This is a genomic window from Enterobacter cloacae complex sp. 402C9 (genome assembly GCF_050030745.1).
Taxonomy (GTDB): Bacteria; Pseudomonadota; Gammaproteobacteria; order Enterobacterales; family Enterobacteriaceae; genus Enterobacter; species Enterobacter intestinihominis.
The window spans coordinates 1152125-1209795 of the sequence record NZ_JBLGUW010000001.1 but is presented as its reverse complement, the minus strand read 5'-3'; the positions used below and the strand labels follow the sequence as shown (position 1 = coordinate 1209795).

The 57671-nt window shown below is 48.7% G+C and carries 48 protein-coding genes, 1 tRNA gene and 9 pseudogenes (2 of these 58 running past the window's edge); 21 read left to right on the top strand and 37 right to left on the bottom strand.

Annotation, left to right across the window (positions count from 1 at the left end):
• The 9 genes and pseudogenes from ACQG1K_RS05745 to ACQG1K_RS05705 all read right to left on the bottom strand — a co-directional run.
• On the bottom strand, positions 1-74 hold the start of the coding sequence (locus ACQG1K_RS05745) for a Gfo/Idh/MocA family protein (RefSeq protein ID WP_367075341.1). The gene continues 1069 nt to the left of window position 1, outside the view; the window shows 74 of its 1143 coding nt (coding positions 1-74); the start codon lies at positions 72-74; the stop codon falls past the left edge of the window.
• The gene (locus ACQG1K_RS05740; protein WP_022647323.1) at positions 67-1092 is read right to left on the bottom strand and encodes a sugar phosphate isomerase/epimerase family protein; all 1026 of its coding nucleotides are present in this window, start codon (positions 1090-1092) and stop codon (positions 67-69) included. The genes ACQG1K_RS05745 and ACQG1K_RS05740 overlap by 8 nt, the downstream gene beginning before the upstream one ends.
• A 15-nt stretch (positions 1093-1107) precedes the next feature.
• Positions 1108-2343, bottom strand: a complete 1236-nt coding sequence (locus ACQG1K_RS05735; protein ID WP_367075339.1) for an MFS transporter — start codon at positions 2341-2343, stop codon at positions 1108-1110.
• 316 nt (positions 2344-2659) lie between these two features.
• Complete coding sequence (gene pheP, locus ACQG1K_RS05730) at positions 2660-4045, bottom strand: phenylalanine transporter (RefSeq protein ID WP_023305623.1); 1386 nt, start codon at positions 4043-4045, stop codon at positions 2660-2662.
• A 102-nt stretch (positions 4046-4147) separates the two neighbouring features.
• The gene (locus ACQG1K_RS05725; RefSeq protein ID WP_367075337.1) at positions 4148-6121 is read right to left on the bottom strand and encodes a PhoX family protein; all 1974 of its coding nucleotides are present in this window, start codon (positions 6119-6121) and stop codon (positions 4148-4150) included.
• Between the two features lie 127 nt (positions 6122-6248).
• A pseudogene (locus tag ACQG1K_RS05720) lies at positions 6249-8460 on the bottom strand (TonB-dependent receptor).
• A gap of 199 nt (positions 8461-8659) precedes the next feature.
• Positions 8660-8935 carry a DUF1471 family periplasmic protein YahO gene (gene yahO / locus ACQG1K_RS05715; protein ID WP_022647318.1) on the bottom strand — a complete coding sequence of 92 codons (276 nt, stop codon included), beginning with the start codon at positions 8933-8935 and terminating at the stop codon, positions 8660-8662.
• Between the two features lie 149 nt (positions 8936-9084).
• On the bottom strand, positions 9085-9804 hold the full coding sequence (locus ACQG1K_RS05710; RefSeq protein ID WP_367075335.1) for a lipopolysaccharide core heptose(II) kinase RfaY: 720 nt from the start codon (positions 9802-9804) through the stop codon (positions 9085-9087).
• A 10-nt stretch (positions 9805-9814) separates the two neighbouring features.
• Positions 9815-10243, bottom strand: coding sequence for a glycine zipper 2TM domain-containing protein (locus tag ACQG1K_RS05705; RefSeq protein ID WP_022647316.1), 429 nt, complete (start codon positions 10241-10243; stop codon positions 9815-9817).
• A 308-nt stretch (positions 10244-10551) separates the two neighbouring features.
• Here ACQG1K_RS05705 and ACQG1K_RS05700 point away from each other — a divergent pair, with 308 nt between their 5' ends.
• Entirely contained in the window at positions 10552-10842 is a 291-nt protein-coding gene (locus ACQG1K_RS05700; protein WP_022647314.1) for a hypothetical protein, read from the top strand.
• A gap of 377 nt (positions 10843-11219) precedes the next feature.
• On the opposite strand, the pseudogene ACQG1K_RS05695 reads toward ACQG1K_RS05700, so the two are convergent.
• The 13 genes and pseudogenes from ACQG1K_RS05695 to ACQG1K_RS05635 form a co-directional block, all read right to left on the bottom strand.
• A pseudogene (locus ACQG1K_RS05695) lies at positions 11220-11321 on the bottom strand (DUF4942 domain-containing protein); the annotation flags it as partial.
• Between the two features lie 99 nt (positions 11322-11420).
• On the bottom strand, positions 11421-11750 hold the full coding sequence (locus ACQG1K_RS05690; protein ID WP_050597275.1) for a DUF5983 family protein: 330 nt from the start codon (positions 11748-11750) through the stop codon (positions 11421-11423).
• The gene (locus ACQG1K_RS05685; RefSeq protein ID WP_032729493.1) at positions 11747-12115 is read right to left on the bottom strand and encodes a TA system toxin CbtA family protein; all 369 of its coding nucleotides are present in this window, start codon (positions 12113-12115) and stop codon (positions 11747-11749) included. Before ACQG1K_RS05685 ends, ACQG1K_RS05690 begins: the two co-directional genes overlap by 4 nt.
• 40 nt (positions 12116-12155) lie before the next feature.
• Positions 12156-12512 (bottom strand): type IV toxin-antitoxin system YeeU family antitoxin, encoded by a 357-nt coding sequence (locus ACQG1K_RS05680; protein ID WP_032729492.1) that lies wholly within the window; start codon positions 12510-12512, stop codon positions 12156-12158.
• 28 nt (positions 12513-12540) lie between these two features.
• Positions 12541-13020 (bottom strand): RadC family protein, encoded by a 480-nt coding sequence (gene radC / locus ACQG1K_RS05675; protein WP_032730964.1) that lies wholly within the window; start codon positions 13018-13020, stop codon positions 12541-12543.
• A 27-nt stretch (positions 13021-13047) separates the two neighbouring features.
• Positions 13048-13506: an antirestriction protein gene (locus ACQG1K_RS05670; protein WP_050597274.1), complete on the bottom strand. Its 459-nt coding sequence runs from the start codon at positions 13504-13506 to the stop codon at positions 13048-13050.
• A gap of 196 nt (positions 13507-13702) precedes the next feature.
• Positions 13703-14059, bottom strand: a complete 357-nt coding sequence (locus ACQG1K_RS05665; RefSeq protein ID WP_032729491.1) for a hypothetical protein — start codon at positions 14057-14059, stop codon at positions 13703-13705.
• 82 nt (positions 14060-14141) lie between these two features.
• Positions 14142-14453: a hypothetical protein gene (locus ACQG1K_RS05660; RefSeq protein WP_032729490.1), complete on the bottom strand. Its 312-nt coding sequence runs from the start codon at positions 14451-14453 to the stop codon at positions 14142-14144.
• Positions 14454-14465: 12 nt separating this feature from the next.
• On the bottom strand, positions 14466-14753 hold the full coding sequence (locus ACQG1K_RS05655) for a hypothetical protein (protein WP_226881291.1): 288 nt from the start codon (positions 14751-14753) through the stop codon (positions 14466-14468).
• A 34-nt stretch (positions 14754-14787) separates the two neighbouring features.
• The gene (locus ACQG1K_RS05650) at positions 14788-15291 is read right to left on the bottom strand and encodes a hypothetical protein (RefSeq protein WP_226881293.1); all 504 of its coding nucleotides are present in this window, start codon (positions 15289-15291) and stop codon (positions 14788-14790) included.
• Positions 15288-16016 carry a helix-turn-helix transcriptional regulator gene (locus ACQG1K_RS05645; RefSeq protein WP_032729489.1) on the bottom strand — a complete coding sequence of 243 codons (729 nt, stop codon included), beginning with the start codon at positions 16014-16016 and terminating at the stop codon, positions 15288-15290. Before ACQG1K_RS05645 ends, ACQG1K_RS05650 begins: the two co-directional genes overlap by 4 nt.
• Positions 16017-16217: 201 nt before the next feature.
• A complete protein-coding gene (locus ACQG1K_RS05640; protein ID WP_032729488.1) occupies positions 16218-16454 on the bottom strand; it encodes a hypothetical protein in 237 nt (78 codons plus the stop codon).
• A gap of 11 nt (positions 16455-16465) precedes the next feature.
• On the bottom strand, positions 16466-17350 hold the full coding sequence (locus tag ACQG1K_RS05635) for a GTPase family protein (RefSeq protein WP_032729486.1): 885 nt from the start codon (positions 17348-17350) through the stop codon (positions 16466-16468).
• A gap of 590 nt (positions 17351-17940) precedes the next feature.
• On the opposite strand from ACQG1K_RS05635, the gene ACQG1K_RS05630 reads away from it, so the two are divergent.
• Positions 17941-18570, top strand: a complete 630-nt coding sequence (locus ACQG1K_RS05630) for an inovirus Gp2 family protein (protein ID WP_032729484.1) — start codon at positions 17941-17943, stop codon at positions 18568-18570.
• A gap of 121 nt (positions 18571-18691) precedes the next feature.
• Positions 18692-18901, top strand: a complete 210-nt coding sequence (locus tag ACQG1K_RS05625) for a helix-turn-helix transcriptional regulator (RefSeq protein WP_032729483.1) — start codon at positions 18692-18694, stop codon at positions 18899-18901.
• Positions 18902-19512: 611 nt separating this feature from the next.
• Here the strand turns inward: ACQG1K_RS05625 and ACQG1K_RS05620 are convergent.
• The gene (locus ACQG1K_RS05620) at positions 19513-21105 is read right to left on the bottom strand and encodes a YfjI family protein (RefSeq protein WP_032729482.1); all 1593 of its coding nucleotides are present in this window, start codon (positions 21103-21105) and stop codon (positions 19513-19515) included.
• 111 nt (positions 21106-21216) lie between these two features.
• On the opposite strand from ACQG1K_RS05620, the pseudogene ACQG1K_RS05615 reads away from it, so the two are divergent.
• A pseudogene (locus ACQG1K_RS05615) lies at positions 21217-21713 on the top strand (IS481 family transposase); the annotation flags it as partial.
• Between the two features lie 34 nt (positions 21714-21747).
• On the opposite strand, the pseudogene ACQG1K_RS05610 reads toward ACQG1K_RS05615, so the two are convergent.
• The 3 genes and pseudogenes from ACQG1K_RS05610 to ACQG1K_RS05600 all read right to left on the bottom strand — a co-directional run bounded on the left by ACQG1K_RS05610 (position 21748) and on the right by ACQG1K_RS05600 (position 27640).
• Positions 21748-23016, bottom strand: a pseudogene (locus ACQG1K_RS05610) (amino acid permease).
• 437 nt (positions 23017-23453) lie between these two features.
• Positions 23454-25124, bottom strand: coding sequence for an LTA synthase family protein (locus ACQG1K_RS05605; protein WP_004856877.1), 1671 nt, complete (start codon positions 25122-25124; stop codon positions 23454-23456).
• A gap of 500 nt (positions 25125-25624) precedes the next feature.
• Positions 25625-27640, bottom strand: a complete 2016-nt coding sequence (locus tag ACQG1K_RS05600; RefSeq protein WP_004856879.1) for an LTA synthase family protein — start codon at positions 27638-27640, stop codon at positions 25625-25627.
• Between the two features lie 779 nt (positions 27641-28419).
• On the opposite strand from ACQG1K_RS05600, the gene ACQG1K_RS05595 reads away from it, so the two are divergent.
• The 3 genes and pseudogenes from ACQG1K_RS05595 (at position 28420) to ACQG1K_RS05585 (ending at position 30284) form a co-directional block, all read left to right on the top strand.
• Positions 28420-29115, top strand: coding sequence for a response regulator (locus ACQG1K_RS05595; protein ID WP_004856883.1), 696 nt, complete (start codon positions 28420-28422; stop codon positions 29113-29115).
• Positions 29116-29457: 342 nt separating this feature from the next.
• Positions 29458-29843, top strand: a pseudogene (locus tag ACQG1K_RS05590) (IS3 family transposase); the annotation flags it as partial.
• A 111-nt stretch (positions 29844-29954) separates the two neighbouring features.
• Entirely contained in the window at positions 29955-30284 is a 330-nt protein-coding gene (locus tag ACQG1K_RS05585; protein WP_128320113.1) for a hypothetical protein, read from the top strand.
• A 603-nt stretch (positions 30285-30887) separates the two neighbouring features.
• On the opposite strand, the gene ACQG1K_RS05580 is transcribed toward ACQG1K_RS05585, so the two are convergent.
• Positions 30888-31274 (bottom strand): helix-turn-helix transcriptional regulator, encoded by a 387-nt coding sequence (locus ACQG1K_RS05580; RefSeq protein ID WP_306459895.1) that lies wholly within the window; start codon positions 31272-31274, stop codon positions 30888-30890.
• A 444-nt stretch (positions 31275-31718) separates the two neighbouring features.
• Here ACQG1K_RS05580 and ACQG1K_RS05575 point away from each other — a divergent pair, with 444 nt between their 5' ends.
• From ACQG1K_RS05575 to ACQG1K_RS05555, 5 genes are all read left to right on the top strand, one after another.
• Positions 31719-32414: a response regulator transcription factor gene (locus ACQG1K_RS05575; RefSeq protein ID WP_028018371.1), complete on the top strand. Its 696-nt coding sequence runs from the start codon at positions 31719-31721 to the stop codon at positions 32412-32414.
• The gene (locus ACQG1K_RS05570; RefSeq protein ID WP_028018370.1) at positions 32411-33595 is read left to right on the top strand and encodes a sensor histidine kinase; all 1185 of its coding nucleotides are present in this window, start codon (positions 32411-32413) and stop codon (positions 33593-33595) included. The genes ACQG1K_RS05575 and ACQG1K_RS05570 overlap by 4 nt, the downstream gene beginning before the upstream one ends.
• Positions 33596-33674: 79 nt before the next feature.
• The gene (locus ACQG1K_RS05565; protein ID WP_004856895.1) at positions 33675-34796 is read left to right on the top strand and encodes an efflux RND transporter periplasmic adaptor subunit; all 1122 of its coding nucleotides are present in this window, start codon (positions 33675-33677) and stop codon (positions 34794-34796) included.
• Complete coding sequence (locus ACQG1K_RS05560) at positions 34796-37849, top strand: efflux RND transporter permease subunit (protein WP_004856898.1); 3054 nt, start codon at positions 34796-34798, stop codon at positions 37847-37849. Before ACQG1K_RS05565 ends, ACQG1K_RS05560 begins: the two co-directional genes overlap by 1 nt.
• A 50-nt stretch (positions 37850-37899) precedes the next feature.
• Positions 37900-38541, top strand: a complete 642-nt coding sequence (locus tag ACQG1K_RS05555) for a MarC family NAAT transporter (RefSeq protein WP_028018369.1) — start codon at positions 37900-37902, stop codon at positions 38539-38541.
• A 431-nt stretch (positions 38542-38972) separates the two neighbouring features.
• On the opposite strand, the gene ACQG1K_RS05550 is transcribed toward ACQG1K_RS05555, so the two are convergent.
• Positions 38973-39113, bottom strand: a complete 141-nt coding sequence (locus ACQG1K_RS05550) for a hypothetical protein (protein ID WP_202196917.1) — start codon at positions 39111-39113, stop codon at positions 38973-38975.
• Positions 39114-39250: 137 nt separating this feature from the next.
• On the opposite strand from ACQG1K_RS05550, the pseudogene ACQG1K_RS05545 reads away from it, so the two are divergent.
• The 4 genes and pseudogenes from ACQG1K_RS05545 to ACQG1K_RS05530 form a co-directional block, all read left to right on the top strand.
• Positions 39251-39626: pseudogene (locus tag ACQG1K_RS05545) on the top strand (integrase core domain-containing protein); the annotation flags it as partial.
• Positions 39627-39883: 257 nt separating this feature from the next.
• Complete coding sequence (locus ACQG1K_RS05540; protein WP_004856903.1) at positions 39884-40660, top strand: MipA/OmpV family protein; 777 nt, start codon at positions 39884-39886, stop codon at positions 40658-40660.
• 140 nt (positions 40661-40800) lie between these two features.
• Positions 40801-40938 (top strand): annotated as a pseudogene (locus ACQG1K_RS05535) (transposase family protein); the annotation flags it as partial.
• Positions 40939-41289: 351 nt separating this feature from the next.
• Positions 41290-41880: pseudogene (locus ACQG1K_RS05530) on the top strand (IS66 family transposase); the annotation flags it as partial.
• A gap of 624 nt (positions 41881-42504) precedes the next feature.
• On the opposite strand, the gene pqiC reads toward ACQG1K_RS05530, so the two are convergent.
• From pqiC to ACQG1K_RS05505, 5 genes and pseudogenes are all read right to left on the bottom strand, one after another.
• On the bottom strand, positions 42505-43062 hold the full coding sequence (gene pqiC, locus ACQG1K_RS05525; protein ID WP_004856911.1) for a membrane integrity-associated transporter subunit PqiC: 558 nt from the start codon (positions 43060-43062) through the stop codon (positions 42505-42507).
• On the bottom strand, positions 43059-44705 hold the full coding sequence (gene pqiB / locus ACQG1K_RS05520) for an intermembrane transport protein PqiB (protein ID WP_004856914.1): 1647 nt from the start codon (positions 44703-44705) through the stop codon (positions 43059-43061). Before pqiB ends, pqiC begins: the two co-directional genes overlap by 4 nt.
• Positions 44692-45996 (bottom strand): membrane integrity-associated transporter subunit PqiA, encoded by a 1305-nt coding sequence (pqiA, locus tag ACQG1K_RS05515; RefSeq protein WP_072023557.1) that lies wholly within the window; start codon positions 45994-45996, stop codon positions 44692-44694. The genes pqiB and pqiA overlap by 14 nt, the downstream gene beginning before the upstream one ends.
• 86 nt (positions 45997-46082) lie before the next feature.
• Positions 46083-47006, bottom strand: a complete 924-nt coding sequence (locus ACQG1K_RS05510; protein ID WP_004856920.1) for a VirK/YbjX family protein — start codon at positions 47004-47006, stop codon at positions 46083-46085.
• 224 nt (positions 47007-47230) lie between these two features.
• Positions 47231-47401, bottom strand: a pseudogene (locus ACQG1K_RS05505) (Arm DNA-binding domain-containing protein); the annotation flags it as partial.
• A 287-nt stretch (positions 47402-47688) separates the two neighbouring features.
• Between ACQG1K_RS05505 and ACQG1K_RS05500 the strand changes: the two are divergent.
• Both ACQG1K_RS05500 and ACQG1K_RS05495 read left to right on the top strand, forming a co-directional pair.
• Positions 47689-49986, top strand: a complete 2298-nt coding sequence (locus ACQG1K_RS05500; protein ID WP_032729476.1) for an AAA family ATPase — start codon at positions 47689-47691, stop codon at positions 49984-49986.
• Complete coding sequence (locus ACQG1K_RS05495; RefSeq protein ID WP_197971206.1) at positions 49983-51857, top strand: UvrD-helicase domain-containing protein; 1875 nt, start codon at positions 49983-49985, stop codon at positions 51855-51857. The genes ACQG1K_RS05500 and ACQG1K_RS05495 overlap by 4 nt, the downstream gene beginning before the upstream one ends.
• 49 nt (positions 51858-51906) lie before the next feature.
• Here the strand turns inward: ACQG1K_RS05495 and ACQG1K_RS05490 are convergent, their stop codons facing one another.
• Together ACQG1K_RS05490 and ACQG1K_RS05485 are read right to left on the bottom strand one after the other, a co-directional pair.
• Positions 51907-53118 carry a tyrosine-type recombinase/integrase gene (locus tag ACQG1K_RS05490; RefSeq protein WP_032730959.1) on the bottom strand — a complete coding sequence of 404 codons (1212 nt, stop codon included), beginning with the start codon at positions 53116-53118 and terminating at the stop codon, positions 51907-51909.
• A 175-nt stretch (positions 53119-53293) separates the two neighbouring features.
• Positions 53294-53370, bottom strand: a tRNA-Arg gene (locus ACQG1K_RS05485).
• 303 nt (positions 53371-53673) lie between these two features.
• Between ACQG1K_RS05485 and ACQG1K_RS05480 the strand changes: the two genes are divergently transcribed.
• The 3 genes from ACQG1K_RS05480 (at position 53674) to fimZ (ending at position 56516) form a co-directional block, all read left to right on the top strand.
• Positions 53674-54336: an EAL domain-containing protein gene (locus ACQG1K_RS05480; RefSeq protein WP_032670951.1), complete on the top strand. Its 663-nt coding sequence runs from the start codon at positions 53674-53676 to the stop codon at positions 54334-54336.
• Between the two features lie 24 nt (positions 54337-54360).
• On the top strand, positions 54361-55077 hold the full coding sequence (locus tag ACQG1K_RS05475) for a response regulator transcription factor (protein WP_023299489.1): 717 nt from the start codon (positions 54361-54363) through the stop codon (positions 55075-55077).
• A gap of 806 nt (positions 55078-55883) precedes the next feature.
• Positions 55884-56516: a fimbria biosynthesis transcriptional regulator FimZ gene (gene fimZ / locus ACQG1K_RS05470; RefSeq protein WP_045621276.1), complete on the top strand. Its 633-nt coding sequence runs from the start codon at positions 55884-55886 to the stop codon at positions 56514-56516.
• Positions 56517-56566: 50 nt separating this feature from the next.
• On the opposite strand, the gene sfmF is transcribed toward fimZ, so the two are convergent.
• Positions 56567-57088 (bottom strand): fimbria assembly protein, encoded by a 522-nt coding sequence (sfmF, locus tag ACQG1K_RS05465; RefSeq protein ID WP_367075333.1) that lies wholly within the window; start codon positions 57086-57088, stop codon positions 56567-56569.
• 9 nt (positions 57089-57097) lie between these two features.
• A protein-coding gene (gene fimH, locus ACQG1K_RS05460) for a type 1 fimbria D-mannose specific adhesin FimH (RefSeq protein ID WP_022647309.1) crosses the window boundary here: on the bottom strand, positions 57098-57671 show its 3' portion. Its footprint extends 434 nt past the window's final position; 574 of the gene's 1008 nt are visible here — the last part of the coding sequence; its start codon lies beyond the right edge, outside the window — the gene reads right to left on this strand; the stop codon is at positions 57098-57100.

The following is a 57671-nucleotide window of genomic DNA, read 5'->3' as shown; positions in this document are numbered from 1 at the left end:
AACCCGAGACGCCTGAGCGCCTCGATGTGTGCCGGGCCAATAAACCCGCTGCCGATAATCCCGACGTTAATCATGGCTGCCCCCTGCGGCGAAATCATCAAACGCCCGTCCGGAAACGGGAATAATGTGGCGGCGGATAAATTCGCTGCCTTCACTCGCGCCAGTATCGCCATCCTTCAGGCAGCACTCCCACTCCAGCACCGCCCAGCCGTCGTAGTCGTACTGGGTCAGCTTGCTGAAGATGCCCTTAAAGTCGATCTGCCCGTCACCCAGCGAGCGAAAACGTCCGGCGCGGTTGATCCACGGCTGGTAGCCGCCGTAGACGCCGCTGCGCCCGCTGGGGCGGAACTCCGCGTCCTTGACATGGAACGCTTTAATGCGCGCATGGTAGAGATCAATAAAGGTCAGGTAATCCATTTGCTGAAGCAGCATGTGGCTCGGGTCGTAGAGAATGTTGCAGCGCGGATGGTTATCCACCAGCGCCAGAAAACGCTCGAAGGTTACGCCGTCGTGCAGATCTTCCCCCGGATGCAGCTCAAAGCAGACGTCCACGCCCTGCTCGTCGAAGGTATCCAGTATTGGCCGCCAGCGGGTTGCCAGCGCCTCGAACGCCTCCTGAAAACGCTGCTCGTTGTGCGGCGGCCACGGATAGAAAAACGGCCAGGCCAGCGAGCCGGAGAAGGTGGCGTGCGCTTTCAGGCCTAATCGGGCCGAGGCGACCGCCGCCTGCTTCAGTTTTTCCGTCGCCCACGCCTGACGCGCCGCATCGTTACCGCGCACGGATGCGGGTGCGAAGTGGTCAAACGCCTCGCTGTAAACCGGGTTCACCGCCACAAGCTGCCCTTCCAGATGGGTCGACAGCTCGCTGATGACCAGCCCGTGCGCGGCCAGCTTAGCGGTGATGTCGTCGCAGTAGGCCTGACTCTCTGCGGCTTTCTCCACATCAAAGATATGCGGATGGTTGCAGGGGATCTGCACCGCTTTGTAACCCTTCGACGCCGCCCATTCTGCCAGCCCGTCGAGCGTGTTGAAGGGCGCTTCCCCGCCAATAAACTGCGACAGAAAAATACCCGGTCCTTTCATTGTCCTCATACCACCTCCAGAACATTACGCCTTGTCATCGTCATACTTAAACGTGAGAAGGAAAATCAGCGAGATCGCCGCGGCAGCCACCGCCGGGATCCACCAGAATGTAACCCACGCCTGTGGCACGGTCTGCCCTGCCACCAGGCGGTTGTAAAGCGCCCCTGAAATCTGCGAGCCGAGCAGCATGCCGATGCCATAGGTGAACATCACGATCATGCTCTGCGCCTGGCCTTTGACCTTTTCTCCCGCCACGCGGTCGGTGTAGATAAAGCCGACGACAAAGAAGAAATCGTAGCAGACGCCGTGCAGCAGAATGCCCAGATACAGCAGAATGCGCCCCTCCTCGCTGACGCCCAGCGCGAACATGGCATAACGTACGAACCACGCCAGCATGCCGATCAGCAGCATATATTTCACGCCCAGGCGGCGGAACAGCAGCGGAATAACCAGCATGAAGACGATCTCAGACATCTGCCCGAAGGACATGGCGGTGCTGACGTCGGCAATGCCGGCATCCGCCAGATACGAGGCGGTGTAGGCGTAATAGGTGCCGAGCGGGACGGAGATCAGCATTGCGCAGACGGAGAAGACGAAGAAGTGGCGGGTTTTAAGCAGCGCGAAGGCGTCCGCGCAGAAGAGATCGCGCACCTTCACAGGCAGGCCTTTCGCCGGTGCTGGCGTGTGCGGCAGCGTCAGGCTATAGAGCGCCAGCAGCACGGAGCTGACCGCCGCCACCTGGAAGATGGTCACGCTGGACGCCACGCCGGTGACGCCGATAAAAATGCCCGCCACGATCCAGCCGATGGTGCCAAACACACGCACCACCGGGAAAGTTTTATCCACGTTTGCCAGGCTGTGGAACGCGATGTTGTTGGTGAGCGCCAGCGTTGGCATGTAGCAGAGCGTGTAGCCAAACAGCAGGCCAATCAGCAGCGCGCCGTTCTCAGCAATCAGCGCCCCCGGCACGAACCAGAGGATCGCCGCGCCCGCGAGGTGCATCACCGCCATCACCTTCTGTGAAGCGAAGAAGCGGTCCACCAGCATCCCGAGCACGAACGGCGAAAGAATGGAGGCGATGGGCCCGGCTGAGAACGCGTCGCCAATCAGCAGTGACATGTTGTGCCGGGTCATCACCAGGCCAAGCGTGACCGACCAGCTACCCCAGATAAAAAATTGCAGAAACATCATCAGCGACAGACGCGGCACCAGCAGCCGGTGCTGCGTTATCGCCTTTTCACTACTCTCAGTTGACACCATGATAAGCCTCACCCGGAAAAAGTAATCGATTACAAATTAGTCCAAATGAAAAGTAATCGATTACAAAACAAAGATCCTGTGGATCGAAACAGAATTGGGAGAGGGGTCACGATAATGGTGAAGCGGAGGTGCCGGGTGGCGGCTTCGCCTTACCCGGCCTACTAAATAACGTCCCCGAACATGTAGGCCCGGTAAGCGCAGCGCCACCGGGCGTGAAGGCGGGCAGTGTGGTGCGGTCTGGTGCCCTCACCCCGGCCCTCTCCCACAGGGAGAGGGTGCAAACACTAAAAACGGCAACCTGATTGCCGTTTTGCTTTTACCTTCGAGAGAGTTTAAAGGCAACAAACAGGAACACCACCCACACCGGCAGCAGCATCGCTGACAGGCGCATCTCATCCATGGTGCACATCAGCACCAGAATCAGGCCGAGGAAGGCGATACAGATGTAGTTCCCCGCCGGATAGAGCAGCGCCTTGAACTGCGTCTCGCGCCCCTTGCGGCGCATCGCGGCGCGAAAGCGCAGGTGCGCCAGGCAGATCATGATCCAGTTCAGCAGCAGCGTGGCGACAACCAGCGCCATCAGCAGGCCAAACGCCTCTTTCGGCAGCAGATAGTTGATCAGCACCACCAGCGAGGTGATAGCGCCGGAAAGGAACAGCGAATTGATCGGCACGCCGCGACGGCTGACGCGGGTAAGGAACTTCGGCGCGTTGCCCTGTACGGAGAGGCCAAACAGCATGCGGCTGTTGGAGTAAACCCCGCTGTTGTACACCGACAAAGACGCCACCAGAATGACGAAGTTCAGCGCGGAAGCCACCACGTTGCTGTTCAGGTCATGGAAGATCATCACGAACGGGCTGCTGTCAGATTTTACTTCCACCCATGGATAGAGCGCCAGCAGCACCACCAGCGAGCCGATATAGAACAGCAGGATACGGTACACTACCTGGTTGACCGCTTTCGGAATGCTTTTGTGCGGATCGCGCGCTTCGGCAGCGGTGATGCCAATCAGCTCCAGACCGCCAAAGGAGAACATAATGACCGCCAGCGAGAGGATCAGCCCTTTCCAGCCAGTCGCCAGGAAGCCGCCGTGCTGCCACAGGTTGTCGATCGATGCACGCTCGCCGCCGTGGCCGGAGAACAGCAGCCACAGGCCAAAGCCGATCATGCCGATAATCGCCAGCACCTTGATCAGCGCAAACCAGAACTCGGTCTCGCCATACAGGCGCACGTTCACAAGGTTAACGGCGTTGATGATGATGAAGAAGGCCGCCGCCCAGATCCACGTTGGCACATCCGGCAGCCAGTACTGCATATAGATGCCTGCGGCGGTCAGCTCCGCCATCCCGACCAGCACGAACATCACCCAGTAGTTCCAGCCGGAGAGGAAGCCTGCGAACGGACCCCAGTATTTATAGGCAAAATGCGCGAAGGAGCCGGACACCGGCTCTTCAACAACCATCTCGCCGAGCTGGCGCATGATCAGGAAGGCGATAATCCCTGCGAGAGCGTAACCCAGCAGAACCGCCGGGCCAGCCATTTGAATGGCGGGGCCGATGCCGAGAAACAGCCCGGTACCGATCGCGCCGCCAAGGGCAATTAACTGAATATGTCGATTTTGCAAACCACGTTGCAGCGTCGGACTCTGATCCGACGAAGCTTCAGCGCTACCATGGCCTGAAGCGGATGACGCGTCTTTCACGCCCTACCCCTGTCTCTTTTTTAGAAGGGGCACGTTTTAACACTTCATGCTGGTGGTAGCAAGCTTAACGCCGGGCCAGCGCATGCGCCCGGCGGATAAACGTCACGACCCGATGATCCCGCCGTCTGCTTTGACGATCACCACCGTTGACGATCGCGGACGCCCGTTCGGGCTCGCGTCTGGCCAGCTGGAAACAGCGCGAGGGTTGGCCGGGTCGGTAATATCATCCCCGCCCTCCCCCGGATGCTGAATGTTGATAAACAGCGTCCGGTTGTCTGGCGTAAATGCAATGCCGGTGATTTCGCACCCGCGCGGCCCGGTCAGGAATCGGCGATACTCGTTGGTGCCTGGAATGGTAGCCACCATCTGGTTATTGCCCATCCCCTCGTACGCTTTCTTATTGATGGTGCTGGAGGAGACATCGGTCTGGATCCACAGGACGCCCTGGTGGTCAAACGACAGGCCGTCCGGGCTGCCAAATTCCGCGCCCTGCATCGAGCCTTTGGCCTTCGGATCGTCGCCGTCGGTGCGCCCGGCCATGACCAGAATATCCCACTTAAAGCGTGAGGCGGCAGGATCGGCCCCCTCTTCGAGCCAGTGCATAATATGCCCGTACACGTTGTTGGCGCGCGGGTTAGCAGCATCGACCGGTGCCTTGCCCTCTTTCCCGCGATCGCTGTTGTTGGTGAGCGTACAGTAGACGCTGCCGCTGGCGTGCGGATCGACGGCAATCCACTCGGGACGATCCATTTTCGTTGCCCCCACCGCGTCGGCCGCCAGGCGGGTTTTGATCAGCAGATCGCCCTGGCTTTCAAACCCGTTGCTTTTATCCAGGCCATTTTGCCCGAAGATCAGCGGCAGCCAGTCGCCGCTTCCGTCCTGGTTGAACCTGGCGACGTACAGCGTGCCGGACGTCAGCAGCTGCATATTGGCTTCCCGGTTCGCGGGATCGTATTTTTTATCCGAGACAAATTTATAGATGTACTCAAACTTTTGGTCGTCACCCATATAAACCACCACGCGATTATCGGCGGCGAGCGTGACGGCGGCCCCCTCATGCTTGAAGCGGCCCAGCGCGGTGTGCTTGCGCGGCGTGGAGGTCGGGTTGTAGGGATCGATCTCCACCACCCAGCCGAAACGGTTGGGTTCGTTAGGGGTTTTATCGACGCTGAACCGCTCATCCACCTCGTTCCAGCGGTATGATTCATCGCTGTCGCTAATGCCGTAGCGTTTTTCCAGCGGGTTGAGATCGGCTTTTTTCACAAATATGTCCGACCAGTTCTCCTCGCAGGTGAGATAGGTCCCCCACGGCGTGTGGCCGTTGGCGCAGTTCTGCATGGTGCCCAGAACGCGTTCCCCCTGCGGATCGGCGGCGGTTTTCATTAAGTCCTGATGCCGCGCCGGGCCGGTAAGCTGCATCGGCGTATTGACGGTAATACGGCGGGCGAACGAAGACGGACGCACCACCTCCCAGCCGCTGCCCGTTTTTTTCACTTCCACCACCGACACGCCCATCGCGTTCTGCCCCTTGCGGGCTTTGTCGAGGCTCCAGTTCGCCGTACCGTCCGTAAACAGCATTCCGTTATCGATGTATTCATGGTTCATCGCCAGCAGGCCATGCTCCGGGCTTTGCGCCCCCTGCGGCAGGCTAAACCACGCCATGCCGTCGTGGTGCATGCCCGCCTGCACGGCCTGCTCGTCTGTGGTATTGCTGGCGTCCGGTTTAAACGCCGGCATGTTGTTTTTGATGCCTGTCGGATCGCCCCAGCGATAGAACGGGCGGGCAATATAACCTTCCGGCACCCTGACCGTATCTTCCGTGGAGACGTCGATGCTGGTAAAGCCCAGGGAAACCGCTTTTGCCAGCGCGGACGGTTTTGAGACCGCGGCAATCGCATTCTCGGGTGTGATCAGATACGGGAATGATACGGCGGCCCCCGCTACGGCCCCCATCTGGAGAAAACGGCGGCGGGAGAGGAACACCTCTGCCACCTCGGAGAATACCGGGTTAGCGCTGCGGTTACTGATATCGTCGCGATGTTCTTTTTTAAATACGGATTTGAGGGGTCTGCCCATAGCGGCTTCCTGTCATTGGCCAAGAGGTAAGGATGTGGCGACCAGTGTAAGAAGCTTTTATTACAATTTTATAACACAACAACGAAGGGATTGGGGCGTCCCTGCCCCGGATAACGAGGTGGAACGCTTAGAACTCGTAGCCAACCGAGACCTTAAAGGTACGCGGCTCGCCCTGAGTGATGTAAGTACCGGAATCATCCACGCTTGACCAGTAGTTCTCGTTGGTCACGTTGTCGATGCCTGCTCGCACGGTCATCTGGTTTTCATTGTGGTTCACCGCGAAGCGATAGCGCATACCCAGATCCAGCGTGGTGTAGCTGTCCAGCTTTTTGGTGTTCGCAAGATCGGCATACTGCGTGCCGGAGTGGTTAACGCGCGCGGTCGCCGTCAGGCCCTCAATCGGCTTGATATCGTATTCTGCGCCCAGCACGGCGTAGAAGTTCGGAATACCGATCGCGTCGTTCCCCTGGTTCACGCCGTTTTTAGTTTTGGTCAGCTCGGCCTGAAGCCAGGTGGCGCTGGCGTTCAGACGCATCCCAAGCATTGGCTCGCCGAAAACGTTCAGCTCCACGCCACGGTTACGCTGTTCAGCGTCCAGGCCGTAGTGTACGCTGTTCAGCGTCCAGGCCGTAGTGGCCGCTGTCGTCGAGGATGGCCGACGGCATTTTGATCTCAAACAGTGCCAGGGAGCCGCCCACGCGGCCAAAGTCCGCCTTTACACCCACTTCGTTCTGCTTAGAGTGCACGATACCGGTGCTCTGGCCGTAGTTGTTTGCTGAGCGAGGCGCAGTTTCACCGGGCTGTAACGCCTCGGTGTGGTTGGCGTAGAGGGAAATTTCCTCCCACGGCTTATAGACCACGCCGTAGGTTGGCATCCAGCGGCTACCGTCAAAACCGTCCGCGTCGTTTTCCGCACCGGTAATTTTGTTGTACCCGCGAATCACCACTTTCTGATGGCGTGCGCCTGCGGTAAACAGCAGTTTGTCGTCCAGCACGCCCAGGGTATCGCTCAACAGCCAGCCCTGCGTGCGGGTGCGCCCACTGGTCAGCGGATCGCTGTATTTGCCGCCTGAGCCGCTGAAGTTGCTGCTGTCCGGCATAGCAACGCCAGTGTTGTGGTAGATGTTGGTGGTCGGGTTATCCGCCGCGGCAGACATTTTCCACGCGATTTTTTCGTTTTTGGTCATCGCCGAATACCCGACATTCACCTTGTGCGAGACGAAGCCGGTCATGAAGTTACCGCGAATGCCCGCCATGCCGCTGACGGAATCGCTGATGCGGTTGGTATCAAGGCGGCTGACCGTCGCATTACCGCTTTTATCCATCAGCTTCGGGGCGCTGTAGATCCCCTCTTCGTGCGCGTGCTGTGCGCCGAGGCCGGTATAGGCCGTCCAGCTATCGGTGATGTCGTACTCGCTGCGCCACATGCCGAATTCGTTTTCGATATCGCTGTAGGCCCACTTCTGCGAGAAGTTGCGATCGTTCTTCGGTGGTTCAGGCACGAAGTCCACCGCCGAGATGTTGACGCTGGTCGGGCTGCCGTGGAAGGTTTTTTTCTGATAGCCCAGGTCCAGCGAGGTGCGGAAACGGTCACCTTTGTAATCCAGACCGGTGGAGAGCAGCGTGGTGCGGCGGCGGTCGTTCGGCACGCCGGTTTCGCCTTCACGATGCACAAGGTTCACCCGCGCGCCGAACTGGTCGTTATCGCCAAAGCGACGCCCCGCATCCAGCGTGGTGCCAATCTGGGAATCCGAGGTGTAGTCGACGCCCACTTTCGCCTGCGGGATGTCGCCCGCGTGTTTTGGCTCAAGGTTGATCATCCCGCCCACGCCCGAGCTGGCCGCGCCGTTCATCAGGGAGTTGGCCCCTTTGAAGATCTCGATGCGGTCAACCATCTGGGCATCCACCACCTGACGCGGCAGTACGCCGGACAATCCGCCAAAGGTCATATCGTCGCCGTCAAACTTCAGGCCGCGGATACGGAAGGTTTCCGCGCTGTTGCCGTACCCCTGAACGAACTGCACGCCCGCGTCGTTAGCGACCACGTCAGCAATGGTTTTCGCCTGCTGATCTTCCACCAGCTTCGAGGTGTAGCTAATGATGTTGAACGGCACGTCCATGGCGTTCTGCTGCCCGAGCATCCCCATACGTCCGCCGTTAGCCACCTGGCCGTCGAGGAAGGCCGGAAGCAGCTGGTCACCGCCGGGTTTGAAATCACTCCCCGCCGTGGACTGGACCACGATGGTGTCCTCTTTTTTCTCTTCCGCCGCAAAGGCGGAGTGTGTAACCGCGCCGATGGCAATCGCCAGCAGCGTTTTGTGCATTGTGGTGTTGTTCATAATGAGCTCTTAACGTGCGCGCAAAAATGGCCCGTTGTCGGGCCTTAGTATTTATCAAATGAAATGCAAATGAGAACTATACGCATTATATATACGTAATCAAGCGTCAACGAGGAGCACTGCGCGAGAAGAGGCTAAAAACGATGTGGGGGAGAAGTATGGCGCACAACCACCCCAGAAAGGGGTGGTTGCTAAAGCGTTATTTTTTCTTGTAAATATCGGCGGTGCCGTGAATTTTGTTGTTTGTATTACCGGAAGTCAGCACCAGCACATCAGCACCTTCTTTATCGGCCTTTTCGACCAGCTCTTTTTTCGCATCGTCGACAGAGACTTCGTTAGCCGTGCTCACGGTACCGATTTTTTCGTACTGAGACTCAACTTTTTCGAATTCGTTTTTTGTCATCATTTCAGCCGCAAAGGCGTTGGTGGTAAACAGAAACGCGGTGCCCAACAAAATAGCAGTCGTTTTTTTCATAAACTTTTTCCTTAAGATTAATGAGCAACTACGAAAAGCCCCCACGCGAAACGGTGAGGTGTAATGAGCATGGTAGAGGATTGGCGAAAATGCCATATACCAGGGAAAATTCTTTTATAACAGGCTGTTGTCCTGCATGAATAAAGGGTTTAAGCGGTATTTGAACGCGCCAGATACTTCCTCTGGACGATTTTATGGTGTCGTCTGATTTTTTTTGCGATCAGGCGTTTTTCCCAACGCCGGTGGGATTCAATGGGAATACCAATGCGCAGGCTGGCCGTCACGTTGTCTTCAACAATCCTTTTCGCGTTACAACGCTTCCCGGACAGATCGATGATCCTTATTCCTTTTTCACTCAGGATGAAGTTCCCGCCGTGCGCATCCCCGGAAATGATTTTCAGATTGTGCATTTTCTGCATACTGTGTCGGATTTCACGCTTTATGTCCGGCGTGATCGCGGGAAGAACGCGTAACTCCGGACCGGGGACATACTCAAACAACATGAGCGAGATTTTTGCGAATCTGAAAATCCGGCGTTCAGCCAGGAGATAAAAATCATTCGGGAAGGTATGACCTTGCCTGCCGGCATAGTCGATCCGCTCAATCAAATTTTCGTTGGGGTTGGGCGTAAAAAACGATTTGAAAAATTTTTCTATCCTTTTTTTCCTGGGGGAGTAAATCTTTAATACAAACTGTCCGTAGGGGGTATTCAGTAAAGAGACGTGGGTATGCGGAAGGCTTTTAAATACCATCTGAACGCTGAGTCGTTTTACATTACAGGAAAATATATCGTCCAGTATTTCCAGGTATCGTGTATCGTTATTTTTATAACAGACGTGAAAACCACGGTATTTCATTTTTGTAATCATAATAATGTGCTTAGTATGATTTTTCCACGGTGGTATTAGAACCCGTTGTGATGATACGAACTTTGTCGCCAGGGTTAAATGTCAAACCATTATTGTGCTGCACCACCTGAATAGTCTGCCCGGATTGAGTCTTGATAAGTAACTTCACTTCCTGTGCTGCCAATTCGTTAGACTGCCGGTTATGAGAAGCCGCCGCCCCGGCTGTTGCACCGGCTACCGTCATGGCGGTTTTCCCTTTGCCGTTACCGAACTGGTGACCCACTACGCCACCAATCGTGCCCGCGGTTAAGGTACGCAGCGGGTGATACCCTTCTCGGGTATGCGTAATAATTTGGCTCTGCAGAACCGTGCCATCCTCCACCAGCGATCGGATGCCAGCGTAACTCGCCGGACTGGTGATAGCCAGAAAGCTCAACGCGATGAGTAAATATTTTTTCATTTTAAGCCTTTCTTATACATTGAAGGTGACACTATTCTGCCCGGCGAAAAATCATCTCCTTTAGCTAAATATGCTTTACCAGGCAAATAATTTATTTTTACACAAAACGACCATAAATTTAAAAATAAACAATTTAAAACTGGAAAGGTATATTGACTTCAATTATCAATAACGTGTTTTCCAGATACATTGTCAGAGTATTTGATTCAGACGAAGCAATATCCATTGCACAATTCTCAATAAGTACCAATCATCGTTATTAATATAATGGTCCCTGTCCATACAGGGAAAACATCAGGAGTTATATTATGAAAAAAGTCATTCTCGCTCTGGCTTTCACTGCGGCATCATTTTCTGCATTTGCAAATCATCCGGTAGCCCGTGCGACTGCCGTCGCCTCCGCCGATCATCCTGTTGCCGTTGCGGCGGCCACCGGTGAAGGTAACCATCCTGTCGCCCGCACCACGGCGGTGGTATCTGCCGATCACCCTGTCGCCGTCGCAGCCGCAACAGACGGTAGTTATCATCCCGTCGCCCGTGCAACCGTGGTCGCTAACGCTGATCATCCGGTCGCCGCCGCGGCCGTTACAGGGCACTAATGGCGCTCTCCCCCGGCAAGTAAGCTGGGGGAAAAGTCAATGTGTCGTATGGCCCTGGAAGGCCAGTTATTAAAGGTAATGAAAACACGATTCAGGCTGGTCAGGAACGGCTGAGTGCCGGAGGGTTAATGGCCCCTGTAGGATTCGAATACAGACCACATTTCCATTGTTATTACACCATTTTTCTCTATTCGAAAAACACCGGGGCCCCCGATTAGGCCCCCAAACGCATTTCGCTGAAAACATCAGTGATTTCGAGCCCGTTGATTGTAACGATGAACTACAACGCAGCCAACATCCCCGGATTTTACTTGGCAAAGATGCCACTCATCTTTCCTATAAGTCTCAAGTGATTGGATGTCAGAGGTGCAGTTCTCAATCTGCGCCAGCGAGGCGTTGCGCCCGGTGACGATACGTTCAATGCTGGTCGAGCAAATCACCTCTGTGTGGTCGGTTAATACTTCTGGTTCAGTCTGCATATTTCCTACCCCATAATGAAAACACCCGCCGGTTTAAGGGCGGGTGTTATGTTGTGGTACCTGTCATTGTGCTCGGGTCAGAGGGCATGCCGGGGACGTTCACCAGTCAAAGGTCTCAATCCCCGGCAGAATATCGCCTGCAGCGTCGAGGTTAAGGAGAGCGATGGGGTGATGGTTCATCAGCGTGACAACCAACCGGCGGCAGGCTTTTGACACCCCTAACCGTTTAAGATGAAGTACCGGATGTCGCCAGGCATGGAGCCTAATCAAATACCCCGTTCCGGTAAAATGGAGCCACTCACCATGGCCATACTCCTCCTGCTGATGTGAAGCGTGATACAGCAGAGAGTTATCTCCGTCGGTGATGTGGGCGGTACTGCACTGGATACCCGTGAGCAGTGCGCCGGTGGGGAGTGTGTCACTGCTCATGGTTGCTTGCTTCCCTGAATGGCACGTGTGACCTCCCGGTAGCCGGCTCGCGTCATCAGGCCACAGGCCCGGCGGGCGCGCAGGATGTCGATGACGGTCACAAGGGGCGATTGCGCCTGTCCGGTGAAGCCCCGGCGGTCAATGCGCACCAGCTCAAACTTTTCCACCATGGCATTCAGCACATCCGCGAGGGACATACCGTTATCGATGTGTGCCTGTATCACGGCATCGTCGCTGAACGCGGTATCGTTGAGCGTCAGGCCGTAGTGCTGCGCCAGCAGGTAGGTGAGCAAGGATTGCCAGACAGTTATGGGAGACGGGCATGTTTGGGCCGCCCTTGACGGTGGTGCGGGTACTGTTCGCATAAGGCGTATCTCTTTGTTGGATAATAAGAACGGTGTGAGACTAAAAATGCGGGGCGTTATACCTGGGCGTTTCAGATGTCGGATAAATCGAAATGTAGACGTAGCCGTATGAGCCGAGGCTGTCTGCTTCGCAGGTCAGGCCATGGCAATACAGTGTGACACAGTGCTGATGACGCGGATTGAGCTCACCGGAAAGCAGCATCAATTCCAAATGCTTGATGAACTGCGGAAAAGCATTCTCCAAATCATGGCGCTGTGCGTCGCTGAAAATTCCGCTGATGTCTGCCCGGTCGGCCAGAAAATGCAGTCGTTCCCTCTCCTGTACCAGACGGGCGCCAAACTGCGGCGTGACGTTGCGTTTCAGCCCCCAGGCGGGAACATTATGGGGTGATGGCATGTAGTGCCTCCTGATTGCGTCGGATAAATCATAAGAGCCCGTGTTCGGCGAATGAGTACACGGTCATGCCGCCGACAATGCAGTGGTCCAGCACCCGGACGTCAATCAGCGCCAGTGCGTCCTGTATCCGCTGGGTAATGAGTCGATCGGCCTCGCTGGGGGCGGCATGCCCGGAGGGATGGCAGTGCGCCACGATGACCGCGGCAGCGTTATGCTTCAGTGCGCCCTTCACGATTTCACGCGGATGCACCTGCGTGCTGGCGATGCTGCCGCTAAACAGGGACTCATGCGCCAGCAAGCGATGCTGGTTGTCGAGATAGAGCACCATAAAGACTTCTCGCTCCAGCCGGGCCATTTGCAGGCGCAGCCAGTCGCGCACCATGAACGGGGCGGTGAAGGCTTCACCCGGTTTGCGTAAATGCTGCTCCAGCAATGCCAGCGCTCGTTGAATGGTGCGTTGAGAGGGTAAGGGCAGACCGGCGGTTGCCGGGGATAAGGTGATATTCATCATGATGGGGTGCCGTTGTCTGAAGGGTTAGTCGATGATGCGCATAATGGGGTTGCTTTCGGGATGGCTGAGGGCGTAATCCCGCAGGCGATAGTAGTGTTCGGTCATGGCGTCGCATTCGGTGCGGCAGGCGTGGTGGCTGTAAGTGATGAGGCAAGCGATGATGCCGGCAGCCTCATGTCCCACCGTTGCGCTATTGCCATTGAGGGCGTTAAAGAGCACGTACTCGCCTTCAGTGGACGGGATAATAAAAGCCCCCCCGTTACTGAGGGTGTAAAATTCCCAATAATCTCCGTGGTAGTCCTTACACAGGAGGTTGAGCCAGGAAAATATCGGTGACTCGAGGTGAAGCCATTGCGGAATGTCACCAAAGTGCTGTAGCCAAAATGACAGGCGATCTTCGTCATTAACGAGACTCGCTGTCAGTGTTGAGTGGTTGCTTATCGGACGTGTTGATGGTGTGTTGTTGGCAATATTCTCTTTCACAGGAATTATCCTTACGTTGGTGAAGTTGACCCACCTGATAGAACGGTGGGCGAATGACATGAAGCCGTTATTTATTATTCAACGGTATAAAAGCAAACAGGCCCTGCACCCGAAGGGGCAGAGCCTGCTGATGTGCCATGTTGCTGGTGGGATAAACCAAGCCGTAAATACCGCGACACAGCAACGGTTTTTCGGGTTATTGCCAGTTAAAGGTAAAGTCGCCTTTGCTGGTTTGTACCGTCAGCTCAAGCGGGCGACACTTATTGAAGCCATTGTTACTGGGGGTGGTAAAAGAGAGAGTCTGGCCGTATCCCAGACGCTTGTTTACATTTTTCCCCCGACCCGCCATGGAAATCAGGCAGTTGCCGCGATTTAGCGTAATTGACTGAATGGTAATGTCGTTCTCCAGACTGGTCAGCGTCAGCTGCCAGACGGGATAATTGGGGTTATTGATGAGGTAAGTGGCCTGAGACTTTACAGACAACGGGGTTGTGCCGGCGAGCGCAGAAAAGCTGCCGATGAGCAGTACGGCGGTCAGTACATGTTTAAACATGAGGGGGCTTTCCTTTCTGAAAGATATTTAAGGTATTTGCCATTCTTGTATGGTATGAAGGTGGGTTTCTTCGCGGAAGGCACTACATCAGCTGTTTGCCAACCATCATCAGGCCGGCCAGCCAGCCGATACACTGAGGGCCCGCCAGCCAGAACAGTCGGGCTTTTAAAAGGCCGCCCATTCCACCGGTGGTATAGACGCTGTCCGGCATCAGCCACTGGCGCAGGAAGGCGCCGATGGTCATACCGGCTCCGGGGCCGAGCGTCATCCAGAACAGATACCCCATTCCCTGCCCGAAACTGCGAATTTCGCCCGTATTCCCGAATACGTTAAACAGGACAACCACAAGCGCGATACCGAAGGCAATTGCGAAATATTTAATAATTAGCGCCATTCTGTTCAATCCTTATTTTCTGCACTGCTGAGCGGCGCTCAGCATGTTGTCCATAAAACGCGGGGGTACATAGCCGACCTGCTGATTCATTTTCTCCAGTTCCCCGTGGGTATATTTCGTTTTCAGCTCATCCCAGATACAGCCGCAGACCGCAGTGGTTCCGCCACCGGACTTGCAGCCCCGGATAAACTCTCGTTCGTTCTTGTCACCACAACCGCTCACGGCCAGAGTAGACAATAGCGTGAAGACAAAAAATACGCCCCGGGGAGCCATCGCTAGATTTAATTTCTTTTTTATCATCGTGTTAGGTTCCGTATGTTAAGGCAGCCTCTGTTCAGAGTCTGTCAGACTCCACCACACCTTCTTCCGCAAGTGCATGGCTGATGTTGTTCACCACCGTATCCGGGGCGAGCCGGATTTCCGCCAGATGCTTACCCGCCTCAGGTGTTCCCTGGTAAACGTCCAGGGACGCAAACGGTTTGCCTTCATCGTTTGTCCCGGCAGATACCTGGTATGAGGTGTCGCCGTTCCGGACAGTGAATTCCTGCAGACTGATAACCTGATTGCTCTGGTATGCGTACGTGGCGGCGTGTGTCGGTACGGTAATGTCCATTTCCTTATGCTCTGCGCCGGTCTTCCCGAATGAGTACGATACCGACGGGGTGATGATGCAAATCTCGACCTCTTTTTTGTGGTTAGCGGTCTGCGCATAAAAGACGGGCTTTCCGCAGCGTTGGTGGTGTGCCTGTATAAGTGCGTCGGGCGTACCGGCCTTTGCTGCCGACAGCGTTGCCAGCATCATTCCGGTGCTCAGCAGCAGGGCTGTACCGTGTTTCATGTTTTAACTCCTCTTGGAATGGTGTGAGGTTCGGGAGGTAGTTCCCGGAAGGTATGAATGACGTTGCTGATAAAGTGAAAATGCGGAAGGGCGTTGATGAAGTCCTCCATGGCGATAAGTGCGTTAGTCTCGTTGCGATGTCTGAAATGCTGCTCTGAAAGCGAGACGGAGATAATCTCGTCAAGCGAGAAGACGTGAATGGCTCCCTGCCGGCTGGCCACCAGATACCAGTTTGCCTGTGAGAAAATCAGCCGGTAGGGCTCAAGGTGGTCGTGACGAATACCCTTAACCAGGAGGCTGATCATCCGGTGGTGGTAAATCCCTTCAGCAAGCCGCTGAAAGCAGTCCGGGAGGATCCCCGCTGGCTGCTGTACATGACCTATCAGACACGGCGATGTGCCGTTTTCATCCATCAGCAGCTGTATTAACTGACGGCTCTGTGAGGGAATGAGGCGGGCTATTCCGGTGTTGCGGGCAAACGCCAGTGCACCAGGAGTATGATCGCGCATTGGGCTAGTTCGTAACCGCCAGCAGCCGTTATTGCCAGTGAGATCCAGATGCAGCAAACGCTGAGAGAAATCCCGGCGCAGGGTGCGTTCAGATACGCCAAATTCACCGGACAGCGCTTTCAGTGAAAGGGATTCACCGGCAAGAAGCCGGCTGATAATCACCGACAGCCTGAGTGCCAGTCTGTCGTGTCGATGCGCAGGATCCGTGGCACGCATATGCCCTCCGTGAATGAAAAATACTTAGATAACTCATGCGGTTATTATGCAGGACGGGGTGGACAGGGTATGACCAGCGATGAGAGGGATCGCTAGAAAAGATGAAATATTTTTCTGTCTGTAACCGACTGAATTTACGTAGATAATCACGCATTTTTCAGCAAAGGGACTGCAGATGGTCATATCCTGTCAAGAATCAGGTCAGCAGTAGGCGTTGCCAGGGCGGAAGGAGGATGCAGTATGGCGTTGTATAAATCGCTCACTCAGTAAACGCAGTAAGAGGTGAAACAGAACGATGAGAGCCCAGCGGATGCTGTGGATCTCTTTCTCCGGCCAGCCTGCGCGCCGCCAGTAATCCAGGATCCGGGTTACTATCTGTCTTCGGATATAGCGCAGCAGCATGCGTAACTGGGGCCATGTCAGCTTCCTGAGTATCATTTTCTACCTCCTCAAAAAAGTAAGTGCCACAGTGCAGAAGCGGCATTCACAATGCCGTCGCGGATTGTTCCCAGCACTTCCCGGATCGGTTTTGGCAGCGGAATGGCGTCTACTATCCGGCTGAACAGCTCACCCAGTAGATCGCCAAAATCCTGCCGGGCGGTACTCTCTGCCTCCGCAGATCGGTGCTCTTCTCTGACCTGACGAAACACGCCGCTGCTGGCCTCCGGGGGCAGGGCAAATATCATGGTTTCGACCAGACGGGCCAGGTTGTAGCCGGTTTTGGCTGACACCGCATGCACCGGATAAGGACAGGAGAACTGCCGTGAGATAGCTGCGCTTCGGGCGGTCAGCGTCAGCAGCTGGCCGGTGGAGGGCTGACGTGCTGCCCTGTCCCATTCCAGTGAGGGTTCCGCCTTGTCGGCCTGGTTAATAACGAAGATAATGCTGCCCGGTGAGACACCGCATTTGAGTAGGAACCGGTGAAACGCTTCATCGGTCGCGCAGGCCCGGTCATCCGCTTTCATCACCCAGAGAATAAGATCCAGCGTCGGTAACTGCTCTTTATACAGCTGCCGGTATTCACGGTCATAGTCCAGAGATTCACCTGCACCGGGTAAATCGACCAGCGTCATGCGGCGCCCGCCGATATCAAGCGAGAAGCGAAGCGGTTCACGGGTACAGCCCTGGACATCGCTGACCGGACTAAGGGGCTGCTGAAAGAGCGCATTGCAGAGCGAACTTTTGCCACTCCCTGTTTTACCCATGATGCCGATGACTGGCTCGTAATGAATGTGCTGGCGGATGCGGTTCAGTATTGTGCGGGAGAGTGTTTCGGGCAGGAGAGACAGCTGTTTCTTCAGGGCATCAAGACCCTGTTCAGTTTTATCGGACACATTAACCTCCGGGAGTGAAATAATAAAACGGTAGCATTTCTGCTGCCGTTCTCACCAGGGTAATATAGGTCTGAAACTTTTTTGAATGTAATTTTTTAGGGGGGCGAACTGTTCCTGTTGAAAGGACAGTTTGGGGTATGACAGAACAGGTGCAACAGACCCGTTATTATGCAGGCTATTATATGTGAAAAGAGTGCTAACTTGAGAGTAAAAACAAGCGGTTATCTGATGTGAAAACACGACTTTTAAGTGTTTTCTTCTTTTATTGTATTTTCCAATAAGTATATGTTAGCACTTGTCGGGTTGGTAATATAATAATATAGATACTCTTGTTAGTGTTTGTGTTTGTGTTTGTGTTTGTGTAGTTATATTAATAAGCGTATCAGATAGATTAATGGTTATATATGTAAAGTCAGGTAATAAACTAACCTAATGAATGCAATCAATCTAAGTTATCATATCTAGCGTCATATAAATAATACATATTCATATTCTCCCACTTCCTGATATTAATCTGCATGACAGAAAGTAATTTATTACTGCCTGTGTATATCTATTGAACAAACTCACTAACACAAGGTCATTTCATAATGAGCATTAATACTTACAGCTACGGTAAACTGAACCATAACTATGTTAAGCGTATTCAGGATACTATCACTAAAGCCCTGAATGATTATCCCCGTGTAATGGTCCTGAGGGTAGACCTTCGTTTGCCGGAGATTGAGACAGGTTCGTATAACTCAGATTCAGGAATAGTCACCCGTTTCATTGTTTCCCTTAAAGCTCAGATTGAGGCTGACCTACTGAAAAAACAACATACAGGGAAGCGGGTTCACCCTTGTCGTGTTCGTCATATCTGGGCAAGGGAGTTTAATGAGTGCGGTAAAAAACATTATCACGTGGCCTTACTCTTTAATCGTGAAGCCTATGCTTATCCAGGAAGCTATACCAGTGCAGACGGAGAATACACTCACAATCTGGCCATGATGATTATGGAGGCCTGGGTACGGGCACTGGGGCTGAATACAGTGGTTAATCATCAGCAATATTATCCCCTGGTAGAGTTTCCTGCCAATTGCTACTACCACCTGAGTAAAAACCACAGTGACTATACGGCTCAGTTATCCAATGTCACTGACAGGCTTAACTATCTGGCCAAGGACTACAGCAAAGATAATTCAGACAGCCAACGTAATTTTGGCTGTAGTCAGTACTGATGAGGTCATAAGTATTTTTCTACTGGCGAGAGGAATGTTATGTCGGAGTACCAGGTGAGCGATAAATCAATCATTCCTGGCACTCCTGTCTTTCATTTCCTTAAGACAGAGAGAAATCGTCATGACAGATACAACCCGCAGCCTGCTCAGTGATAAAATGGTCGATATGGCATTCATTACGGAATTTACCGGGTGCAGCGATAAATGGTTTTACAAGTTGATTCAGGAAGGTTTATTCCCAAAGCCGATTAAGCTGGGGCGTAGTTCGCGCTGGCTTAAAAGTGAGGTTGAGGAATGGGTTCAGAAACTTATTTCCGAGTCCCGTGCATAATGCATCCTGATGTGCGAGTCGTATACCCCCCCCATAAACTCTCCTGTGGATCTTAAATATTTATGTAACCTTGTTTGTTATCTGGGTTGTTTGAATATTACAGATAGGCATGCGCTAATTATTCTTGTGTATTTATAATGAGAGCCTGTGCGAATGTTTTATGTTCACCTTGCAGGTCTCTCGTTTACAGTTTTTAGAATAAACTAAACTGAGTTTCGAGAATAAACGACGAAGCATGTTAACTCAGCGGTGATAGTGAGTTAAATAATCACCGGTCCAATACTGTAGATAAAAAGCACTTAACTAATCAGTGGTTCCCCATGATTCCTTGTAACAATTTAATAGCAATCTTGCGTGGTATAAGAGCCACTGAAGCCAACATTGATGTAATGCGTCGAGGTTTACCATTGTATAAATTATGTGTTTTAAGTGTACGTGGCTTTTCTAATAATGCAGCTAAAGCTGCTAAAAAAAATTTTTAGTAACTTTAGCGGGGTATGGTGAAAGAATTCATCTCTTTCCTTGGCTGACTTCCGGCCATCAGCAGAATCCCATCGGACGGATGAACTCCACATACGACACCAGTGTTTCTTGGAACATTTCGATAACAATCATTGCCATTGCAGTCTGTTGGGATCGTAACCACTCAGTGGTGGAGTGGCATTATTTCTGTAGTCTACTGTGTTAAATTTATTGAAAAATGGATTGAGGGGATAAATATAACCATGTGCATCTAATTGTGCTGCCGCGATATAAATCGCACGTTGTGGTGGGTAGCATATTGTGACAACCAGACCGAGCTGAATGAGTTGGTTGAGTGCAGGTGTTAAACGTTCAATTCTTCTGAGTCTGGCGGGACCATGCGTCTCCAGTTCATTCTTTGAGAACGGCTGCCAGGGATTAATTCTTACACCAGTCACTTGCCCTGTTTGAAAATTAGTGACTTTCATTACACCTGTCGGATTAGCAAAGCGATTTTTTATCCAGTCGAACAACTGGTATACATCTTGCTGAAGTTGATACTGTGTACTTAGTTTATAAAAATACTTAGCTGCCTGATTAAGGTGCCACTCAGTAATCGTAAATGCGTTCTTTAAATATTGTTCTGATATATCACTTTCAGAATAGCAATCAAAAATTGCGGCCATGCGTATTGCCTGACTGCTTGCTTTAGACACGAATTCAGGGATGTGCTCCCAGCACTGATTTTTGGCTATATTCAATTGATACTGACTTATTTTTTCTTCAAATAATTTTTTCGCACCCTCAGTTAATGTTAGTGTCCTTTTAGATTTGCTGGTATCGTAAAAATGTTCCTTTTGCTCTTCCAGGAATTTATTTAAATGAATGAATAGATTGTCCAGTGCTTGCCTTGAGTTATCTTGGTTCAGGTTTATTCTTCTCTGACCTATAGTGCTTACTGTTTCTGTAAATAAAAAACGGGCAAGGAATCCGCTAGATACAGCTTTTTTTCCATGGCGTTCCAGATACTCCTCAAATACTTCAGGCTGAACCATAAGAAGAAATGTCAGATATGCGTTAAGACGGATAGTGCCTTCTTTTTTACGTGAGACCGAAAGAGGTTCGTTTTTCCATATTTTATTGAGCAATCCGAGGTTGTTTTTTAACTGGCCGGTAAAAAAAGTCATGGCTTCATCTGCAAATACGCCAGCATACGGATATTCACTCAGTCCCTGAATGATACCTTCTGGCGTTGCATCTTCATAAAACATTTCAAACGCTCTGGGTTTTTTCGGTTCAGCAGCCTGATGCTCGCGCAGAAGAAGTTCTTCAACCTCACCTTCCCCACCATTCTTTACTGCTTTCTGATAATTACGATTTAGTGCTTTTTCTTTTAATGACCAGATAGCATGGTCTTTTTTGTAGACATCAAGTAAATCTTCATATTCCTCATGCATCTCAGAAGCAAATTCATCGAAGGGAGTCATAAGCAATTCACGGAGGGGGCTTTTCCCCTCACCGGATTTTGCGAGCGTCAGAAAATAAAGAGAGCAGGGTTCTGGCTTTTTATTTCCGAAGGGAGAGGCCACTTCAACAAGAGGCTGCAAAGCCAGTGATAATGCCGCCAGCACCGTACTGCCAATCATTTCTATGGGGATAAGGGTGTCTTCATGTAGCGTCGTAATGACATTACGTAAAACTGAAGGAAATACATCTGTCGGATAGTTGTTAAGGTTACTCATTGTAATTACTCAATTTACGATATCAGGAACATACATATCAGGATAAAGCAAAGTGGCAATAAAAAGCGAGCGAGGAAGGTTCCCGGAGCCCTGTCATCACCCCGTAGCCTGGTGAGCATCCCGGCCCATGGGCAACACAGGACCAGTAATGAGCTGCGTAAAAAAGGCGTGTTTATCTCCGACAGCGGGGTTCGCTCCATCTGGCAACGGCACGACCTGGAGAACTTCAGTAAACGGTTGAAGGCGCTTGAGGAAAAGGTTGCCTGAGAAAGCATCGTGCTTACCGGCGCTCAAATCGCAGCTCTGGAGAAGAAGGCGCACGATGACGAACTCAGCGGCGAATGCGAGACGGCACATCCGGTGTATCTGGGCTCGCAGGACACCTTCTACGTGGGCAATCTGAAAGGTGTTGATCATTCTACCAGCAGACGTTCGTGGATACGTATTCGAGAGTGGCACACTGCAAGCTGTATACGAGTAAAACACCGATCACTGTCGCCGACCAGCTCAATGATCGTGTACTGCCGTTCTACGAGGTTCAGGGACTGCCGATGCTGATAATACTGACCGACAGGTGTACGGAGTACCGTGGTAAAGTGGAGCAGCATGTAGTGACACCGGGTTATGCCGGTGTCACCGAATTTAAAACATACCGTAAAGCAGTGCGGAAACTGTCAATAAACCGCACCCCAGCACTATCACTGCGGTTGGGCCGCGCAGCGGTTTGAGCACCGGGCGGATTAACACTAGCCAGGTAGGAATAACAAACAGGAATATGGCAATTAATGGCCCGCAGACGGTTTCAATCATATTGATCACGTCCGGGTTTAAGAACACCACAATGGAAGTGACGATAAACATCACCACCGTTGTCAGTAGCTTCACGCTTTGGAGTTAACTATTGCGCTTAAGGTTGAACAGATCACTGGCGAGCACGTTAAAAGTTTCTGCCACCGGCATCGAGATCCCCAAAAACGACTTCGTCATGCCCAGAATAGCAATCAGCGGCGCCAGATACAGCATGGCACTCATTCCGCCCTGCTCACCAATCACCGACAGTACGTTTAAATTTTGAGCCTTCGCGATCTCAAAAGTTGAACGAGGGGTACTTAAAATACAACTCAACACGAAGAAAATAATACTGATGAAAATCAGCCAATAAGCTCGACGGATAACGCGAACTGATTGTGTCTCACCACCGTGCCCCGGCTCGCGATACCAGGATGCAAGTGCAGGAATTAGCGGGGCAGAACAGAGTGAGAAAGCGATGAGCGGCAGGGTCAGCCACAGAGATTTCAGTGAGCTTGCGATGTCAGTGGTATGCGTCTGTCGCCACGCGTAGGTGATATTATGGATATCCCAGGCCGGAATTTGTGACGTTGCGACGACAATAATAGCAATCGCAAAAGGCAACGCCAACGCGCTCATAGTACTTACCACTTTGTCGCGACCTTTGCTCAATACAGGGTGCAAAATCACCAGTACAACCAGCGTCAGGGGAGCACGACTAATGCCGTTGATGTGCAGACGCTCGTTGAAAAAGTGACTCAGCGCATTTACCAATGAAACAGCATAGACCAGAGTCACCGGATAATGGGCCACGCAGAAAAACAGTTTCATCGCCTGACGGCCTTTGGAACCGAAGAAAGAGCCGAACAGGGGTAAGGTTTGATCAGTCTGGTCTTGGCCCTGCTTGTCGCGCATAAAAACGCGGCAGATAAGCACGTGCGGAACAAGCGAAAGCGGGAAAGCAAGAAGGAGTAGCGAAATAAACACCATCGGCCCATGGGTACCAATCTCAACCGGTAGAAATAGCGTTCCGGCACCGACGGTTGCGCCATAAACACCCATCATCCAGATGGTATCATTTTTTGTCCATTGCGGGCGTGTTATAGCAGTTTCTTTATTCATATTACTCACAGTGTTTCGGTATGACGATGACGTAAATAGTTATAACTGTAGGGTGTTCCAGACAGAACAAATAGAGTGTTTCTTATAGTTATCTCGACGTGAACGCTCCATACTACGGGTGGCAAGAGGCCAGCAGCAAGCGGTTTTTGGATGTGTCCTTGGCACGCCGCCCCTGTCCGCTGCCCCTGAAACAAGCGCCTATTACGGCTTTACCGAACGGTGCTGATGAAAACAGGCTTGATGATTAGGAGATCGAATCGACCATTTTTGATAGCCATAACCATGAATCGTAGCATGATACACTCTCAGATAACGGGGAGTGGCGAGTTATTACGCGTAAAAATGCCTGCACTGCTGTTTTTTTAATCCAAAACCCGTTTAGCGCCCTGGATTATTTATTTCTATCCAAGGACGCTATAACTCAGCTACTAACGCCCTCAGTTCCGAGAGGCAGCATGTAACCTGTTATAAATATAGTGTCTATAGCTATTAAGAAGCGGTTTATCCCCACAATCGTTCAAAGCTCCTTTACACAGATGACGCATGTCGATATTGGCCTGGTAGAATGGTGATACCTTCAAGTTAGCTTGTTCCAGCAGTATCCCTCCCAGAAAAGCTATATCAGTCACCGATCCCAGGTCTGATACTGTTCGCATATTGGTGTTATCTCTCAGGCTAAACTGCGTAAGATGAGAGGCATCTGTTAGCGATGTCGTATAGCCGTTAGCCCAATCTATGCTCGGCTGATGGTCACCAAAATACATAAACATTGTTGGCTTTTGGCGCTGGTCGACAAACTGGAAAAATTCTGACATCGCTACGTCAGAATTTTTTATTTTTTCCATATAGTGACTGAATTTAGATGCAGAATCTTTGTTTTTTACCACCGAGGATAGTTGATAGTCATCCCTATGATCAGAAGCGTAAGGACCATGCTCATACATGGTAAGTGCATAGACAAAAATAGGCTTATCAGTATGAATATCTAAGATTTTTTTGATGTAATGCAGTATGTCTGCTGTGGTGATATGCCACAAATTATCTTGCAGACTACCGGGATAACCCAGCTCCTGTGGCTGGATAATCTTATCGACCCCCATCATAGTATAGGCGTGGCCGGCATTATAGGCTGACTTATTGAATGGAGTGAGTACCACGGTATAATAACCATTGGCTTTCATCTGTTTGAAAAGGCTATCATTCACATGGTCGATAACCGAGTAAAATACCGCATTTTTCCTAGCACCAAAATCATCACTGCGCAGTCCCGTGAGAACTGCAAACTCCGATAGCCAGGTCCCTCCTCCAAATGTTTGCACCCTCAAGAGTGTTTGTGCTTTCACAGCATTTCCTTGTTCAAACATGGATAAATGCGGTAGCAACGCTGGAGTCGGCACTTGATACAATCGCGGATCAGTGGTTGACTCTTGCAACAGCAGCACAATGTCGGGATATAGACTTGAAGCGGCTTTAGTTTCTCTGTGGAGGACGGCCGCGCGAGTGATGAAATCCCCTTCTCTATCATCAGAAAAGTACGGCGGATCATAGTCCGTCTGGCTACTCGACATAACCAAATTAGACACAACGCCAGTTCCTCCCGGCAGTCGACCTACCCAGTCGTTTTGATAACGCATAACACACTGGCTTACCAACCAACCGCTGGCTACCAAGATGGAAATAGCAATCAATTGTGGTGTAAATCCATGCCGGCGCGGTACCGCACGCCATCCAACAATGAGAGTGAAGATGACAAAAGCACCCAGCCCGACTAGGGCCAGTCCAGCGGCCGGGTAATGAAGCAGCGTATCCGCATTGGATAGGTCTGCCAACATGTAGAAGTCAGGGAACATCAATTTATCTTTATAATAATGCACCTTGAGTTGATTAATAAACTGCAGCACGATAACCAGTAGGCTGCCAGCTGACACGGAAAACATCGCTTTCGCAGAAATCAAATAAACCAGCCCACAAAAAAAAATAAAAGCGCCACTGGCAGTAACCAGGGGATAAATATCACCCGATGCATTACCCACCAAAATAATTAAAGCCGCAGTAATTAACAGAGTCAGATAAGAGTAAGACTTTGGCGCAGAACTAAACTGCGTCATTATCGATGGGTAAACTTGATATTTCACGATGCTAACGGTCTCCTGTAGAAACGCCCTTTACGGGCGACCTATAAATTTCTTGTAAAAAACAGTCGCCTCGGCAATATAAAAAGGTTTTATAGCTAGAAAGTAAAACCCACTGCTAACAATAAAGATCACACGCAGCATCTCTTTATCGCGAGGCCTGCTCCATTACTGGGGGGGAACTTGAATTTTTTAACCTTAAGATGCAACTCCATTAGAAAAACGGAAAAATATTAAAGCGTCATTTAGCGGTAATCTTGAAGACCAAAAAACATATAGCAACCAGTAAAAAATTTATCAAACGCACAGATAAAAGCCCCCTTCCATACCGTAACACCTCATCTTTGGCTAGTAACTAATACCTAGAGCATGAGCGATGCAATACGTCAAAAGGCACACTACTCCATCCGCCATAGCGTATTTTAAATTGTTAATAACAACCAGTTTCGCAATATGCAAAAATCAAAAAAACATCCCTACTTACCGCCGTGAACCTGACGATTTAATTGCCACCACAAAAGTCCTGTAAATGCCTCCCAGCGATGGCATTCTTTCCCTTTGATTAAATCCATGCGCTCAGGGCTAGCAAGAAGCAGTCCAGATTTATTTTTCCAAGGCCGAAACTCAGGCTTTCCGGTAAAAATGCAGGCACCTTCATTTGTAATCGTGATTTCAGGATTATATCCATTACACCAAGTACCATCCAAATGCTGAGCCAACAAGTTGCACCCCGTGCGATAATATAATGTATCCGAAAGACTAAGTTGATATAGCGTCGGTAGAATATCTTTATGGCTTCCAACCCTATTACCATCGAAATAGCTGCTATGTTGGTAGTTCAGAGGAACGTAAATATAAAATGGCACAGCATGGCCAAGTGCTAACTCTTGAGGCTCTGGATAACCTATCCCCCGTATATTATGATCACCAGTGACTGCAACAATAGTATGCGAACCTAACGTCTCAGACTTAACCCAGCTAATAAACCGCCCTAATTGATCATTAGAATAGTATAAGGTGCTCATAACCTCATTCAACTCCTCATCAGCTGCTAATTTTCTTAATCTTAGTTTTTCTTGAACAGTTAGATCAATATGCTTTTTTTCGTGACCTTTAGGCGTTTTGTAAGGAGGATGATGTGTTGTTGACATCGACATGATAAACACATGCTCTCCTTTTTTTTCCGCCTCTTTCAAACGCTCGGTCATATAACGAAACATATATTCATCCGGGACGCCCCAGGTTCCGATTTCCGCCTCAGGGTAGCGTTTTTTTAGACCATTCTGCTCTATAAATTCGCTGACACCTAAATGAGGAAGAAACTGATTGAGATTATGCCAGGCACCATTTCCTGAAGTTACAAAAATAATTTTATAGCCATTTGCTAAGAAGGGTTTAAACATATTACTGGCAAAATTGACATTTTGAGCGCTAGTCTGTCCGATACTGCTCATCGGGCTACGAATAAAAAGCCGACTCAAAGTATCAATCGTACCATCACCTTCAGAAATGAAACGGTCGAAACGCCAATCAGCCAACCAGTGCTTTCTTAAGGCCCCCAGTAAATCTCTTTCTTGATTGTCGAAACTCGCCAGGTGGTACCCCATACTTTCCATTACAGACAGTACAACATTTGGCGGATTTTTTTTCACATATGGATTTGCATCAGTCTGAGTCATAAAAGACCGAAGGCCAGGTGCCGAACTTCCCCCCAAAAACTGACTTAATAACTTGCTACCTTCTTCATCCGTAGCTGCTGAAAAATTACCGCTTTCAGCATAAGCATTGAAAGCCCAGTTAAGAGCAATCACTCCATTAGGAGTGAGCATATTTAGCATTTTTACTTCTGAAACTTGAGCATCACTCTGCCGCAAAGGAAAAGTTCCGACAGAACCGCGCATGCCGACAACACAAGCAAGAATGACAAGTAATGTATTAATAATAGATACCGACAGCCTGAGCGTGCCTCCTTTCTTATGACTCAGATAATACTGCCAGCGCCAGTAAATTTTTAACACAATAGAAAAAAACAATATAAGAAAAAGTAAAACCCATATAACCGGGTATTCTTTCCAAACCGTTTTTAATACAGCAGTGGTATCATCATCAACTAACCCGAACACAAAAACATCAATAAAACGCCCATAAGTTACATAATAAAAAACATTTCCAACTGTAATTGCTGTGACTATCAAGCTTAACACGGCAGCCATCCAGGGCCAAAAATGTTGCCATATAATAAAACCACGCCTATCCACTGAAAAACTGGCGGCGACTAATAAGAAAGGCACAAAAATCAAACAGGCAACGCGGACATCGAACAGGCCTCCAATCCAGAACATCCGTATGACATCATGAGAAAAATCCGTCAATAGCCCTGGTGTTTTATTAGTGTAAAATAAATAAGCACGCCCCAACATCTGGATAAGAAAAACAAATAGCCAAGGTAGTAGCAATGCTAGGAATGCTTGCCTAAATCTGCTAAACCACATAGAACCCTCTAATGAAAAAATCTAACAAAAAATAATGCATCAAGTTTTTATCCTCAACCAGCAATCATCTCATCAATGGAGTAAATATTATTATTTGAATAAAGCGAATCTAATCCCCTCTCTCAAGGAAAGTTTGCAGATAAATATATTTCAGCAGCTAATACAATACGGAACTAGATACTAGTATGCCATATGATATAGTCACACTTAATCGCTAATTATAACTCGTTGTCACTGAATTTAGCTCCAGAACACATATCTTTTTAACGCTGAGTGCAACTCGCACAATCAGGAAAACTTGTTCAGTCAATGAATTTGCTGGCGGATTAACTCTGCGATCCGAAGCCCCTCTGTTTCCAACATTCATCCCTACAGTGTATCGTCACCACTGTTTATCCTTTAGAAAACACCATGCTGCATCAGGCTCTCGGCCCCCCCCCTATTTGTTCACAATTTTTCCACACTCTTACTGTGCTTCGCTCATGTCACGTAACATTCATCTTGCTATTAGCTAACAAGACCATTTTTTATCCACCACATTGTTTATCTCCAACCACCAATGCCTCACTCATCCCCGCTGTCTCCGAACCTGAGTCACATTTCAAGTAACTGGACTTTTCATAAATGAAACTAGTTTTCATTTTTACTAAGCCATTGCGATAAAATTTAATTGCTTATGATACTGAAGTTAATTATAAAACGTTTATACTGACTTCATGTGGAGATGATGTGTAGACTGTGTGTAGAAACATGGTATTCATACATAATGTGGAGATTAAATGAAAACCATTAAAGTACTTCTTGCAGAGGATGAGAAAGACATTCGTGAGATCCTTACTGCCTATCTCAATAATGAGGGCTTCGAAGTCGTGACTGCATGCAACGGTCAGCAAGCGGTCGCGCTGTTTCGGGCTTCAGCACCACAGTTAGTGATTCTGGATATCAAAATGCCGCTAATGGATGGCTGGCAGGTACTTAATGAAATTCGCAAGACACACGACACCCCCATCATGATGCTAACAGCACTAGATACAGATGTTGACAAAATTCATGCACTCCGCAACGGTGCTGATGACTATATTGTCAAACCATTTAATCCAGCAGAGGTGAGCGCCAGGGTGAATGTTATCTTGCGTAGAATACAGTTTCACAGCGCCGACAAAAACACCTCAGTTTACTCAACCAAGAATATTTACATTAACATCGAAAATCATCAGGTTAAAATAAAAATCTCCGGTGAAGATATCGGCGACAAATTAACATCAACCGAATTCAAGATATTGACACATCTTATTCGCTACCCCAAGCGGGTTTTTACCCGACAAGAATTGCTTGAGCACTGTTTGCCGGAAAATGACGCCAATGAGCGTACCGTAGATAGCCATATCAGCAAGCTCAGAAAGAAATTTTGGCAAGCGGGTCTGCTAAATGTCCCTGAAAGTATTCGTGGCTTTGGTTATCGGCTGGGAGACTGATATGGCACATCGCAGCATCAATCAGCTGTTTTTCTTCCTGATGCAGAAGTGTATTAGACGTCAACTCCCGCGGGCCGTTGGATACGGCCCGCGGGAGCCGGTCTAAAAAGGAGAGTCAATGTTGATGAAAAAATAGGTATAAATCCAGTTGAGTCGAACATATTCAAAACAAGGCGATACGCAAAATTCTAAACCGCTTCACGTTTTGAGACTACTAAACTTAAATTTTTAATTATTATTACATCGTATCTTTTGGTTCAGCTCATCCCCACCCTAACTCTTTAATTTCTCAGGGCTATTTAGATAGTTTTGTTGAAAATAATGATTTTTGCCCTTTTTTCGATGGCTACGCAGGAAGCTCTTAATCAGAGTTGGCCACGATACGCTGATGTGCGATAGACACTTTCGGACCTTCAGCGTAGTAGATGACTTTAATTGCGAAGCACTGGTAATTGAAATTGACCAGAGTATCGGCGCACAACAAGTGATTAGCATGCTGGGCAGAGTTGAGGAAAATCGCGGATATCTGGTGAAGATCCTGATCGTTAACAGTCCGATTCTAAACCCACTGCCACTGGCACAATGGACTGAAGATCATGGGGTTATTCTGGAGTTTATCAAGTCTGTAAAGTTGACATGGAATATTTCTATCGAATGTTTTACAGGGATATCGGGCAGAAACTTTGGATTTTTATCAGTTCAGAACTTTGAATGAAGCACAGAAAATCATAGGGTGCTGAACGAAGGAATCCATCAGAGAAAGGGCCCATTAATGTCTAAATAGCCTGATGCTGCCGAGTCCCAACAGATGGCTGAAAAAATGGAAACCTAAAAATTAAGTGGAACTAAAATGGAGGGGGGGTATAATAGAGCATGGTAGGAAAAGATTCTGTCTTTATCTTGCATCATGTAATTTCATTGGTGTTACTGATGGAAGTGGTTTAATGATTTTTGTGTTGAACTTGTTTTCACTGAGTATAAAGCAAAGAGATCTTGCAATGGCTTTTAAAAACAAAATACGAGTAGTTAAACAAGCCCCTAAAATTAAAGCGGGTAATCTTTTAATGCAAATCACCAAGATTCTAATTTTCATAGCTCTTGTCGCTTTGGTCGGCGCACAAATATACTCTGACTTTGATTTTAGTATGTTGTTTGCCCCTATGATGTAATTAAATTATTTTTGTGTTTTTATGTGAAAAATGTTTATTGCAACTTCCGGGCTTGCCAATGTTGTGCTGCTAATCGGATTAGCCAATTTTTATTCATCAAGCTTTCTTATATTATTTATAAATAGATCCCTTATCTAACCCAGTATATTTATTCAACTTCTTGTTGCCTTGATGGAATTATTCCGATCAAAGTTAATACGCAAGATTTGATGATCAATACTAGATTGAGATGACCGGGAAAAGTGATATTAACAAACCAAAAGAAAAAGAAGATCACCAGAGAAATCGGCCAAGCAAGTGAAAATAACCGTGTGTCACAGAGTCGTTGGGCACAAAATAGCAGTTTTAATATGATCAGCAAGAAACCGCAAGGGAGATAAAGGAGAACCCTGAAGTATGAAATAAGCATATCAAAGAACGAAGAATTGTTGATAACGGAAATCGTAACTGACTGCAAGAATAAATGATCGTTTTTATAGAGAACTAAAAAATTTATCCATGTAAAGCTAAAAGCTACCGTTGCTGACATCCAAATTGAGTATTCTTTTCGGGATAAAGGATTAGTAATCATCTATTTTTACCATTGAAATTAAAAGTCATAATTTACGAGATTGATTTATCACTAGATTTGAACTTAACAAGCAATTTTTCAGCTGACATCCAAAGCTCGTCACGAGGTGTGTTCGCTTTACGAAATGTGGTAGGAGAAACACCATAATGGTTCTTAAATACTCTACAGAAAGATTGTTGCTCAGGATAACCATACTCAACTGCAATATCTAAGACTTTTCTGTCGGTAGATAAGAGTACTTTAGCAGCCTCTGTCATTTTCCTCGATCGGATGTAAGACTTCATCGACATACCTGTCAAAGAGCAAAACCTACGCTGAACATACCATCTAGAGTATCCTGTTTTATCAATTAAGTTAATGATACTTATAGGTTGTTTAATATACCTCTCCAAAAGAATTATGATACTAGTAATGAACATTCTAGGGAAGGTGCGAATAAGTCACCAAACGCAAAAAAACGCCTATGTAAGTGATTGAATTTAATTGACTAAAAGTTTCATTTTCGTTGCGGAGGGTACTTATTCGCACCTTCCCTAGATTGTTCCATTTTGCTCACTTTCATTACATTTTTCCTGAACCCTTTTCCTTGCCATTGAAATCCCAATTATCGCTTAAGTCTGTCAAGATGGTGTCAATTTTTGTTTTTTTTCTTGATGATTAATTGCGTTTTATGCCAACTAATTGAATTTAAATGAAAATAAACTTAACATTAGGCCTATCTATCGAGAAAGTCTACTGAATTCCATTTTTGGCCATTGAGCATAAACTTCATCCGATTTTTGTTTATTATCTTATTAAAAAAATGCTAAAATTCATTATATTGTTCTTTACATTGACAGAGAAATTGAATAACAGGTTAATATATGGAAGGAAAAAGAGTTTTAATCATTGAGGACGATATGCGGGCTGCAGAGGTCCTGGAAGCTTATCTAAAAAGAGAGTGTTTTACTGTTGCTAAAGTGGGTGATGGTGTTAAAGGCCTCGAGATGGTTTTTTCCTGGCAACCTGATTTGATCTTATTGGATGTCATGCTGCCAGGGATAAACGGCCATGAAATACTGGCTCGAGTGCGTAGAAAGAGCGATGTGCCGGTCATCATGGTGACTGCAATCGGCGAAATACAAGATAAGATTTCCTCGTTGAGGCATGGGGTAGATGATTATATAGTGAAGCCGTATAACCCAGGAGAGGTTGTAGCTCGGGTTCATGCAGTGCTAAGAAGAACGAGTATATTGAATATAAGATCTGAGCTTATTATTTGTGGCCCAGTACAACTTGATGAAGAGGCAATGTTAGTTCACGTTTGCCCTACCGAACATATTAAAATCGCAGTGGAACTTACGCCAACCGAATTTTCAATTTTATCTGTGTTAATGCGAGCGCCCAAAAGAGCTTTTTCCCGACAAACATTGTTGAATATGTGCTTGCCAGAAAGTGATGCATTTGAACGGGTTGTTGATACACATATATACAATTTAAGGAAGAAGCTCAATTCGGTTGGAGTGAATGATGTACTGTTGACAGTTAGAGCAATGGGATATAGGTATTGGAACAAATGAACGCGAAAAATAAAAGAGTCTCTCTCTGGAAGTGGATCTGCGTGAGAGTTATTTCTCAGTCCATTGGTGCGGTTGTCATTATAGCGTTCTGCATGTGGTTGCGGTTTGCTATTTATAATTATTGGATTTTGTATCATGAAATGCCGGAGGATGTTAGAAAGGAATTCCTGCATTTGCTTGCAAATCCAAATGAAGATTTGTACAGGTTTTATAGCCTTTTTCACTATTGGTATGGCTTTGATTTCGCGGATCCATCGATCGCCTCGGCGGATTGGATTATGCTAGGGATTTTAATTATTGTAGCTATTCCTTTAATGATTACACTGGGGCTTTATATGTCAAGGCCGTTGGCGAAACAATTTTTCAACTTGGTTTCTGCAGCAAGGAAAGTCACCGATGGGGATTTCTCTGTTCAAGCAAAAATAGAAAATAAAGCACCGGAAGAACTTCTTGCTCTAACTTACAATTTCAATGAGATGACCCAGAAACTTACTTATTATGAAAATGAGCTTCGAGCCTCTCATATTGCAATGGCGCATGAATTACGCTCTCCACTGACGGCTTCAATCGCACGGCTTCAGGGAATTATGGATGGCGTTTTTGAGCCTGGTAGGGAACAATTAAGTTTAGTCATGCAGCCATTGGTGAACCTTAATCGTCTTATTGATGATCTTCAAATGTTGTCGCTATCCCAAGCTGGAGCATTGTCATTAGAAAAATACAATATAAATATTTGTGATTTGATTAATGAGCGTTTGCAATGGCTAAAGGCAGAAGTTTCTCAAGAATGTTTTACGATTGAATTTGAAAGTACCACCCCCGTATTTGTCTATGCAGATGCGTTCAGAATTGGGCAAGTTGTCACAATTATCATAAAAAATGCACTGCGTTACGCTCATTCCGGCAATAAACTGACAATCACTATTAATCATTCAAATGATAAAGTTATCGTCGGTTTTCGCGATTATGGACCGGGAGTCAGTGAAGCGTTTTTGCCTATGATGTTCGAACGATTCTCAAGAGAGGAGGGTTCTCGGTCGAGAAATCTGGGTGGGAGTGGACTTGGTCTTTCTATAGCTATGGCAATAAGCCAAGAGCATGGTGGCAGTATCAGTGCTCAGAATCATCCTGATGGCGGGATGCTATTTTTACTAATTCTTCCAATGAAAATAGTGTCTTGATGATTTCTTGTAAAAAAATTGACTAAATCTACACTTAAAAAAGGTTTAATTCTTCTACAGGTCATCAGGAGAATGTCTTATGTCAGTAGGTTTATTCAGAACAATAAATACGCTCAAGAGCGTGTTCCTATTTCAATACTGGAAACTGTTTATTATTCCAGTGTTTGTGCTATTGCCAGGGTGTGATGATAATGCAAAGAAGGAGGAGGTGCCTATACGTTCCGTACGAACCCTTGTCGTCGATAATCCGGTTAGCGGAGTTTTGATAAAGCATACCGGAGAAATTCGTCCCCATGAAGAATCTCAACTCTCGTTTCGTATTGACGGTCGGCTCCTCAGCCGTCCAGTCGATGTAGGGGCGAAATTAAAAGCCGGGCAAACGATCGCGACTTTAGAACCTAGGAATAACGAGAATCAGGTGCGTAGTATGCAAGCTGAGCTGGCAGGTGCTGTTTCTGCGGAGCGCCTAGCTTCTCTAAATTTCAAAAGGTTGCAGTCATTGCTTAAAACCGGCGCTATCGCACAGGCTCAGGTTGATGAAGCAAAGGTCAATCTTGAAGTCGCAGTGACAAAGCGTGTTTCTGCCCAATCGAATTTGAAAATTGCTCAGGAACAATTGAGTTACACCCGCTTAGTTGCGCCCTCAGATGGCGTCGTGACTTCGGTTAGCCTGAATCCGGGACAAACTGTCAGTGCTGGGCAGGGGGTCGTTACACTCTCTCTTGATAAGGGAGTAGATGCTGTATTTGACGTTCCAGAAGCTATTTTGTATAGCGACCTACCCGATAATAAAGTCAAGATTGCGCTGCTTTCCGATCCTTCTGTTGTGACTGAGGGCATGATCCGTGATGTTAATCCACAAGCTGATAAGCAAACACGGACCTGGCGAGTCAGAGTCTCGCTGCCCCACCCACCGGAGAAAATGGCTTTAGGTTCTACGGTACAGGGAAGCATTGTGATTCCAGGTCAGGAAACGTTTGTTCTCCCGGCATCTGCGTTGACACGTGATGGCGCCGATCCTGCCGTTTTTATCGTACAATCGGATACATCAACGCTGACGTTGCACAAAGTTAACATTATTCGCTATAGCTCTGAGGACGTCTTTATTTCTGATGGCATCAAACCAGGTGACAAGGTGGTGATCGCTGGAGTGAGTAAATTACGGTCTGGTGAGAAAGTAAGCTTGGAGGATAAATTCTGATGAATTCCTCTAAACCTAAGAAATTTAACCTGTCGGCTTGGGCTCTTGCTAATCAGCAACTAGTTGCTTTTTTTATGCTAGTGGTCACCATTGCCGGGGTGATGAGCTACTACAACTTGCCACGAAATGAGGATCCGGCATTTACTATTAAAACGGCTGTTGTTTCCGCGAGTTGGCCTGGAGCCTCTGTGGAGGATACCGTCAATTTCGTAACAGACCCATTGGAGAAGAAGCTTCAGGAAGTCCCCTATCTAGATTATTTAGAAAGTTATAGCCGACCCGGTGAGTCGGTTATTTTCATATATCTGCGCGATAACACTCCGCCGGATAAAGTTGAAGAACTGTGGTATACGGTCAGGAAAAAAGTAAAAGATATTTCCCCTCAGCTTCCTGCCGGTGTCACTTCACCTGCTGTCAACGATGAATTTGCTGATACCTACGGCACTATTTATGGCTTCACGCGTGAAGGTTTCACCGAGCGTGAATTGCGTGATATGGTTGATAGAGTTCGCACAGAAGTCTTAACACTGCCAGATGTAGGGAAAGTTAACCTGCTGGGCATAAAAGAAGAGCAAGTCATTTTATCATTCTCACCGCAGAAAATTGCGGGTATGGGATTGACGCTCGATAAAATCAAGAACGCCATCAGCGCACAAAATGCCGTTACTCCGGCGGGAGAAATCAGAACCGATAAAGATAAAGTCATGCTGAGAGTCAGCGGCGCTTTTGCATCAGAAGAAAGCCTCAAACAGCTGACATTACATATTCAGGATAGATACGTTCCTCTGACGGATATTGCAACCATCTCTCGCGAGGAAGTCGATCCGCCGACTCCGGCCTTTAGAGTTAATGGGGAGTCGGCGATCGGCTTGGCCATCTCCATGGCCCCTACCGGCAATATGTTGGACTTCGGTAAAGCGCTTAACGAAAAGATGGATGATATTTCCAGCCGCTTACCCGCAGGTATCAACGTAACAAAAGTGGCCGATCAGTCGACTGTAGTACATGACGCCGTGGGGAACTTTATGAAAGTGCTCCTTGAAGCGGTTGTCATTGTGTTGGCTGTTTCTTTCCTCTCATTAGGAACTCGTGCCGGATTAGTCGTTGCAGCCTCAATTCCGCTAGTATTGGCTATGACATTCATTGGTATGGAAATTGCCGGCATAGGTATACAGCGTATCTCCCTAGGTGCGTTAATTATCGCGCTGGGGCTGCTGGTCGATGACGCCATGATCACTGTAGAGATCATGATGTCGCGGTTAGAGAAAGGAGAACCTGTCAAAAAGGCGGCGACAGCAGCCTGGACGACGACAGCTTTTCCGATGCTAACAGGTACACTGGTAATGATCGCCGGCTTTATACCGGTCGGTTTCGCAACGTCAAGTGCGGGAGAATACTGTTATTCCCTGTTTATGGTGGTGTTGATTTCACTCGTCAACTCTTGGATTGTTGCTGTTCTTTTCTCACCACTGATAGGCGTGTGGCTTTTACCTAAGATGATGAAGGAACACTCCCACGGTAAAGGTAAAATCCTGCAAAAGTACGAAAGCGCATTGCGATACATCCTTAAGCGCAGAGGGTTGACTGGTATCGTGGCGGTTACTTTGCTTGCCATATCTTTTATCGGAACTTCATACATGGAAGAAGAGTTTTTCCCCACTTCTGACAGACCTGAATTGCTCGTCAGTCTGACGTTGCCGAGAAATGCCGTGCAGGAAGATACGGCAAAAGAAGCCATACGTTTAGAGGAGATTCTTAAGAAAGATCCCGATATTGAGTATTTCACGACGTATGTTGGCTCGGGCGCTATAAGGTTTTATTTGCCAATGGATCTGTTACTTGATAACGAAAATATCGCTCAATTAGTGGTGGTGACCAAAGGGCTTGAAGAACGCGATGCTGTAAAGTCTAGGCTCGAAAACATTCTACAAAAAGATTTTGGTCATCTTGTTACTCGTGCTTCGGCGTTAGAGCTAGGCCCCCCGGTGGGCTGGCCGTTGAAATATCGCGTTTCTGGCCCAGAGCTTACTAAGATCCGTGAGATATCTACTGAGTTAGCTGGAAAGTTAGGCGAAAACCCGCAGACGAGAGAAGTCAATCTCACTGCGGGTGAGCCACAACGAGAACTCTATATAAAGGTCAATCAGACGGAAGCAAGGGCCTTGGGACTAAGCTCTCAAGATGTCGCCAGTGCCCTTGCTGAAATGTATTCTGGTTCGGCTGTGACGACGATCAGAGACAAAAATCGTCAGGTTAACGTTTTATTGCGAGCTTCAGAAGATTCGCGTCGAGATATTGAAACCGTTGCGGACTTGCAATTGACTACAGCCGATGGGCGTGTTGTACCATTGAAACAGATTGCAACGATAAGTTATACGTTGGCTGAGCCTATCCAGTGGCGGCGGCAACGCGAGCCTTTCATCACGGTGCAAACAGATATTGCACCAGGGCTGAATGCGTCCGGTGTATCTAAGGGCTTGGAGCCTGTTGTCGATGAATTACGTAAAAGTTTGCCACCGGGATACCACATTACCGAAGGCGGAAGTGTCGTTGAAGCCATGAAAGGTAACAGTTCGGTATTCGCCGTTTTGCCAGTGACCCTATTGGTGATGTTGATCTTGCTGATGGTACAGTTGCGTAGTTTTTCACGCATGATGCTAGCGCTGTTGATTGCCCCCTTCGGTTTGATTGGTGTCGTTGCCGCTATGTTGCCCACTGGAACGCCGATGGGGTTTGTCGCTATTCTTGGTGTGATTGCATTATCGGGCATGATTATTCGCAACGCCGTTATCCTTATTGAAGAAGTGGAAGTAAACAGAGCACAAGGTGCAGACAATACTGAGGCGATAATTGAGGCAGCATTGCATCGTTCCAGACCTATACTCTTGACGGCTTGTGCTGCAATATTAGGGATGATCCCTATTGCGTTTCAGGTATTTTGGGGGCCAATGGCCTATGCCATTATTGGTGGGTTATTAGTTGCCACTATATTTACCCTTACTGTATTGCCGGCTGCAATCAGTGCCGTTCTGCAGTGGGAGACGTCTCGATAAAACCTACCCCCGGAGATCATTTCGGGGGACTCATAAAAGAAGGTGGATATATGTTTGAGTTATTTAAACTTATTGGGTTGGGGTTGGTTTTATTGCTGCCGTTAGTGAATCCCTTAACCACAGTGGCTCTTTTTCTTGGCCTATCAGGCGACATGACTGAAAAAGAAAAAAAGAAGCAGTCAGCCATGGCAGCTTTTTATGTCTTTGTGATTATGATGGTTGCATGGTATGCCGGCAAGGCCGTTATTAACACATTTGGCATATCTATTCCTGGGTTAAGAATTGCTGGCGGGATGATTGTTGCCTTTATTGGCTTTAACATGTTATTTCCACAAAATGTTAATAAACCTCAAGGTAGTGAGAAAGAAAAAACAAAAAATATAGCGTTTATCCCATTGGCAATGCCCAGTACGGCAGGACCAGGCACTATTGCTATGTTGATCAGTGCCGCGTCAACATTCAGCGCTGAAACATCACATCTGGATTTGTGGGTAGCATATACCGCGCCACCTCTAATTGCGATAGCTATCTCATTGATTTTATGGGGATCACTTCGAGCATCACTGGGTGTAATGAAGCTTGTAGGCACTTCGGGAATCGATGCTATTTCGAGAGTGATGGGATTCTTGCTTGTTTGTATGGGGGTTCAGTTTGTTATAAATGGAGTTGTTGAACTCATCGCCATCCAATAGGCTTGAACGCTTCGGTTACTAAAGTCACTGATATTTCTCATGTATCATGATGACAAGAGCCACTGCGCTATAGATGCCAGTGGTTTTGTGACACAATTTATTATCTTAAAGCTATCACTCAGCTAAGTGATAGCTCTTCTGGCTATCGTGAAACTGTAATTTCCTCCAGCGATGAGTTCCTACCTTACTTGGCAGACTTTCAATGTGTACCAGCATGTTAGAACACATTATCAATGGGTCTCGATTACTTTTTATGAGTCTGTTTTTTTTGTTTTTTCTCTTACGATTGCGATAAATCCCTGCCTATAAATTTCGTTGTGGGCTATATCATTATTTTCAACGAGGGAGCATTCGTTGTAGCAACCAAACGACTGTGCCAGATTTATCGCCGCTGCCTTGTTTGGCATAATATTGATGGAGCATTTTATCTTTTAGGCTTTTGCCCTAAGATGAAATGCTACGATATTCCTTGCGCCAAATGTTAACTGTTGCAGTTTTCGCATCCTTTCTATTGGCACAACTGTAAGTATCCCGGCAAAACGAATCATTAAATTTTGAAAATCTTCCGACATACTGATTATATTCCTTGAGGAGATCGTTATGCGTAAATCCCGACTCACTGAACACCAGTTCATTGCCATTCTGAAGTCCATCAAGGCCGGGAGTACCGTCAAAGATGTCTGTCGCAAGACCGCTATTTCTGAAAGCAGATATCCCGGCTCAGCGTGTCATCCAGTAGTACACAGGCTAGTGGCAAATCGCGGATACCCGCTGAAGTGTACGGACACTGTTCCGGAATTAGTCTCACTGACACAATGGGCTGAAGTGCATTGAGCTATGCTGGAATTTATAAAGCCTGTAAAGTCGACGCAGCATGCCTTTATCGAACAATTTAACCGGACCTACCGGACAGAAATACTGGATTCATATCTGTTCAGAATCCTGAACGAGGTACGGGAAATCACAGAACGCTGGCTGACGAAGTACAACGCAAGCGACCTCATCAGTCTCTGGATGACCTGACACCGGAAGAACACCGTCTGATGGCTGAAAAACAGGAAATCTCAAAAAGTGCGTGGAACTAAAGTCGGGATGCTTACGACTCTCTTGTTGTTATCCATGTTGCAACTATCCCTCATAGCTTGAATCTGGCTCACGCTCCAAGAGTAGACGCCGAGCTAAAATAAACCTTCAGGCACATTTGCGACATCGATAATACTTTCAGAAACCAAAATACCTCCACCAATTGACAAACCCTTGATGCAACCTTGCAGATACATTGATTAAATGTAGGTATACTCAACTTCACAAATAGGAAGCATACACCATTACGAGCGTTTTAATGAATAAAATAAATTTTACTGCGGTAATACTCATTGCAATATCATCTCCTGCATTTGCCTCATCTTTTGATACAGCATCGACGTTTACTATCGGCTTTGGAACAAAATATGCGCCAAAATATATCGGCTCTGATAAATATGATATAGCTGCGGCACCTTATTTAGGCTGGAGTAATGGTTCCTTATATATAAACTCCGAAAAAGGCTTTGGGTATACCCACCAGTTTGATAATGGGGCCTATGTTGGGCAGGCTCTCGGATACTCATTAGGTCGTGCTGATAACAATAACTCTTGGTTAAAAGAAGGTTCAGACAAACTGAAGGGTATGGGTACCATTAAAACAGCTATGACAAGTACAACTACTGCAGGGTGGTGGTTAACACCTTGGATGGGAGTCGAGGGAAATGTTATTGCCCCAATTACTGATAGTCAGGGTATGCAATATAATTTAAAAGCTAATTTCCTGGTAGTTAATAATGAAACTGACACTCTTACATTAAGCACTACTGCGTGGTATGGTGATGCCCGGTTTAATAACACTTGGTTTGGTGTCAACGAAAAGCAGAGCCTTCACTCCAGCTTCCAAAAATATAATGCCAAAAAAGGATTTAATCGTCTCGATTATAGCATTACTTGGCAGCATGGCTTCAGCAAAAACTGGTCCGGTTATGCTGAAGCAAGTTATACGATGCTGGAAAACCGAGTAAATAATAGCCCGCTGGTGGATGCGAACAACTCGTTCCAATTGGCTACAGGTGTATTTTACTCGTTCTGATGGCCCTAACACTAGGGCAAGATTGCGAACATATTTGACCAAAGAATTTCTGTTTGACGAGCATACATGGCTGTGATCATATGACTCCCCTTTTAGCGGGAGTTCATGATATCCATTGATGCTTTTCTCGGTACTTTTCTGTTATACAAGTACCACGATCGTCAGCCAAAATTTCGTACCCTTTGTTCGACATCTTGTTTCTGACGATATGCGTCACCATTGCAGGCATGGATGGCTGGGAAGATATCGAAGACTTTGACGAAGCGCACCTTGATTGACTTCAGAATAACGGCTTGTTCTATCAGGGTATTCCTGTTCATGACTCTATTGCTAGAGTGGTTTCTTCTATTGGGCCTGACCAGTTTCAGGAGCGCTTTTTGAAACGGATACTATAGTCCACACGCACTCTCACGGTGGCCTGATTGCTACCGATGGTAAGGTGCTTCGTAGCGTGTACAATCGAAAAGAGCGGTGCTCAACACTCCACATGATCAGCGTTTTTGCGCGGCGAATAGCGTTGTAATTGGTCAGGTAAAAAACTAGAGGAAGACGATCCGCAGGTACCCTATCAGCAGTGCCAGTCCTGTCACCGTAAACTTCTCCCTGAACACCCTCCCCGTGAGATACACCGGCTGGAGAAGCATCCTCAGCAACATCTTCGCCATTATCATGGTGTGTTGCAGGCGGATACCTTTGCAAGGTAAGACAGCTAATTCAACCCAGAGCGTGACGGTGGTCTGTTAACAGAAGCTGCATACTAGGCCCATGCGCGCTGCCAAATCCACGACGTCTATATAAGCACTCAACAGCGACAGCAAAACGTATTGGTGAGCTTTACGTAGTAGACGGCCTCCCGATAGCAGAACGCCCGGCAATCGGGCAAAAATCCCAGCCGGGAGAGGCGTTAGCTTATGTGCTCAATCAGTGGGATACCTTGTGCTACTACTGTGATGATGTTCTGATCGAAACTGACGACAACGCCGCAGAAAGCTCGCTGCGTGCGGTTTGTCTTGGTAACAAAAACTATATCTTCTCCGGGAGCGAACACGGTGGCGAGCGCGGAGCCATGCTGTATGGACTTATCGGGACATGCAGGTTGAACGGTATCGATCCGGAAGCCTACCTTCGCTATTCCTGAGCGTCCCGCCGGAGTGGCTCAGAGCAACAAAGTGGCCGAACTGCGGCCATGGAACGTAGAGATCTCGCCAATAAGCCAATAAATAGTAGTCAATACGGCGCTCGCTTAACGCTTACGATTGTGAAGCAAGATGGCGATTATCTGCTAGCCGTAAAGGGCAACCAAATAAATCTGAAAAAGGCGGTAAAAAAGCGTTAGAACCGTTGCTTCAAGAAAATCCAGGCTGCAGTATCGAGTATGAACATGGGCATATCGAAGCACGCAAATGCTACGTAATACCAGCACAGGAACTGGCTGCTCATTACCCTGACTGGCAGGGGCTTCAAACACTGGGTATAGCGATAGGTTATCGCATTGATTCAGTAGGGGGAAAGAGTCGCTAGATACCGTTACTATATCAGTTCTGCAGTGCTGACATCCGAACATTTTCCCAACATTGTTCGAAGATACTGGGAAATTGAAAACCGATTGCACTAGGTGCCCGATGTCATGATGAATGAGGATGCCAGTCAGGTCGATCGCGGTAATGCCGCTAAACTCCTGGGTAGTATGCGTCATATGGCGCTTAACATGCTCGTTTAGAAACAAGCAAGAAAGCGAGTATCAGTCGCAAGCAGAAGATGGCGGCAATGAATCTTGCTTATTTAGAGCTACGTGCTTTTACCCTAGGAATTTGGCGTATCTTTTCGATTGGCACAACCTTCGCTCAGAGGTTTAGTATTTGAGCGATAGCCTGAGCTTCCTGCTGCCAGCCCTGCGCCAGGGTGCGTACTAGGGCGTCATAACCGTCCTCACCCTGTTTCAGCTCCAGACTGAACGGCCGTTTGATCAAACGCCCCTGGCGGTTCAGCACCCACTCGCCGCGAATGATCGCCTTGCCGTCAAAACGGCCGTGGAAACCGCTGATGGTCACGTTCAGCACAACCTGATCGCTGCTCATCGGCTGCGAAGAGACCACCCAGCCCGGCAGCGCACTGCTCAGGTTGGTGACCAGCGTTTGCTGCAGTTGCTGGTCGAGCGGGCTGGCCCACAGATTGTTCTGGGCAATCACATACTGCACGTCGTTGGTCTGATACACCACGCCGCTCTGCGCCAGATAATCCGCCACGCTCACGTGCTCCAGCCACAGCTGGCGCGTGGAGGCGCCGCTGCTGCTGACCACCGCCGGCGCGCCCAGCGCCGGCAACTGATAGTAAGTCTTCTGTGGTGAACTGCTGCAGGCGCTGAGCAACAGCGCCAGGGCTACCGGGATCCATTTCATCATTTCGTGGCCTTCTTCGGCTGAGGGTCAGTGCTGCCGGCGGCTTCAAACACCAGCGCGTTGCTCTTCTCATTCAGGGTGCGCAGCACCGGCTGCAGCTCACGCAACACCTGGTCGAGGCGCTGCATGTCGCCTACCATCTTGTTGTAAGCCGGTGAACCAGGCTGGAATCCTTTCATGCTGCGGTTCAGCTCCAGCAGCGTTTTCTGCATATCCTGCGGCAGCGCCTGCATCTCTTTGCTGGCGATGATGTCGTTCAACGACTTCATGGTCTGCTGCGTCGACTTCAACGTTTTCTGGCTTTCCGCCAGCGTCTTGGTCGCTTCGTTGATCATCGGATTGATCGGCATCGAATTAATCTTATCCAGCGCCAGCATCAGTTTCTGCTGGATCTGCGCCAGACCGCCGCTGGTGGTCGGCATCAGCGGATAACCGAAATCCTCACGCGGTCCTTTCCACGGTTTCTCCTGCGGATAGAAGTCGAGATCAATGTACAACGAACCAAGCAGCAAGTTGGCGGACTTCATCGAAGCACGCAGACCGCGTGACTCGGCGTCTTTCAAGTGCCATTCGATATCGAATTTGCCGCCCAGCTGTTTATGCAGTCGATCTGGTTCGATGCGGATCAGCACCGGAATGCGATAATCGTTATCCAGACGCTGCGCCATGCCCTCTTTATAGAATGGCACCTGCGCCACCGTGCCCAGGCGGATGCCACGGAACTCGACCGGCGCGCCCGGCTGCAGGCCTCGTACCGAATCGGAGAAGAACAGCAGGTATTCCTTATACTCGGTATACAGCGAATCCTGCGTACTGCGCTGGTTGTCGAACAGCTGGTATTCCGCCTTCTCTTTCGCCTGCTCACCGCGGCCCCAACCGTCCGGCACATCGAAGCTGACACCGTCACTAAACAACGTGGTCAGCGAGCTCATCTCCACCCGCATGCCCTGCGCCGACATGTCGAACGCCACGCCGCTGTCTTTCCAGAAGCGCACATTGGTGGTAACCAGTTGGTCGTAAGGCGCGGTGATGAACAGCTGATAGCGCATGGCGCGCGCTTTAGGATCGAAGTAGCTGGTCTCCACCGAGCCAACACGATAGCCGCGGAACAGCACTGGATCGCCGGCATTGAGCTGGCCTGATTTCTCGCTGTCCAGTACGATGCGCAGCCCTTTGGCATCCGGTGGGGCCAAAGGTGGCGCGTCGAGCAGCTGATAGTTGTCTTTGCCGTCTTTACCCTTGCTGCCCGGCTGCAGTTCGATATAGGCGCCGGAGAGCAGCGTACCCAAGCCGGAGACGCCTTCATGGCCGATCTGCGGCTTCACCACCCAAAAGGCGGAGTCCTGGTGCAACAATTTCTCCATACCGGAATTGAGGCGTGCCTGCACCATTACCTTGCTCATGTCATCACTCAGCGTGACGGTTTCCACCACCCCGACGTCAACGCTGCGGCTTTTGATTTTGGTTTTACCCGCTTCCAGCCCTTCCGCCGTCGTAGTAACCAGCGTCACCACCGGCCCCTGATGGCTGAAGTGGTAAAACAGGATCCAGGCGCCGATCAGCGCGGTCACGATGGGAATAATCCACACCGGCGACCAGCGTTTTATCTTCTCAACGTCCGCGACGCTATGATTATTTTCCGTCACCTTGCGGCTCCTTGTTGATTGTTTCACTTGCGCGATCCCAGGTCAGCCGGGGATCAAATGTCATGGCGGCGAACATGGTGAGGATCACCACCAGTGCGAACAACACCGCGCCCGTCGCGGGGTAAATGCTCATCAACTGCCCCATTCGCACCAGCGCCGATAATACTGCGATCACAAACACGTCGATCATTGACCAGCGGCCAACGAACTCGACCACTTCATAAATCAGATGCATACGCTCGCTGTCGGCGCGCGGCTTCTTCCTGCCGTTGGCGTCCCAGCACAGCCAGCCGATCGCCAGCATTTTCAGCGACGGCACCATGATACTGGCGATGAAAATCACCATCGCCACCGGGTAAGAACCGTCTCCCCACAGCAGGATCACCCCTGCCATGATGGTGGAGTTCATCTTGTTGCCCAGCGCCTCGGTCACCATGATCGGCATCAGATTAGCCGGTATATAAAGCATGACAGAAGTCACCAGCAATGCCAGCGTCCATTGCAGGCTGTGGCGGCGGCGCACGTAGCCCTTGGTGTGACAGCGCGGGCAGCGCACCTGACTGGCCGGCAGGATCGCCGTGCAGCACGCGCAGGAGCGCACGCCCTGGCTCATGCCGGTGCGCCCCACCGTCAGCGGGCGATCGAGGCACGGCGCCGGTTCGATGTCCTGCCACAGCCAGCGCCGATCCACGCACTGGAAGGCGCGCACCTGCAGCAGGCAGAACAGGCAATACGGCACGAAGCTGCTGCCGATGCCGATATCACCGTAAGCCATCAGCTTGACGAAGCTGACCAGCACCCCGGCGAGGAAAATTTCCACCATGCACCAGGTCTTGAACTGGAACAGCACCCGAGCCATCCACTCTTTGAGCCCCAGCGGCAAGCGCACTCTGGCGCACAGCAGGATAATCGCCACCATGCAAAACGCTGGGATCAGCTGCACGAACACCATAAACAAGGTGGCCATGCTGGCGTAGTCTTCCGCCACCATCACTTCCGGGATTTGGATCAGCCGGATTTCGTTGCCGAGGCCGGCGACGCGCATGTTGATAAACGGGAAAATGTTGGCCAGCACCAGCATGAACAAGGCGCTGAGCGCGTAACCGATCGGCCGCTTGCGCGGCTCGTCCCAGCGGGTGCTGAGCGTGGTTTTGCAGCGCGAGCATACCGCTTTGCTGCCATGGGACAACGGCGGCAACACTGCCAACATGTCACATTGCTGGCAAAGTGTCTTATTTTGTGACGAAGAATCGATTGGTTGTAGGGCTGGCCGACTGACTGATGGCAACATTTTTTTCTCTGAATTAGAGGAGCAACGTACTGGTTACTTGACTCACTAAAAATTGCCCAATAATGAGCATGATAGCCTCATTAAACTTATTTCGCGCATAGGCACGCCGTATTAAGTGTGCGAACTTGCTCTGCTATATCATCTAAAATTTTGAATCGCCGACGATACTCCGCTCGCTTTTTGCTAGGGATATGTTCCAATGATTTCCTTTCAAACGTCAAAGGTAGTTGCCAGCGCCACGAATTCTGTTTTATCCCACCTATCAGCGACCAGAAATCATCATAACTTGCATGCAAATGCTGACCTTTGCTCAGCCGATAGCGCAGTGAGCGAAAGACATGCCCATTATCGCTAACGCCATAAATAGCATGCACTGAGGTGAACTCAGCGAGGCGGCTAATAAATTCCATCAAAACACGTTTTGGGAAAATGCCTGACAGAGCACGGGTAGCTTCTTTGATAGCCTCGCGGGGTACGTGCTGACCAGGACCTTGTAGACCACCAATGATGAAATGCCATTCACCTTCTTCAGACACGGCCGAAAAGGTCATGCTGGCAAGTAGCTCTTTATTGTCGCCACGTAACCATAACGTTGACTCACCTTCTCGTTCAGCTTTATGCGCACAGGATACTGAAATAGTAAAATGGGTCTCTTCTCTGCCGATGAGTTCGACCAAAACTGTTTCTTCTCGTTTTATCAATGCGTTGGACAGTATTCTGCTATTAAGAGATGACACATACTGGTAATGGCTAACAATTGCTGATGCGCGTTGTTTTGCATTGAGGTTACGCGTCAAATATTGTCGATGCGGCTTACAAGGAAATGTGTGTTGATTATACAACACCCATTTTAACTCACTTTTTTGAGTTAAAATGGATAGTACTTTTTTAGTCGCTGAATAGTATAAAATAAGTCGAAGTAAGAACTTTGCACGAAAGCTCTTCTTTCTCCATACAGGAGCAGGAACGAACCTTCCCGAGAGCAATTCATAGATGATGTTTTTTTTCAAGATACTTACCCTACAAGTGCTATTTTTACTTTTACAGTTGAATTTATAAAAATAAATATTTCTTCAATACTAACTGATAATTGTTAATTTATTATCCACCAATTATCAATGTTTGATAAAGAAGGCTGAAGAGCGCTAAAGACATGCCGTTACCGTGGTCTTTTCTTCATTAAATGTTGACATTTAGCTTCGTATAGATGCTATCCAGATAGTCAAGTAATGTGGTCAGTTCCCTCAGCTATCAGCTTCCTCGCCGCATCGCGTTTTTCCCTTGCTTCTGATAACGAGACTTCATGATAGACTCCCAGAGCGAGCGCTTTCTCTTTGCCCAGAAACCGATAGCGAAGCCGCCAGCAGCTCCCCCTCAAATTTCTAAGCAGGAGGCTGTCGCTTATATTATTAAAATCTCACTCATTAAATCCACAAGGAAATCATTCCCGTTGCAATGATTAGTTTGAAATCATTATTTTGGTTAGCCTTACTTAATACCAGATTAATTGTCGATATAAAGCGAACAATGAAAGGTGGGTCACATGATTTCGAAACAAGGCTTGGCCATGCTCGCACACCTGTATTAATTTAATGGTTTAATGAGTAAAACTCTGCCAACATAAGAAATAGGGAATTACCTTCCTCTTTCCACGCTTGCAGTTCAGAAAATAAGATATCTCGTGGGGTAATTATGCGGATAAAACACATAGAAATCGCTAACTTTCGCAAATTGAAAGCAGTTCATATAGATTTTTCAGAGAAAACAACTATTTTCGTCGGAGCCAACAACAGCGGGAAAACATCCGCTATGATTGCACTTCGTCGATTTCTGGTTGAACGCTCTGGTTTCTCCATCAATGACCTCACCCTATCTTATTGGCCACAAATTGATGCAGCAGCTATGCAATGGGAAGCAGCCCCTGATGACCAAGAGCCGATTCAGTGGGATCGCTTCTCACCATTCCTGGATGTATGGCTCGACGTTCCTCCAAATGAACTTCATCACGTACAAAAGATTTTGCCCACGCTGGATTGGGATGGGGAAAGCATAGGTGTGCGCCTCCGTTTTGAACCCAAGGACCCTGACGCACTGCAACACGAATATCTCACGGCAAAACGCGCAGCCGCCGAAGTTATGGCCCAAGCTAAAGAGTACGGTGAACAAGTAAGCTCCACAACCGCATTTGCACTTTGGCCGCGTTCGATGATGGAGTTTTTAGCCCAAAGAATGCGCTCTACTTTCGAGATCCGTGCTTATTTGCTTGATCCTTCAAAACTGAAAATGCCGGAAGAAGGTAGAGCCTCCCCTCAAACACTCCCAGAAAGCAGTGACCCTATCGATGGCGGGGATCCGTTTAATGGTCTTATTCGTATCGACGAGATTAGCGCACAGCGTGGATTTGGGCACAGCGATCAAACAGGGTATACGCGGGGTAACGAATCACGTGAGGATATGGCTGAACCCAGAATGGGGAAAAAACTTTCCAGCCAGCTGCGCAACTACTATAGCCAACACTTGGATCCTTTCGATACGCCGGAACCCAAAGACCTTCAGGCGTTGATGGCATTGCATGAAGCACAAACGGCTTTCGGCACGCGTTTAGCAGATTGCTTCTCAGATGCCTTGACCGAACTGGAAAATATTGGCTATCCCGGCGTTACCGACCCCAAGCTGACAATAACCACCAACATCAGGCCTATCGATGGGCTTAATCATCCGTCCGCCGTGCAATACGAAGTGCCAACCCATGTTACCGGTTCTTTTGGCGCACATCGCCTTCCCGAAGATTCGAACGGACTTGGTTACCAAAATCTCGTCTCCATCGTCTTCGCACTCATGGCATTTCGTGATAACTGGATGAAAGTCGGAAAGGCTGGAAAATCAAAGGTGGCGGAAGAAACTCTCATTCCACCGCTTCATCTAGTTTTGATTGAAGAACCTGAAGCGCATTTACATGCACAAGTTCAGCAAGTTTTTATTAAGCAAGCCTACGGTGTTCTGCGAAAACATGACAAGCTAAAGGATTCTTCACGCCTTCAAACTCAACTGATCATCAGTACCCACTCCAGCCACCTTACCCATGAAGCTGAGTTTTCGTCTTTGCGTTACTTTCGGCGGCTACCAGCACTCGCACAAAGCGGTGCTGTACCCTTGACTTCCGTTATCAATCTTTCGGAAGTCTTCGATGGCAAAGACAAAACCGAACGTTTCGTGAAACGATATTTGAAAGCTACCCACTGCGATCTCTTCTTCGCCGATGGAGCGATACTCGTGGAAGGTCCGGCTGAGCGTATTCTCGTTCCCCATTTTGTTCGTGAGCGTGAAGCCTATGCTTACTTAAAGCGTAGCTATATCACATGGCTTGAAATAGGCGGGAGCCATGCACACCGATTGAAGAATTTGATTGAACATCTGGGTCTCAATACCCTGATCATCACAGACATTGACGCCAAAGACGGCACCACCAATGCTGCGGTTGTCCCGAAACGAGGCATGGGCCAACGAGCCCGCAATGAGACAGTGAAAACGTGGCTACCTAAGGAAGAATCTTTCGATGCACTCCTCGACATGGAAAGTGAGCGCAAAGTGCTTGCCGAACCAGGCGGCTATGCCATCCGGGTGGCGTATCAAACACCTATTTTCATGCCATTCAAGTCTGAAGAAGCGCTTGAAGCAGTAGCCAACACTTTCGAAGATGCCCTCGTGTATGAAAATCCGGGGCTATTCGCCAACCTGGACGGTTATGGGCTCATCGCAAAGTTTCGTGAAGCGCTAAAGGAGTCCGCCGATCTCAGCGAATTGGCAAGAAAGATATTTGAGGCACTGAAAAATGGGACAAAGGCCGAATTTGCTCTCGATGTCCTTTTTAGTGAGGAAATCGAGCGGCTGAAGGTCCCACAGTACATTGACGAGGGGTTAGTCTGGCTAGCAGAACAGCTGAAACGTAAAGAATATGATGTTCTTGGAAAAACGGAGGTGGGAGAGTGAGCAGGCTGGAAACTATAATTCCCGACGATGAGATAGACATGCCGGCTGATGCGGAAATCAGAAAATGTCTTGACCTCGACACCCCAAAAAGTTTCTTCCTTTTTGCCGGCGCCGGTTCAGGAAAGACAAGATCGCTGGTATCCGCTCTCCAGTATGTGCGCGACACATTCGGGGATGAACTTCGGCTGAAAGGACAACGAGTCGCTGTCATCACTTATACCAATGCGGCGAGCGAAGAAATTCAACGCCGCCTGGATTTTGATCCGACTATAGACGTTTCGACTATACATAGCTTCGCCTGGTCGCTGATAGAAGGGCTTAACCGTGATATCCGTGAATGGCTTCGCGCGAAAATAACCACCGATATCACAAAGCTTGAAGCAGAAGAAGCAAAAGGGAGAAAAGGTACGGAGGCATCAAGAACCCGCTTAAAAAAAATCGCCTCGAGAACCAAACGCCTTCAAAACCTCGATAACGTCAAACGTTTTGTTTACAGCCCAACCGGAGAAAATCTCGGCCGCGATTCGCTGAATCATGCGGAGGTGATTCATCTCACCGCCTATTTTTTAACAACAAAACCGACCATGCAGAACATCTTGATCGGCCGTAATCCCATTCTGCTTATCGATGAGAGTCAGGATACCAATAAATTTCTGATAGAAGCCTTATTTGCCGTTCAGGCTCAACATAAAGAGACATTCGTTCTCGGTCTGATTGGCGACATGATGCAGCGTATTTATAGCGATGGTAAAGACGGACTAGATAAAAATCTGCCTGCCGACTGGGCAACCCCCGGAAAACAGATGAATCACCGTTGCCCAAAACGCATCGTAAAATTAATTAACACCGTACGTAGCGCAGTGGACAAACAGATACAACGGCCACGAACCAACAGCCTTGAAGGCAGTGTGAGGCTTTTCGTGCTTCCTAATCATACCGTTGATAAACCTGCTGCCGAGCGAAAAATTGCGATGTATATGGCCGAGGTTGCCGATGATGAACAATGGCGGAATTTGGCGCTCTGCAAATGCCTCACATTGGAACATCACATGGCCGCCAGTCGGTTAGGCTTTTTAGAGCTGTTTGCCCCTTTGTATAGCGTGAAAAGTTGGCGAACCAATCTTATTGATGGCTCTTTACCCTGCGTTCGATTCTTTACTGATGAGATGCTGCCATTAATTCAGGCAAAGTTTGCCGAAGACCGTTTTTCCATAGCCAGAATTCTAAAAAAACGATCGTCGCTAGTCAGCCCAGATGCCTTGCAATACGCAGCAGATCAACGCTCGCAACTGAAGTTAGCATCGGCAGCAATGGAACGCCTTATGGCATTGTTCGCACAGGGTTCTGATCCTTCGCTTGGCGATGTCCTTCGCTTCGTAGCGGATAGCGCGCTCTTGCCTATTCCTGAATCTCTGCAGCTCTGTATAGCAAGCGATAATACGCTACCTAGCGTAACACCGTATGTCGATGAAAGTGATGCCGACCACCAGAGTGAGCGTACAATGGCGATAGGCGAGTTTTTACTTGCCCCTTTCTCTCAGGTCGAAAAATTTGCATCCTACGTATCTGGAAAAGCGCCTTTCGATACTCACCAAGGTGTGAAAGGACTCGAATTCGAACGTGTGATGGTCATTATGGACGATGAAGAAGCCCGGGGTTTTATGTTCAAATATGAGAACCTTTTCGGGGCAAAAAGCGTTACCGATCCCTCGGTTGAAGCAGTTCGCCGACTGTTCTATGTTACCTGCAGCAGGGCGCAGCAAAGCCTGGCCCTCGTAGCCTATGCAGCGTCACCGGAACAAGTTCGCCGATTCGTGATGGACCAAGGCTGGTTTAATGCTGATGAAATTGTCATCGGAATACCTGAGTAATCGTGGGCGGGGATGCCGGACCATCGTCATGGCCCTGCATCTCCTTGAGTCATCCTGTTTTCCCAAAAGATTCGGATAACACTATCCTATTCATTAACCCATCCACATAATCCCCATACCACTGCAACATCTCCCTGCGCTGCTCCAGGTACTGTGCATGGTTGTAAGTGCCACGAATGGTGTTCTTATCCACATGAGCAAGCTGTAATTCGATCCATGCCGTGTTATAGCCCTGTTCATGCAGGATAGTACTCATCGTGTGCCGGAAACCGTGCCCTGTAGCCTTGCCATGATACCCAATCCTTTTTAGTACCTGATTAATACTCGCTTCACTCATCGGTTTCGTAATGTCGTTACGGCCAGGGAACACCAGGTTGTAACGGCCCGTCACCGCCTGAATTTCACGAAGTGATGCCAAAACTTGATCGGATAGAGGGACCAGATGCGGGCGGCGCATCTTCATTCTTTCAACCGGGACTTCCCAAGTACGTTTATCGAAATCAAACTCTTTCCATTCAGCCTGGCGGAGCTCGACGGTGCGAACGCCAGTCAACATCAGAATTCGAGTAGCCAGTCGGGTGATCGGGCTACCTGTATACGCAGCAAGGGCTTGTAAGAAATCAGGAAGTTCATCAGCTAGCAAATGGGGGTAATGGGTAGATTTAGGTGCAGTCAGCGCACTCGCCAATTCTGAGGCAGGGTTCGTTTCGGCTCTGCCGGTAACAATGGCATAGCGGAACACCTGATTGCAGGCTTGGCGGATTTTACGCAGCTTATCGAGCACACCTCGCTTTTCGAGTTTGCGTAGTGTGCTGAGCACTTCAAGAGGCTTGATCTCAGCAATGGGACGCTTACCAATATCAGGGAAGATATCGTTCTCGAAGGCCTCCATCAGATCGTCAGCATAGCCTTTCGACCAGTTAGATCGTTTGTACCCATGCCATTCTACTGCAATAGCTTTAAAGGTATTTTCGGCATTGGCTTTTTTAGCCAACTTCTCAGCTTTCTTCTCTTCTCCAGGATCACCGCCTAAGGCGATGATCTTCCGAGCCTCCTCACGCTTCAGGCGAGCATCAGCCAGAGAGATGTCAGGGTAAACACCGATAGAGAGCTTTTTCTCTTTCCCCAAAAAACGATACTTCAAGCGCCAGTACTTCGCACCATTAGGCTTTACCAGCAGATACAGGCCGCCCCCGTCAGTGAGCTTGTATTCTTTTTCTTTGGGTTTTGCAGTATCAATCTGTCGTGCATTTAGTGGCATAAAGGGGCCCCTAATTTCCATTGAACGAGATGAGCCCCCTCAAAGGCCCCCAGATACCGCTTGATTTGGGTATAACTGAGTTGACCTCGGTAGAGCTCGAGACAGAAAAATTCAGTAATTTCAGGGAGTATAAAGGATAAAAAGCGAATTAAGTAGAGGTGTGTTGACTTCAAAATGGCACGCCCTGTAGGATTCGAACCTACGACCTACGGCTTAGAAGGCCGTTGCTCTATCCAACTGAGCTAAGGGCGCACGGAGAAGAGTGTACTTCGCGGTGATGAAACGCCTGGAATTATACGGTCAATGCGTAGTGAGTCAATGCCTTTTCCACCTTCTCTGCCGTTAATGACTAGCTGATTGTAAATACGGCTGTTTTTTCAACATTTATCCCTCTTTTACGGGCTGCGAAAAGGCTTAGCCGCTTTTAAGTAACGCCTGCTGTTTTCCTGTTTACTTCCCCTTCACACTGTCCTGCGGTATCCCGGCCGCCTGGAGGCTGGAAATGAACAGGACGACGGAGTGACAGCGTCAGACCAGACAGGTTTCCCCTCGTGCGTGCAGCACATCTCACACGACATTACAGGCATCAAGCTTGAACCCATTGTCGCCCTCTCCTCTTCGCGCACGGTAGGGGCTGAAGTGCTCAGCGTGCTGTCACCGCATCAGCAAAGCGAAGGCTTTTTTCACGACTGGTCCGCTGCTCGGGCGCTTATGCTGCTGGAAGCACAGATCGCTGCGTTAAAAAAACCCTTTCCCTGCGACAACCTTTTCATAAATTTGCCGATAACCGTTCTGACCATACCGGAAATGTTCCAGCGTTTACTGCAACTTAACAGCCCACCGCTGAACATTGAACTCGTGGAGCCTGCTTCCTTCTTTTCTCTCTCAGACCCGGCACGTCTGAGGGTGAGTTGTGCGCTTCAGCAGTTGACGGCGCAAGGACATCGGATCTGGTTGGATGACATTGATGAAGCGTCAGGGCGCGCGTTTTTGTCCTGCCGCATGCCGTTAAGCGGAATAAAAATCGATAAGATCGCTTTCTGGCGTTTACGTGCAACGCCAGCTCTGGCAAACCTGGTCACGCTTTGTTCAAAAATTGCTGAAAATGTACTCATAGAAGGCATTGAAACAGAAACGGACCGTAAGTTTGCGCTTCAGGCTGGCGCGCGCTTCGGTCAGGGATATTATTGGCCATCCTGGAGATGGCAGGAGGACTGAACGGTCATCGCCAAGAGGGAAGCTATGCGAATGACAGTACGCCGTTACCGGCGTCGTCGGACAGGAAGTGATTCACCGGGTTCAACGCACTCGCCTTTTGCTCTCCCATTTTTTGATCGTCTCGAATATTTGAGCCAGTCAATCAACCAGACCCGCAAAACCGATGCTCCCTTTATCGTTCTGGTCACACAGGATAACTTTTTCCGTTCCGGTTTTCTGAGCGGGCACTCTCCCTTGAGCAATTGCTGTGACTATTCCACCCTGGAAGCCGCCCTCAGCGATCTGAATCAGTGGCCTTCATCACGTCTGGTGGTAGATGTAGAAAGCCGCGCCTCGCCGCTTATTGACCTGCTGGACCGATTACGACGCCACAGCCTGTTCGCCCCCTACCTGACACCCTACCTGCTCATCCGCGCCGATGATTACGATACACGCCTGTTTTGCAAAGCGGCTGGCCCTTTTCATGTGATTGAACGGCAACTTACGCCGCGGGCTTTGCAACAAACCTTGCTGGAAGCGCCGTCACCCGCCGGCCACCGGAAAGAGTGGTTTTCACGTGATGAATGGCCGATCCTGCAGGCGCTGTCGCAGGGTAGCACCCTGCGACAGATTGCTCAGTTACAGAACCGCCCCTATAGCCGCATTATTTACCGTCTCAGCTGCATCCTGGCGAAACTTGGGCTGAATCATCGTCATGAGTTGCTACATCTTCTCAACAACCTTTCAGATTTCACGTATTAACGTATTCAGTAACCCCTTAATTCCTAAAGACCTTTAAGAAAACACTTAGGATATATGTTAATTTTTTGTGTTTTTTAACAAAACTTTCGATTTTATAACTATTCCTAATTCTTCAACTTAAACCATGCGAAATGCTGCCTGTACGCTAAACGAGAGTCATTTTATCCATGCGTTAAGTTTCTGACGTTTCCGTTAACAGGATGATAATGGTGTAAAAACAAGCGATTTATCTGTGAATAAAAGCGATGAGAGGTGAAGAAAACAGCAGATAGTGCTGTTTTGACGAAGGGATCATCCTCCTGGCCTGAGACGTTAGAAATGAGGCGATGACGCGCTAAAGAGCGGACATCAGAGGTAGCGGACAGGCGGAAAACACTTTGTCACGACCTGCGTATTGTTAACATTTGATCAACATACAGTAAGATCGTTTATTTTTTGTTATTACATAAAGATGAAACTGTGTGGTAAATGCAATATCAGGACATTTTTGCTAATTTTAAAAAGTTAGCGATTCAGATACAGAAGATAATAATCATCAATATATGGACATTAATTTACAGGCTTTTCGGACAATACTTAAACGGTATAATAAGACGTGTTTGACACGCGAATAAGAAAAATCATTTTGCCATAACAGCCTTATGAGATAACTGCGCTCAGGCATTGATATCACCACTACGTAAACAAGGATGCTTTCGCTCTTCCCAGGGATCTACCGTACAAGGATCTGCGTAATTATCCTTCCGGCTTTTCGAGAGTTTTAACAAAACTCAGCATAACGCTTTTAACAATCTGAGGCATAAAAAATGAAACCGGCATCCGTTATCATTATGGACGAACACCCTATCGTCAGAATGTCGATAGAAGTCCTGCTACAGAAAAATAAAAACATCCAGGTCAAACTGAAGTCAGGCGACAGCCACGAAGTGCTTGACTGTATACGCAACCACCCCATCGACCTGGTCATTCTCGATATCGAAATGACAGGCACGGACGGCTTCGTATTATTGAAAAGAATCAGAAACTTAAATAAAGAGATTAAGATTCTCTTCCTCTCTTCGAAATCTGAAGCCTTCTACGCAGGGCGCGCCATCCGCGCCGGGGCAAATGGTTTTGTCAGTAAGCGGAAAGATCTGGGGGAAATTTATAACGCGGTGGAAATGATACTGACGGGCTATTCTTTTTTCCCGTCAGAAACATTGAGTTTTATAAACCATATAGGCTCCCGGACAGGCGCCGCTGTGGATATGCCATTATCGAATCGTGAAGTGACGGTTCTGCGATATCTGGCGAACGGATTATCTAATAAGGAGATTGCGGATCAATTATTACTTAGCAACAAAACAATTAGCGCTCATAAGTCTAATATCTTTTCCAAGCTGGGCGTACAAAGTATCGTTGAATTAATTGATTACGCGAAAGCGCACGAATTACTGTAATCCTTCCCTCTCCCTGCAACATATAACCGTTACAGGGAGAGGGGATACGATTAATTATAATTAATCATGAAAGTTGCATCGGCATCAGCCCGGCCCGGCTGCGGGGTATCCGCCGTGGCGATATAATTGGCATAAAACGACAGTTCGGCATTTCCCTGCGCATCCACCGACACCGTCTGGCTGGCCTGCTGCAACGCGAGGCGCGTTTTATCCCGGTCGAGGATCTCCACGGCCACGTTGCTGGCCGCGCTGGCATCATTCAGCGCCAGCAGGCTGTTATCATGCCCGTCCATCTTCCCCGTAAATGTGATCGAAGCCGCCCCCGGCGGGCATCCGGTCAGCTTCAGGGTGAACGGTACAGGCTGCGTCCGGCTTCCCGTTGTGCGGAGCTGTTTCGTGGGCCAGGTGCCGAGCGTGACGGTCTTATTGCTGTCGTCCCCCTCCGCCACGCAGGTAAAATCCACGATATTGCCATAGAGCTGAATGTTAATTTCCCCAAGCGCCGTCTCTGCGTGCGCAGGGGAGCAAAGCGCAAAGAGCGCGACGGCTAAATACCGCATTCCGTTTCGCATACCTGCTCCTTAGTCATAGTCGACGCGTAAATAGCCGCGAGAGGTAAAACGCCCCTCGGCAGGTTTTTTACCGGTCACGCTGACAGGCCACGCGCGGATCCCCACCTGTGCCTGTGCGCTATCGTCCAGACGGAACGGGATTTTGCTGGTCAGGTTGTTCGGCGTCAGCGGCACGCCATTACTGTTGGCAATCACAAAACCCACATCCGCGTTATCAGAGACCAGCGTACTGCCTGAAACCTTCTCCGCTTCAACACGCATTGTGAGCATGGCGTTCGCCTCGACGTTGGTGCATTTTATGCCGATGGTTTTGCTTTGCGCTGAGATCCCCTCCGGCTTATTTCCGATGCCCGCTTTACTGAACAGAGAGGCGCCGATGTCTCCGAAATCGAACTCCACCACATTTCCGGCATTAATCTCACAGCTCTGAGGCACCTGAATGGTCCCGCTGTAGCTGATGGTATAAACCGGCGTGGTGAGCGGATCCGTGGAGGTCGTGGTGACGTAAACCCGGAACATGATTGCCCGGGGGATCACCACCATATTGATAAAGCGTCGGGTCACCTTAAGCCGAAAGACGAGG

What these genes read in the sequence shown, in the direction of transcription:
- ACQG1K_RS05560 (WP_004856898.1), top strand. Translation starts at nt 34,796, where the DNA reads ATGAATTCCTCTAAACCTAAGAAATTTAACCTGTCGGCTTGGGCTCTT.
- radC (WP_032730964.1), bottom strand. Translation starts at nt 13,020, where the DNA reads ATGAATATCACCTTATCCCCGGCAACCGCCGGTCTGCCCTTACCCTCT.
- ACQG1K_RS05650 (WP_226881293.1), bottom strand. Translation starts at nt 15,291, where the DNA reads ATGAAACACGGTACAGCCCTGCTGCTGAGCACCGGAATGATGCTGGCA.
- pqiA (WP_072023557.1), bottom strand. Translation starts at nt 45,996, where the DNA reads ATGTTGCCATCAGTCAGTCGGCCAGCCCTACAACCAATCGATTCTTCG.
- ACQG1K_RS05630 (WP_032729484.1), top strand. Translation starts at nt 17,941, where the DNA reads ATGAGCATTAATACTTACAGCTACGGTAAACTGAACCATAACTATGTT.
- pqiC (WP_004856911.1), bottom strand. Translation starts at nt 43,062, where the DNA reads ATGATGAAATGGATCCCGGTAGCCCTGGCGCTGTTGCTCAGCGCCTGC.
- ACQG1K_RS05475 (WP_023299489.1), top strand. Translation starts at nt 54,361, where the DNA reads ATGCGAATGACAGTACGCCGTTACCGGCGTCGTCGGACAGGAAGTGAT.
- ACQG1K_RS05605 (WP_004856877.1), bottom strand. Translation starts at nt 25,124, where the DNA reads ATGACGCAGTTTAGTTCTGCGCCAAAGTCTTACTCTTATCTGACTCTG.
- ACQG1K_RS05700 (WP_022647314.1), top strand. Translation starts at nt 10,552, where the DNA reads ATGAAAAAAGTCATTCTCGCTCTGGCTTTCACTGCGGCATCATTTTCT.
- ACQG1K_RS05710 (WP_367075335.1), bottom strand. Translation starts at nt 9,804, where the DNA reads ATGATTACAAAAATGAAATACCGTGGTTTTCACGTCTGTTATAAAAAT.
- ACQG1K_RS05655 (WP_226881291.1), bottom strand. Translation starts at nt 14,753, where the DNA reads ATGATAAAAAAGAAATTAAATCTAGCGATGGCTCCCCGGGGCGTATTT.
- ACQG1K_RS05680 (WP_032729492.1), bottom strand. Translation starts at nt 12,512, where the DNA reads ATGCCATCACCCCATAATGTTCCCGCCTGGGGGCTGAAACGCAACGTC.
- ACQG1K_RS05645 (WP_032729489.1), bottom strand. Translation starts at nt 16,016, where the DNA reads ATGCGTGCCACGGATCCTGCGCATCGACACGACAGACTGGCACTCAGG.
- fimZ (WP_045621276.1), top strand. Translation starts at nt 55,884, where the DNA reads ATGAAACCGGCATCCGTTATCATTATGGACGAACACCCTATCGTCAGA.
- ACQG1K_RS05570 (WP_028018370.1), top strand. Translation starts at nt 32,411, where the DNA reads ATGAACGCGAAAAATAAAAGAGTCTCTCTCTGGAAGTGGATCTGCGTG.
- ACQG1K_RS05565 (WP_004856895.1), top strand. Translation starts at nt 33,675, where the DNA reads ATGTCAGTAGGTTTATTCAGAACAATAAATACGCTCAAGAGCGTGTTC.
- ACQG1K_RS05625 (WP_032729483.1), top strand. Translation starts at nt 18,692, where the DNA reads ATGACAGATACAACCCGCAGCCTGCTCAGTGATAAAATGGTCGATATG.
- ACQG1K_RS05685 (WP_032729493.1), bottom strand. Translation starts at nt 12,115, where the DNA reads ATGCGAACAGTACCCGCACCACCGTCAAGGGCGGCCCAAACATGCCCG.
- yahO (WP_022647318.1), bottom strand. Translation starts at nt 8,935, where the DNA reads ATGAAAAAAACGACTGCTATTTTGTTGGGCACCGCGTTTCTGTTTACC.
- ACQG1K_RS05620 (WP_032729482.1), bottom strand. Translation starts at nt 21,105, where the DNA reads ATGAGTAACCTTAACAACTATCCGACAGATGTATTTCCTTCAGTTTTA.
- ACQG1K_RS05490 (WP_032730959.1), bottom strand. Translation starts at nt 53,118, where the DNA reads ATGCCACTAAATGCACGACAGATTGATACTGCAAAACCCAAAGAAAAA.
- ACQG1K_RS05555 (WP_028018369.1), top strand. Translation starts at nt 37,900, where the DNA reads ATGTTTGAGTTATTTAAACTTATTGGGTTGGGGTTGGTTTTATTGCTG.
- ACQG1K_RS05640 (WP_032729488.1), bottom strand. Translation starts at nt 16,454, where the DNA reads ATGATACTCAGGAAGCTGACATGGCCCCAGTTACGCATGCTGCTGCGC.
- ACQG1K_RS05705 (WP_022647316.1), bottom strand. Translation starts at nt 10,243, where the DNA reads ATGAAAAAATATTTACTCATCGCGTTGAGCTTTCTGGCTATCACCAGT.
- sfmF (WP_367075333.1), bottom strand. Translation starts at nt 57,088, where the DNA reads ATGCGAAACGGAATGCGGTATTTAGCCGTCGCGCTCTTTGCGCTTTGC.
- ACQG1K_RS05600 (WP_004856879.1), bottom strand. Translation starts at nt 27,640, where the DNA reads ATGTGGTTTAGCAGATTTAGGCAAGCATTCCTAGCATTGCTACTACCT.
- ACQG1K_RS05735 (WP_367075339.1), bottom strand. Translation starts at nt 2,343, where the DNA reads ATGGTGTCAACTGAGAGTAGTGAAAAGGCGATAACGCAGCACCGGCTG.
- ACQG1K_RS05580 (WP_306459895.1), bottom strand. Translation starts at nt 31,274, where the DNA reads ATGTTCATTACTAGTATCATAATTCTTTTGGAGAGGTATATTAAACAA.
- ACQG1K_RS05665 (WP_032729491.1), bottom strand. Translation starts at nt 14,059, where the DNA reads ATGTTTAAACATGTACTGACCGCCGTACTGCTCATCGGCAGCTTTTCT.
- ACQG1K_RS05540 (WP_004856903.1), top strand. Translation starts at nt 39,884, where the DNA reads ATGAATAAAATAAATTTTACTGCGGTAATACTCATTGCAATATCATCT.
- ACQG1K_RS05690 (WP_050597275.1), bottom strand. Translation starts at nt 11,750, where the DNA reads ATGAGCAGTGACACACTCCCCACCGGCGCACTGCTCACGGGTATCCAG.
- ACQG1K_RS05595 (WP_004856883.1), top strand. Translation starts at nt 28,420, where the DNA reads ATGAAAACCATTAAAGTACTTCTTGCAGAGGATGAGAAAGACATTCGT.
- ACQG1K_RS05575 (WP_028018371.1), top strand. Translation starts at nt 31,719, where the DNA reads ATGGAAGGAAAAAGAGTTTTAATCATTGAGGACGATATGCGGGCTGCA.
- ACQG1K_RS05725 (WP_367075337.1), bottom strand. Translation starts at nt 6,121, where the DNA reads ATGGGCAGACCCCTCAAATCCGTATTTAAAAAAGAACATCGCGACGAT.
- ACQG1K_RS05550 (WP_202196917.1), bottom strand. Translation starts at nt 39,113, where the DNA reads ATGTCGGAAGATTTTCAAAATTTAATGATTCGTTTTGCCGGGATACTT.
- ACQG1K_RS05660 (WP_032729490.1), bottom strand. Translation starts at nt 14,453, where the DNA reads ATGGCGCTAATTATTAAATATTTCGCAATTGCCTTCGGTATCGCGCTT.
- ACQG1K_RS05740 (WP_022647323.1), bottom strand. Translation starts at nt 1,092, where the DNA reads ATGAGGACAATGAAAGGACCGGGTATTTTTCTGTCGCAGTTTATTGGC.
- ACQG1K_RS05500 (WP_032729476.1), top strand. Translation starts at nt 47,689, where the DNA reads ATGCGGATAAAACACATAGAAATCGCTAACTTTCGCAAATTGAAAGCA.